Consider the following 54,127-nt stretch of genomic DNA (forward strand, 5'->3'; position numbering starts at 1 on the left):
GGTCTACGCCAAGGCCTACGGCAAGGCGCGGCTGGCGCCGGACAAGGCCGCGACGCCCACGACCCGCTACGCCATCGACAGCATCTCCAAGGAGTTCACGGCGTCGGCGATGCTGAGGCTGCAGGAAGAGGGCAAGCTCAGCCTCGACGATCGCGTCGCCAAGTATTTCCCGGAGCTGGCCAGCGCCGACCAGGTGACGATCCGCCAGATCCTCAGCCACACCGCCGGCTACCGCGACTACTGGCCCCAGGACTATGTGACCGTCGAGATGGGCAAGCCCACCACCGTGCTCGCGGTGCTGGACGAATGGGCCAAGAAGCCGCTCGACTTCGCCCCGGGGACCGACTGGCAATACTCCAACACCGGCTTCGTGATCGCCGGCGCCATCGTCGAGAAGGTCTCCGGCCAGCCGCTGGTGGAGTTTCTGCGGGCGAACCTCTTCGCCCCCCTGAAGATGCAGGACGTCACCGACGCCGATCAGCGCGCGCTCGGTCCCGCCGACGCCGGCGCCTACACGCGCGCCGGCAATGGGCCGGTGCGCCCGGCGCCGAAAGAGGGCGCGGGCTGGCTGTTCGCGGCGGGCGAACTGGCCATGGCGCCCCGCGAACTGGCGAAGTGGGACATCAGCCTGATGGCGCGCGCCCTGCTGACGCCGGCCTCCTATGACGCGCTCTACACCCCGATCAAGCTCACCACTGGGCTCGACAGCCGCTACAGCCTGGGCCTGGGCGTGCGCGAGGATCACGGCCGCCTGGTGATCAGCCACGGCGGCGGCGGGTCGGGCTTCCTGTCGGCCAATGTGATGTTCCCGAAGGACAAGATCGCGATCGTCGCCTTCACCAACAACGACTGGGCCGATCCGGGCGCGGTGGCCCAGCGGGTCGCCTTCGCCGTCCTGCCGCCCACGGCCGCCGAGGCGCGCGCCCGCGCGGTCTTCGACGGCTTCCGCGCCGGCGCGGTCGACCGCGGCCAGTTCACCGACAACGGCAACGCCTACCTGACGGCCGCGGTCCTCGCCGACCAGAAGGCGGGCCTCGCCGCCTTCGGCCCGGCCCGGCTCTTCGAGCTGCAGGGCGAATCCACCCGCGGCGGCTTGCGCACGCGCAATTGGAAGATCACCACGGCCAAGGGATCGCTCAGCGTCGTCGAGCGCGGCTATCCCGACGGCAAGCTCGAACAGTTCATGGTCTCAAAGGCGGATTAGAAGATGGAACGCAAGAAGCGCGCCTTGGGCGCCCTGGTCGCGGCGGTGGTGCTGGCGGCGTCGTGGAACGCCCAGGCCCAGGCGCAACGCCGCCAGCCGCAGGAGGCCGACGGCTACACCCGCTACGAGTTGCTGGCGCCGGGGTCGGCGAAGTTCCGGATCATCTATGACATCACCGCGGTCCGGCCGGGCGCGACGGCCTTCTTCAACCCGATCCGCAAGGGCAGCGTCGCCTCCGACGAGAAGGTCACCGACCTCGCCACCGGCCAGCCGCTGAAGTTCGCCCAGGTCTCGGGCGAGAGCGCCAAGACCACCGGCCTGCCGGAGGCCGATCCGGCCAGCGACTACATCCGCGTCGAACTCGCCCGCCCGGTGCCGGCCGACGGCGGCCAGGGGCGCATCCTGATCGAGAAGACCTACGAGGATCCCAAGAGCTACAGGGTCGAGGGCAAGGACATCGTCTTCGACCGCGGCCTGGGCATCAAGAAGAACGCCGTCGTCCTGCCGCTGGGCTACGTGCTGGTCGACTGCAACTATCCGTCTCAGGTGACCCAGGAGCCCGACGGGCGCCTGCGGATCAGCTTCTTCAACATCACGCCGGGCGAGGCGCCGCTGAAGCTCCGCGCGACGCCGGGCGTGCTGTCGGCGACGCCGACCAGCGTGAAGGGCCGCAAGTTCGACGAGCGGGCGAAACAGACGCGCGACATCGTCTATTTCCTGCAAGCGCCGGAGACCCACGCCTTCGACCTCTACCACGACTACACCGAGGAAAAGGCTGGGGTCAGCCGCTACATCAATGTGGTGCGCACCGGATCGGTGGCGACCAATCCGTCCGCCCGCAACCTCGACACCGGCGAGGCGATTCCCGCCGTTCACCTGAAGGGCGAAGCGATCACCAAGGCCGGCATCGACGATCCGGAAATCGGCAAGGTCACCCCGGAAAGCGAGATCGTGGTCTTCAACTTCAAGCCGCTGAAGGCCGGCCAGTCGATCCGCCTGCGGATGAGCGAGACCTACACCGACCCGGGCCGCTACAGGCTGGTGGGCGACGAGCTGGTCTTCGACCGCACCTTCGGCCGCGCCGTGAACGCGGTGGTCCTGCCCAAGGGCTGGATGCTGACCAATTCCGCCTCGCCCGTTGTGGTCAGCCGCACCGAGGACGGCCGCCAGCGCCTCGACTTCAACAACGCCCGCCCCGACGAGGTCGAGGCGCTGTTCACGGCCAAGAAGATCGCGCCTTAAATTCCGGTGTCATCCCGGAACGTGCGAAGCGCGTGTCCGGGACCCATACACACGAAGCTCTGCTAACGAGACGCCGACCGTCGGCGTCTATAGGTCCCGGTCTTCGCGTACCGCGAAACCGGGATGACACCGGTTTGGGCGATCACGCCACCCACAGATGCCGCTGCCTGTGCCAGTCCTCGATCGACTGGGTCGGATAAAGGTCGAAGAGGGCGTCGTGCGGACCCTGGTCCACCTCGACCCAGGACGGTTTGAACTGCAGCATCAGGCGCACCCGCGACGGCGGGACCGGCAGCTCTGAATCGATGGCCGAGGCGAAGGGGTGGACCAGATCCGGCCAGGACGGGTCGTAGAGCCACAGCGCCGTGGCGCATTTGGAGCAGAAGTTTCGCTCGCCCGTCGAGACCTCGCAGGCGCCGTCCTCGCCCTCGATCTCGGCGCGGAAGACGCGGATGGCCTTGCCCGGATCGTCGACCTGCAGCGTCGCCATATCGGCGCCCAGGTTGATGGCGTAGCCGCCGCCACCGGCGGTCTTGCGGCAGATCGAGCAATAGCAGAGCTGATAGGGCTGTGGCGTGTGGCTCTGCACCGTGAACCGCACGGCGCCGCAGCGGCAGGAGCCTTCGAGGGTCATGGGCATGGGGCGTCTCCTCCCGGGTAAACGCCGAACCGCGGGATCGGCGCCTAGGCGGCCTTCGCCGTCGCCACCTTCAGCATGCTCAGGTACCCCGGCGCGGTCAGCATCGCCGGCATCACGCCCTTGGCCTTCAGCAGGCGGTGCGCGCGAGGCAGGTTGTAGCAGGGCACATGCATGAACATGTGGTGCTCGCAGTGGTAGTTCACGAAGTAGGGCGCGATCACCGCCCGCTCCAACCAGTTGGCGCTGGTGGTGCGCGCGTGGCGCAGCGGGTCGGGCTCGTTCTTGGCCACGCAGGCATGCTCGGCGATGTTGCGCAGCCGGCTGATCATCGGCAGCCACGTCGCCTGCGGGACCAGCCACAAGACCGGCCACACCCACCAGAGGCCGAAGGGCGCGGTCACGGCGACGGTCACCACCATGCCGGTGAGGAACCGGCGGCGGCCATAGATCGCCTCGCGCAGGATCGGCCAGAGCGGCTCGTCCGGCTTGCGGTTGGCGATGCGCTTCACCAGCCCCGACCAGCGCTGCTTCCAATAGGTCTGGCCGGTCAGGTCGCGCACGATTTTGCGGCGCAGCGACAGCCGCGTGATCGGGAAGGGCGCCGAGAGCGACAGGTCCGGGTCCTCGATCTGCTGGGCGTACTTGTGGTGCTTGAGGTGATAGTTGCGATAGTCGATCAGCCCGCCGGTGGTCAGGTGATTGCCCACCCAGTCGTTGACCTTCAGGTTCGGGTGCAGGCAGGCGTGCGCCGCGTCATGCATCAGGATCGCGACGCCGAGCTGGCGGCCGCCGATGATCACGATGGCCGCCGGAATGGCGATCAGCTTCCACCAGCCGGGCGCGGCGACCGCCACCGCCATGGCCAGGCCGATGACGATCCAGGCATGCGCCAGCAGCGCCAGCCCCATCCACGGCGAACGGCGCGCGAGCGGGCTCCATTCCTGCGGCGTGAAATAGCTCTTCGGATCGACGCGGGTCGCAACGGCCATGAGACGATTATACCGCGTCTAGAAGAGTTGCGGAATTCGTGTGCCCGCGACGATCGCCAGCACCAGGATCAGACCCGCCCAGCTGTTGGACTTGAAGAGCCGCAGCGCCCGCGCGCCGTCGTCGACCCGCACCTTGCGGGCCTGGGAGCAGAGCTGTACCCCATAGGCGATCAGCGCCAGGTAGAAGAAGGGGCCAAGGCCCGCCGCGGCGCCCATGCCGATCAGGATCGCCAGGCTCGCCAGATAGAAGCCGAGGATCGCCAGCGGGGCGTGGCCGCCCAGCCGCCGCGCCGAGGATTTCACCCCGGCCAGCGCGTCGTCCTCCAGGTCCTGGATGGCGTAGATGGTGTCGTAGCCCAGCGTCCAGAACACGCCCGACGCATAGAGCAGGACCGCCGGCCAGGTCAGCGCGCTGTCGGCCAGCGCCCGCATCAGGAACTGGCTGTCGCCGCTGGTCAGGATGTAGGGCGCCATGCCGCGCCAGAACGCCGGCCCGGCTCCGGTCGCCGCCGAAAAGCCCAGCAGCGCACCCCAGTTGAAGGTGAGGCCGAGCCAGGCCTGCGGCCACCAGGTGATCCGCTTCATGAACGGATAGGCGGCGACCAGTGCGACCGAGGCGACCCCCAGCAGCACCGCCGTCGGCGGCAGGCTGAGCAGGATGGCGAGCGAGGCGAGACAACAGACGATGACGTAGGCCCAGGCCTGCCGGACGCTGATCTGGCCGGCGGGAATCGGGCGCATCGCGGTGCGCGCCACCTTGGCGTCGATGTCGCGGTCGACGATGTCGTTGTAGGCGCAGCCCGCCGAGCGCATCAGCGCCGAGCCGAGCGCCACCAGCCCCATCAGCCCGATGTCCGGCAGCCGCTGCTCCAGCGCGTCAGCGAGCGCGATCCCCTGCCAGCCCGGCAGCATCAGCAGCCAGATCCCCGTCGGCCGGTCGAACCGCCCAAGCTTCAGCCACGGCCGCAGGCCCAAGGGCGCGAAACGGTCGACCCAGTTCGAGGGCGCGGCGTCAGGGAGCGGGGTCGCGGTCATCTGCGGTCCATTTATGGGCCGCGCCGCAGCGGCGCCAGCGCCTTCAGGCCCCAAGCGCGCGGCCCGATCGCCGCAGATGCTCGCGGCCCATGGGCGTCAGCGCCACCACCGCCTCGGCCGGACCGGACCGTTCGCGGCGCACCCAGCCCTGGTCCACCGCGTCCTCCCACACCGTCAGCCTCGGGCATGAGGTGCGCCAGGCCTCCATAACCTCGGCATAGGGCCGGCCCTGCGGCCCCAAGGATTCCAGGAAATCCAGGATCAGCGATGAGGTGGGATCGGCCGCAGCCGGTACGCCGCCAAGTGCGGATTGGTCGGTCATCTTCAGGTCCTCCGGTGCGCACGGGAGCGGGCGCACAGGGCCCGCAACGTCGCAGCGCGGCCATTGTCCGCCCGCCGCCGCGGCCCGGCAAGAGCGCCACTGTGGCGCGCCCGCCACCGTGGCCAGAAAGCCCGAACAGGGTTCCGCCATCGCCTTGACGCTCCAACCCCTCGCGCCTAGCTTCCGCTCCCTCAGCCACGCGAAAGGAGGGCCGAAATGACGTTCATTCCAGCTGCTCCCAAACCGTGCGCCGGGCCGCCGCCGCGCTGCTAACTCAACCGGACGGCTTCGTCTGAGGGCCTGGCCCGAAGTCTCGAAGCCCTTCCGCGCGCCCGGGGCCCTCCGGGGTTTCATCGAAACCCCCGCCTTACCCAAGACCATCCCTTCGCGCCCGCCGGCGCCGCCGTCTGAGTCCAGACATTCGCGGTCCACGGGCGCCGACATTCGAGTTTTAAGATGACCGACCACTACGAAGACACCGAGGACCAGAAGGAGCGGGTGCTGAAGAACAGCGCCGTCCTGGCCTTCATCGCCCGCTTCTGGCTGCGCCGCCCGTGGCTGCTGACCGGCACGGTGACGTTCGTCATGCTGGCGATCGCCTTCGACCTGGCGACCCCCTGGGCCGCGGGCAAGCTGGTGGACGCGGTGACCGGCGGGCCTTCGCGGCTGGCCACAGCCTGGCGCGCCTGGGCGATCTTCGTCGGCGTCTATTTCGCCTTCTCGACGATCCGCAATCTCTCCATGCGGTTCTGGATTCCGCTGGCCAGCGCCAACATGAAGGAGATGACCGACGAGGGCTTCAAGAAGGTCCAGTCGTTCAGCGCCGACTGGCACGCCGACACCTTCGCCGGCGCCACGGTGCGCCGCCTCTCCCGCGCCATGTGGGGCTACGACAGCGTTTCGGACGCGGCTCTGGTGTTCCTGGGTCCCGCGATCCTGGTGCTGATCGGGCTCTGCGCGATCATGGCCTGGCGCTGGCCCATGGTGGGCGCCTTCGCGACGGTGATGGTGACGCTCTACATCGCCTCGAACATCTTCCTGACCAACCGCTTCGCGCGGCCGCTGAACCTGCGCTCGGTGGCCTTGGACAGCCGCATCGGCGGCGCGCTTTCCGACTCCATCGCCTCGAACCCGACGGTGAAGAGCTTCGGCGCCGAGGCCCGCGAAGAGGCGCGGATCGCAAACGTCACCGACCAGTGGCGCCGCGCGGCCAACCGCACCTGGACGCGGTTCACCGACATCTGGCTGTTCCACAACACGCTGCTGGTGATCCTGCAGGCGGGGCTGACGGGCCTGCTGATCCGCCTCTGGGCCAGGGGTCAGGCGAGCCCGGGCGACGTCGCCTTCGTGATCACCAGTTTCATGCTGATGACCGGCTATCTGCGGAACATCGGCGACAACATCCGCATGACCCAGAAGGGTATGGACGACACCGAGGACGTGGCCCGCTACGCGACCATGGCCCCGCAGGTGATCGACGCGCCGAACGCCAGGGCCTTCCGCCCGGACCTCGGCGAGATCGTCTTCGACCGGGTGGTGTTCCGCTACAAGTCGGCGGCGACGCCGCTGTACGACCGCTTCACCCTGCGGATCGCGCCCGGCGAGCGGGTGGCGCTGGTCGGGCCGACGGGGGCCGGCAAGTCGACCTTCGTGAAGCTGATCCAGCGGCTCTACGACGTGGACTCCGGGGCGATTCTGGTGGACGGGCAGGACATCGCCTCCGTCAGCCAGGGCTCGCTCCGGCGCGCCATCGCGGTCGTGCCGCAGGACCCGGCCCTGTTCCACCGGACGCTCAGCGAGAACATCGCCTACGCGCGGCCCGACGCCACCCAGGACGAGGTCGAGCTCGCCGCCAGGCGGGCCCGCGCCCACGACTTCATCACGCGCTTACCGCAGGGCTATCGCACGCTCGTCGGCGAGCGCGGCGTGAAGCTCTCGGGCGGCGAGCGCCAGCGGGTGGCGATCGCGCGGGCCTTCCTGGCCGACGCCCCGATCCTGGTGCTGGACGAAGCGACGTCGTCGCTGGACGTGGAGACCGAGCGGCAGGTGCAGGCGGCCATGGAGGAGCTGATGGTCGGGCGCACCACCATCGTCATCGCCCACCGCCTGTCCACCATCCGCGGCGCCGACCGCATCCTGGTCTTCGAGGACGGCCGCATCGTCGAGGAGGGCAAGCACGCCGAGCTGGTCCAGAAGGGCGGCGCCTACGCCCGCCTGCATGCGGTGACGGAGGGATGGGCTTAGGAGCCTACGGCCTGCGCCAACATCCCGGCCAGGTCGCCCTTCTTCTCCACCCGGACGCTCTGAAGCCCCAGCCAGCCGGCCATCAGCTTCAGTTCCTGCGCCAGCCTGACCGGCGTTGCGTCCGACGCCCAGGGCTCGGCGTGACTGGCCTGGACGATCAGCACGCCGGCCTTGCGGTCGCTTTTCAGGTCGACCCGGGCCGTCAGCGCGTCGCCCTCCAGGAACGGCAGCACATAGTAGCCGTGGGTGCGCTTCTCGGCGGGCGTGTAGATCTCGATCCGGTAGCGGACGCCGAACATCCGCTCGGTGCGCTCGCGGAACCAGATCAGGTTGTCGAAGGGCGACAGCAACGCCTGGGCGTCGACCTTGCGCGGGCGCCTGGCGGCGGGGTCGACATAGGCCTGCTCCTTCCAGCCCTTCACCGTCACCGGGACCAGCGAACCCTCCTCGACCAGTTCGGCCATGCGCGCCTTGGCGCCCTCGACCGGCATGCGGAAATAGTCGCGCAGGTCCTTGGACGTCGCGACGCCCATCGCGCGGATCGCCATGCGGTAGAGCTCGCGGTGCGCGTCCTCTCTGGCGGGCGTCGGGGCCTCGACGATGGCGCGCGGCAGCACCTTTTCCGGCAGGCCGTAGACCCGCTCGAAGGTTCCGCGCCGGGTCGCCGTGGTCAGTTCGCCGGTCCAGAACAGGCCCTCCACGGCGGTCTTGGCGTGGCTCCAGCCCCACCAGCCGCCGACGCCCTTCTGGCCGATCTCCAGCTCCGAGGCCGACATCGGCCCGCGGCTGGCGATGGTCTGCAGCACCTTCTCCACGAAGTCGGCGTTCTCGCGCCGGAAGCGCGCGACGCCCTTCCACAAGCCCACGCCGTCGCGGGCGTCCTGCATGCGCCAGCGGAACAGCGGCTGGCTGCTGAGCGGCAGCAGTGAGGCCTCGTGCGCCCAGTATTCGAACAGCGGCCGCGTCTTCGCCCAGGCGACCTCCTCGAGCATCTCGCGCGAATAGGCGCCCAGCCGCGAGAACGCCGGCAGGTAATGGGTGCGGCTGACCACGTTGACGCTGTCGATCTGCACCACGCCCAGCCGCTCGATCAGCTTGACGAGCTGGCGTTTGGTCACCGGGCCTGAGGGCCTGGGCGTCGCGAACCCCTGGGCCGCCAGCGCGATCCGGCGGGCCTCGCCGCCAGATAGCGTGCTTTTCTGGGGCAGCTTATCCTTCGGCATGGCGTCCGCTTAGCCCCTCTGCGACTCGGCAGACGAGCCTAGCGGATCGAACAAAGAAAGAACAAGGGTCCGTTTAAAAATGGTTAACGGCGTAACCTCTTCCGCCTTGTTGGTAAGAACAAATTAAGAATTAAGCGTGATCTAACACTGGTTTTGGATTGTAGGGCGCTTCCAGCCGCTTGGCCTCCTCGTCGGTCAGTTTGACCTCGAGCGCCGAGACCGCGTCGTCGATGTGGCCGAGCTTGCTGGCCCCCACGATGGGCGCGGTGACCGCCTCGTTCCTCAAGACCCAGGCCAGCGCCACCTGCATGTTCGACAGCCCCTTTTCGCGGGCGATCTCGCCGACCACCTCGACCACCTTCTGGTCGGCCTCCCGATAGTAGAGGCGAGGGCTGAACTCGTCGGTCCGCGCGCGCTCGGTGTTGCCTTCCTTGGGCTGGGCGCGGCCGCCGGCCAGGTAGCCGCGGGCCAGCGGCGACCAGGGGATCACCCCGATGCCCTCCGCGCGGCAGAGCGGCAGCATCTCGCGCTCCTCCTCGCGATAGACCAGGTTGTACTGCGGCTGCATGGAGACGAACTTCACCCAGCCGTTAGCCTCGCTGGCCGCCAGCATGCGCGCGAACTGCCACGCGTACATCGACGACGCGCCGATGTAGCGGGCCTTGCCGGCCTTCACGACGTCGTTGAGCGCCTCCAGCGTCTCCTCGATCGGCGTCTCATAGTCGAAGCGGTGGATCTGGTAGAGGTCGACGTAGTCCATGCCGAGCCGTTTCAGGCTGGCGTCGATCTGGGCCATGATTGACTTGCGGCTGAGGCCCTTCTCGTTCGGCCCCTTGCCCATCGGTCCGTTGACCTTGGTGGCGACCACGATCTCCTCGCGGTTGGGCGAGAACTCCCGCAGCCAATGGCCGGTGACCGCCTCGCTTTCGCCGATGGAATAGACGTTGGCGGTGTCGAAGAAGGTGATGCCTTTCTCGATGGCGCTCTGGAAGAACGGTTTCGACTGCTCGCGGTCCAGCACCCAGGTCCGCCATTCCGGCGAGCCATAGGTCATGCAGCCGAGACAGAGGCGCGAGACTTTCAGACCGGTCTTGCCCAGACGAACCTGTTCCATGGCGTTCTCTCTACCAGGGGGTTTGGATTTGCTAGCGGTCCAGCCGCCCGTCGGTGAGGGCTTCTGTGTCGAACTCGAAGACCACCTTGGGGTCAGGCTTGTCGACGCCCTTGGCGATGGCCTTGGGCGCCAGCTCCTTCAGGAGGTAGCGCATGGTGTTCAGACGGGCCTTCTTCTTGTGGTCGGTGCGCACGATGATCCAGGGCGCTTCCTTGGTGTGGGTGCGCCGCAGCATCTGGTCGCGGGCCTCGGTGTAGGCGTCCCACTTCTCCTGGGCGACACCATCCAGCGGACTGACCTTCAGCGCCTTCAAGGGGTCGGTCCTGCGGGCCTTCAGGCGTTGCGCCTGCTCCTCGCGGGAGATGTCGAGCCACAGCTTGACGACCTTGAGGCCCGAGCCCACCAGCATGGCCTCGAAGGCCGGCGTGTCGCGCAGGAAGGTCTCGTGCTCGTCCTCGGTGCAGAAGCCCATCACCGGCTCGACGCCGGCGCGGTTGTACCAGGAGCGGTTGAACAGCACGAGCTCGCCCTCGCCCGGCAGGTGGCGGACATAGCGCTGGAAATACCACTGCGAGCGCTCCCGGTCGGTGGGCTTGGGAAGGGCGATGGCGCGGGTGTTGCGCACCGACAGGTGTTCGGTGATCCGCTTGATCGCGCCATCCTTTCCGGCGGCGTCGCGGCCCTCGAAGATGACCAGGCTCTTCTCGCCGGATTTGATCGCGGCCTGCTGGAACCGCACCAGGGCGGCCTGCAGGCTCTCCAGCTCGCGCTGGTAGTCTTGGTCTTTCGCCATGTCTTGAACCCTAGTCCCGATGAAGCCCCCGGCGCTACAACGGCTCGATGATCCGCCTGTTCATTCCGCACGACCTCAGCCCCGGCGCCGAGCTGGCCCTGGACCATGGCCAGAGCCACTACCTGGCCTCGGTGATGCGCCAGGGCGTGGGCGACGAGGTCCTGCTGTTCAACGGCCGCGATGGCGAGTGGCGCGCCACGATCACGGTCGTGACCAAGCGCGCGGTGGGCCTGCGCGCCGAGGCGCTGGCGCGGCCTCAGGCGAAGGGGCCGGACCTCGACCTCGTCATTGCGCTGGTCAAACGCAGCCGGCTGGAGACCATCGTCGAGAAGGCCGCCGAACTCGGCGCGCGCCGCGTCCTGCCCGTCGTCACCGAGCGCACCAACGCCGACCGCGCCCGGGTCGAGCGGCTGACCGCCATCGCCACCGAGGCGGCCGAACAGACCGGCCGGCTGGACGTGCCGGAGGTCCTGGAGCCGGTGAAGCTGAGGAAGCTCATCGAGGCTTGGGAGCCGGGCCGCAAGCTTCTCTTCTGCGACGAGGCCGGAGACGCATTGTCCATCCTGCAAGCACTCACCCCTCCCCCTCGCGGGGAGGGGGTAGGGGGTGGGGGCGCCCGCTCGGAGGGAGCCGGCAAGCCCGGCGCCGACACCCCCACCCCTAACCCCTCCCCGCAGGGGGGAGGGGACCCTTGGGCCATCCTGATAGGCCCCGAAGGAGGCTTTTCACCGGCCGAGCGCGCCACGCTGCGCGCGCTGCCCTACGCCGTTCCGGCCTCGCTCGGCCCGCGGATCCTGCGCGCCGACACCGCCGCGATCAGCGCGCTCACGCTCTGGCAGAGCGCGCTCGGCGACTGGACCGACCCAGAGACCGCATGAGAGACCGCCTGAGAGCCCCTTGAGCTTAGCTCGATTGCGCCCACCTATTCCGTCAACGTAAAGAGCACCGCCGCACACAGCGGTCCCGGTTGGGATGGGAAACGATACGCATGGCCGAGACCGCCACGGACGACCGTCCCCTGACGCTCGAAGACCTGGTCGCCTGGTTCGACAAGGGCTCCAAGCCCCAGGATCAGTGGCGCGTGGGCGCCGAGCACGAGAAGTTCGTCTTCCATCTGGGGACCCACACGCCGGTTCCCTATGAGCCGAACGGCATCAAGGCGCTGCTCGACGGCCTGACCCGCTTCGGCTGGGAGCCGGTCACGGAGGCGGGCAATGTCATCGCGCTGGAGCGCGGCAAGGCCAATGTCTCCCTGGAGCCCGGCGGCCAGTTCGAGCTCTCCGGCGCGCCGCTCGAGACCATCCACGATATCTGCGAGGAGACCGGCCAGCACCTGCAGGAGGTGAAGGTCGTGGCCGACGAGCTGGGCCTGGGGTTCTTAGGGTTGGGCTTCAGCCCCATCTGGCGGCGCGATCAGGTGCCGGTGATGCCCAAGGGCCGCTACAAGATCATGCGCGAATACATGCCCAAGGTCGGCGGCCTGGGCCTCGACATGATGTTCCGCACCTGCACCGTGCAGGCCAACCTCGACTTCGGCTCCGAGGCCGACATGGTGGCGAAGTTCCGCACCAGCCTCGCCCTGCAGCCGATCTGCACCGCGCTGTTCGCCAATTCGCCGTTCATCGAGGGCAAGCCCTCGGGCTTCGTCTCGGCCCGCGCCAACGTCTGGACCGACACCGACCCCGACCGCACCGGCATGCTGGACTTCGTCTTCGCGGACGGCTTCGGCTTCGAGACCTATGCCAACTACGCCCTGGACGTGCCGATGTATTTCGCCAAGCGCGGCGACCGCTATATCGACCTGGCCGGCCGCTCGTTCCGCGACTTCATGGACGGCAAGCTCGCCGAACTCCCCGGCGAAAAGCCGACGATGAAGGACTGGGCCGACCACACCACCACGATCTTTCCGGAAGTGCGCCTGAAGCAGTATCTGGAGATGCGCGGCGCCGACTCCGGTCCCTGGAGCCGGCTTTGCGCCCTGCCGGCGCTGTGGATGGGCATCTTCTATGACCAGGCCGCGCTCGCCGCCGCCTGGGACCTCTGCAAGGACTGGAGAATAGAGGACCATGAGCGCCTGCGGGCCGACGTCGCCCGCGTCGGCCTGAAGGCCCAGATCGCCGGCCGCAGCGTGCAGGACGTCGCCAAGGACATGCTGTCGATCGCCCGCGAGGGCCTCAAGCGCCGCAACCGGCTCTCCGGCGGGATGGTCGACGAGAGCGGCTACCTGGCCGAGCTCGACGAGATCGCCGCCAGCGGGATCACCCCGGCCGAGCGCCTGCTGGAGCTCTACAACGGCCCCTGGGCCGGCGACGCCGGCAAGGTGTTCGAAAGCTTCGCCTACTAGCGCAGGCGCCCACGACACAGCAGAGATCCTCCCCCAGGGCGAAGCCCGATTGAGGGGGAGGTGTCGCCGCGCAGCAAGGCGACGGAGGGGGTTGCAGCCCACTCCCCGAGCCGCCGCGAACCGCGCCGCGTCTTGGCCTGGAGCGGTCGCGTTCAACGTCCGCGGCGGGTGGATAGCGGACCCTGGCGCCAGGCAAGCTTAGCGACGCTCAGAAGGCGTCTTCAGCGAGAGGTCCGCAAGGGATCGACTTCGGACGTCACCACTCTTCCCGGAAACGGGCATCCAGGACCTCCTGATGGCTCCGCCTTGACACCCGGCTCGCTATGTTCTACTTTTGTTCTCAACCATGACCTCCGCCGATCCCCGCAGCCGACAGCTCTCCGAGATGGCCGAGTGCGCCTATCGGCTGGGCATGGCGTTCGGCGCGGCCACCGAGAAGGCGCAGGGCGCGGACGGCTGGCTCGCCTACTTCAACGCCTTCGACCGCTGTTTCTTCGCGGTGCGGGTCGCAACCGCGCTGCAGCTGCGTCTGGACCGGACGCCGGCTGAGCCGCGCGAGGCGGCCACGGACCGCGAGACTCTGATCGACCGCGCCGATCCGCCCGAAACCCCTGAGTCTGAGGCAGACCGCCATGACCGCGATCGCGGCTATGACGAGCGCGACCGGGACCGCGAGACCGAACGCGCCAGCCTGCCGATCCTGCTGCGCACGCTGGAGGGCGTCGCCGCCGACGCGGAGACGCTGCCGGGCGCCGAGCCCGCCGAACTCCTCACCCTGCGCGAGCTGATCGCCCACGCGAAGGCCGCGCCCAGCCCATCGGCCGCTCAGCCAAGGACAGCCCAGAGCCTGCGGTCCCGATTGGCCGGGTCCGGCGCCGCCCAGGCGCCCCCGCCGAAGGCGCATCTGGCCTCCCCCCACCTGGCGTCAAATGTCGGCCAGGTGCTGGCCGCCCGCCGCGCGACCGGTCCGCCGCGCCGCTGAGGGCGCTCAGTCCGTCCATCGAACCGCGGAGATCGCGGAGATCGCAGAGAGACGCCGGGATCGGTCCGATCCACGGCCGCCTCCGCGCATCTCAGCGATCTCCGCGGTTTGATTCGGCGAACGGCCCGACAGCTGCCCGGCGGGAAGCGTCACGCCCGAAGGGGAATCCTAGCGCAGGCCGCCGTCGTCGGTGGTCCTGGGCGTCTCGACGTTGGCCGGCCAGTGCTCGCGCTGCGAGGCGCCGGAGCCGCTGTCGGTGTGCTGCACCACGTTGTCGATGGTGATCGCGTAGTCCTCGTCGGGGCCGCCGCTCGATTTCCGATGCGGGCTCGCCGCCGCGTCGTCGACCGCATAGACCTCGATCTTGTCGGTGTAGAAGGCCAGCCGCTCGGCGATCGCCTCCATGGCCGGGTAGGGCAGCTCATAGGTCCAGACTGAATTCTCGGCGAACTGCCCGTCCATCAGCACGGTGTAGTAGCTGGCGTCGCCCTTGTAAGGGCAGTGGGTCGAGCGGGCGGTGCGGCTCATGAAGCCCATCTCCACGTCGGACCGAGGGAAATAGACCACCGGCGGATAGTCGGCTTCCTGCAGAACGATCGCGTCGGCGCTGTCGGCGATCACATGGCCGGCGAACTTTGCGCGCCAACGCTTGGCGGACGGGGTGAGCGTGATCGGATGGTCGGGGCCGGGCAGCTTCATGACGGGACTCCTTCAACGCCCCAGGAACGTTTGGGCGAGACCCAAGGCTCCCACGGCCTAGATGGGGCGCGGGCTTGCTTGTGCTGAGGGGGTCTAGATGATTTTCTCGATCACAATCGTGACGGCGCGCGCCTAAGGGGGCGGCGGGCCCACTGTCAGAGCCAAGGGCCACGCTTCATGGACATCGTCATCGTCGCCGGCCTGGTTGTCGCCGCGGCGACCTCCATCCCGGTCATTCTGCAGCTGCGTCAGCATCCGCGGGGCCTGCGCATCCTGTTCTTCGCCGAGATGTGGGAGCGCTTCTCCTACTACGGCATGCGGGGCCTGCTGATCTTCTACCTCACTCAGCATTTCCTGTTTCAGGACAAGGCGGCGGCGGCCGAGTACGGGGCCTACACGTCGCTGGTCTATCTGCTGCCGGTGATCGGCGGGGTGATCGCCGACCGCTATCTGGGCGCGCGCAAGGCGGTGGCGTTCGGCGCCCTTCTGCTGGTGGCCGGGCACATGGCCATGGCGATCGAGGCCAAGCCCGCGACCCAGGAGCTGAGGTACGCCGGCGTGACCTATGAGTTCCAGGTCACTGGGCGGGCCGCCTCGCGCGACGTGAAGCTGCTGGTCGCCGGCCAGCCCTATGCCTATGGGCCCGCCGCCGACGGCGGCCTCGAGATCAAGGGCCTGCCGGCCGGCGCGCCGCTGCCGGCGCATCTGCCGAAGGGTGACTATCAGCTCAGCGTCAACCAGGGCGGGCCGTTCGGCGAGAACATCCTGTTCCTGGCGCTGGCCCTGATCATCATGGGCGTGGGCTTCCTGAAGGCGAACATCTCCGCCATCGTCGGCCAGCTCTACAAACAGGAAGACCCCCGGCGCGACGCGGGCTTCACCCTCTACTACTTCGGCATCAACCTGGGATCCTTCCTGGCCTCCATCGCCTGCGGGTGGCTGGGGCAGACCATCGGCTGGTGGGCCGGCTTCGGTGCGGCCGGCGTCGGCATGGCGTTGGGCTGGGTGGTCTTCGTGCTGGGCAAGCCGATGCTCGACGGCCATGGCGAACCGCCGGACGCCGCGGCGCTCGCCAAGCCCCGCGTGGGGCCGCTGAACGCCGAGTGGCTGATCTATATCGGCGGCGTCGCCGGCGTGGCGGTGATCTGGTTCGTGGTGCAGAGCTTCGCGGTGGTGAGCGCCATGCTGGGCGTCGGCGCGGCAGTCGTGCTGGCCTATCTCGGCTGGTACATGGCCACAAAGGCGGACAAGGTCGAGCGCGACCGGCTGATCCTGGCTATCTGGCTGATCCTGGCCTCGGTGGTGTTCTGGGCGCTCTACGAACAGGGCGGCTCCTCGCTCAGCCTGTTCGCCGAGCGCAACACCGACCTGCACCTCTACGGCGACCAGTACATGAAGCCGGCCCAGGCGCAGTCCTTCCAGTCCGGCGGCATCCTGATCCTGGCCCCGGTGATGGCCGCGCTGTGGACCTGGCTCGGCAAGTTCGGGCGCGACCCGAACCCGGTGTTCAAGTTCGGCGTCGGCCTGGCGATGATCGGGGCCAGCTACTTCGTCCTGATCCTGGGCGGCCGGTTCGCCGGCCCGGACTTCAAGGCGCCGCTGATCTTCCTGGCCGGCGCCTACCTGATGCAGACCACGGGCGAGATGTGCGTCTCGCCGGTCGGCCTCTCGCAGATGACCAAGCTCGCCCCGCCGCTCTTGATCTCGACCCTGATGGCCACCTGGTTCCTGGGCACCGCCGGCGCCCAGTTCGTGGCCGCCAAGATCGCGCAGCTGACGGCCTCCGACACCATCGGCGGCCAGGTGCTCGACGCCGGCAAGGCGCTGGCCACCTACAGCCACGTCTTCGGCGTCATCGGCCTCTGGGGTCTGGGCGCGGGCGCGGTGATGCTGGTGCTGTCGCCGTGGCTGAAGAAGCTCGCCCACGGCGCGGGCGGGATAGGTTAGACCCCGAACAGCTTGCGCACGCGCACCGAGAACACCCGGCTCGGCTGCTCGCTGCGCGCCTGGATGAGCGCGAGCGTCGAGAGGTTGCGCGGGCCGCCGAAGTTGTCGTCGAAGCGCTTGAACGAGCGGCTGACGGCGTTGTCGACCTCGAAGCGCCATTGCAGGTCGGGCCGGGGTTTCCACTCCAGGAACGGGTCGAGCTGGCTCTCGTATTTGCGGGTCTCGATGACGTTGAAACGATAGTAGCGCTCGCGTTGCTGGCCGTAGAGGTCGACGCCCCAGTCCATGTGGCGCACCGGCAGGTCCTGGGTGAAGTGCAGGTCCCAGTCCACCGGATGCAGGCCGCTGATCTCGCGCGGGGCGTGGGTGGTCGGGTCGGTCACCTGGCTCTGGCGCCAGGTGCTGTTGGCCAGGAACCGGCCGCCCTTGATCCCCAGCTTGTCGAGCGGGACCGTCAGGTTGAGGCTTTCCTCATCCTTGGTCCCGTCGCCGATGTTGGCCGGGGCGTCGAAGACCCCGGTGCCGACGCCGAAGATCGGGGCCCGGTCCACCGCCTGGCTGATGTCCGTATGGCGAAGCGTGATCACCGCCGAGCCGCGGCCCCAGAAGCGGCGCTCGAAGGCGATCTCGCTGATCAGGTCCTGCTCGGGCACCAGCTTGGGATTGCCCACCGTCACCACGCCCGCCGAGAAGGAGGTCGAGGCCACGAAGGATCCGAAGTCGAGCTGGCCCACGGACCGTTCGAACCGCACGCGCACCTGGGTGTCGGCGTCCGGCGACCAGGTCAGGAGCGCCCGGGGCTTGGTGTAGTAGAGCGTCTTCGACTGCACCACGTCGCCGGTCGAGGCGATGTTGGAGCCTTCCTCACGCACCCCGCCCTCGGCGGTGATGGTAGGCGTCACCTGCCAGACCACCTTGCCGAACAGCTCGCCGCGCTTTTCCTCCACATCGACATTGGCGGCCGGCAGGGGGACGGCGGCCCCGTTGTCGGCGAAGCGGATGCGGTTGGAAAAGGTGTTGTCGGCCGCCTCGCCGCCCAGCTCCCAGGAGAGCTTCAGCGTCTGCTGGAACTTCAAGACGGCGCGGGCGATGGATTCGGCGGTTGTGGTGTCCTGGTGGAAGATCTGGGTGTCGCCCGGCGCCAGGAAGCCATCGGCGTAGTGCTCGGTCCTGTCCTGGCGCAGCAGCACGGTTTCCAGGTTCGTCCGGCCGCCCAGCGCGTGGGTGTAGCGGGCGCCGAGTTCGCTCTGGAAGGCGTTGTCGTCCTGATGCTCCCGCGTCGTCTGGACGGTGGGGGTGATGAAGCTGTCGCTCTCGTTGGAGTCATAGGGGCCGGTGTTGATCCGGCCGTTCACCCGCAGCCGGCCGCCCAGCAGCGGCTCCTCGGCGGCGAGGTTCAGGGTGAAGGTCTGGCCCTCGCCCTGGGCGTGGATGTGGCCCTGGCTCTGCAGCTTGTGGCTGGGATCGAAGCTGGCGAAGCCGCCCTCGCCCTGGCCGCCGTCCTGGCCTTCGCCGATCAGGAGGCCGCCTTCCCAGGTTCCGGGGCCCAGCTTGCCGGACCCCTCGGCGCGGGCCGCCCAATATTCGCGGCCGTCGCCCAGGGATGTGCTCTGCGCGGCGAGCAGGCCATGGAAGGCGCCGCCGGTCTTGCGCACCACATTGGCGATCACCGTCTTGCCCTGCATGTCGATGCCGGGCGCGCCGCCGCGGATCACGTCGATATGGTCGATGGAGCTGGCCGGAATCCGGTAGAGCAACTGGTCGAGGGTGTCGGTCTTGGTCGCCGGGCGCTGGCCGTCGATCAGCACATTGCCCGCCGCGCCCTCGTAGCCGCGCACGCCGGAGCCGGCGTCGAGCGTGAAGCCCGGCAGGCGGTTGACCATCTCCTGCGCATTGGCCGGTCCGTAGGCGGCGAAGAAGGACGGATCGTAGCGGGTGACGCCCTCGGTCGGCGCCGCGGGCTCGGCCTGGCCGGCCGCCGCCGGCGCCGCGACCGCGCCGGCCGGCAGGGGCGCGGGCGGTGTGGCGGGCTGGACGGCGGCTGCGGCGGCCTGGGCGAGAATGATCAGCAGCTTAGAGATGGCCTATCCCCCAGGGTTCCCGGCGTCCCCGCCGGGGCGTCGGTCCTAAGTTCGTCTAGTTTCCAAAGGTCTTGCGCAGGCGCAGGTAGAAGATCCGGCCGGGCTTGTAGGTCTTCTGCTCGACGGTCGAGAGGCCGGTCAGATTGCGCGGCCCGTCCCAGTTCTCGTAGACGTGCTTGAACGGCCGGGCGGTGACGTTGTCCAACTCGATGCGGAAGCTGAGCTTGGGGTTCGGCTTGAACTCCCAATAGGGCGTCACATAGGTCTGCAGCTTGTCGATCTCGATCTGGTTGAAGCGGTAGTAGCGCTGCTGCCAGCCGCCGAACATGTCGACGCCGTAGATCACCCGGCCCACCGGCTGGCTGAAGTGGAAGTCCCAGTCGTTGGGATGCTGGCCGCTGATCGGCCGCGGCGTGTGGGTGGTCGGGTCGATCACCTGCGACAGGCGGCGCGTATAGTCGCCGCGAATCTGCGCGCCCTTCAGGCCGATCTTGTCCAGCGGCACGGTGAGGTTGACCGCGAAGTCGTCCTCGGTCCCGTCGCCGATGTTGGCCGGGGAGTCGAAGGCCTGCCCGCCCGGCGAGATGACCGGGGCGCGGTCGATGACGTCGGTGATCTGCAGGTGGCGGGCGGTCAGCGTCAGGCCGCCGCTGCCCAGGAAGTGCTGCTCGAGCGCGATCTCGCTCGCCCAGTCCTGCGACGGGACCAGGTTGGGGTTGCCGGCGGCGATGGTGCCGGTGGCGAGCGAGCTGGAGGCGACGAACGAGCCGAAGTCGAGCTGGCCCACCTCGCGCTCGTAGCGGAACCGCACCTGGGTGTCGGCGGAAGGCGCCCAGGTCACCAGGATGCGGGGCTTGGTGTAGTAGAGGGTCTTCGAAAGGGTCACGTCGCCGGAGGACTCGATCTGCGAGCCCTCTTCGCGCACCGCGCCCTCGACGGTGATCGTCGAGAAAGGCCGCCAGACCGCCTTGCCGAAGGCCTCGCCGCGCTTCTCGTCCACCATGACGTCGGCGGCCGGCACCTGCTGGAAGGCGCCGTTGTCGGTGAATCGCAGGTGGTTGGTGAGCGCGTTGTAGGCCCCTTCCGCTCCGGCTTCCCACGACAGCGCCGGGGTCTGCTGGAACTTCACCACCCCGCGCAGGATGGTCTCCGACGTGTCGGTGGCCTGTTTGAAGACCTGGGCGTCGGTCGGGTTGTTGAAGGTGTCGGCGTAGCGCTCGCGCTGGTCTTGGCGCAGGGCCACGATCTCGATGCCGGTCCGGGCGCCGAACGGGCGGTTGTAGCGGATGCCGACCTCGCTCTGGGCCTTGTTGTCGTCCTGGTGGTCGTGCTCGGTGTGGCTGTCGGGGAACTGGGTCGTGTCGAGTTCGGAGCTGTCGTAGGCTTGGCCGAACAGGCGCGCGTTGATCCGCAGGCTGCCTTCGCCAAGCGGCGCCTCGGTGGCGCCGGTCGCCACCTGCTGGGTGCCCCAGCCCTGGCTGTGGATGTGGCCCAGCAGCTTTGGCGTGCCGTCGCCGTTGGCGATCCGCCGCGCGCCGTCGCCATAGCCGTCGTCGACGAAGCCGGAGACCGTCAGGCCGCCTTCCCAGGTCCGCGCGCCGACCTGGCCGGAGCCTTCGATGCGCAGGGTGTGGATGCTTCGCCCGTCGCTGTCGTGCTGGTCGGCGAAGTGAAAGATGCCGCGCGCGCCGTTCTGGCGCTTGGTGATGACGTTGGCGATCACCGTCTTGCCCTGCATGTCGATGCCGGGCGCGCCGCCGCGGATCACGTCGATGCGCGCCACGTGGGTGGCCAGCATCCGCTGCAGGATGGAATCGATGCCCTCGGTCTTCACCGCGGGGCGGCGGCCGTCGATCAGGACGTTGCCTGCCGCGCCCTCATAGCCGCGCACGCCCGAGCCGGTGTCCAGCGCGAAGCCCGGCAGGCGGTTGACCATGTCCAGCGCGGTGTTCGGATGGACGTCGGTGAAGAATTCCGGCGCGTAGCTGACCACGCCCGCCTGGGCCGGGGCCTGGACTGCAGCCGGTGTCGGGGCCTGAGGCCCAGAGGCCGCGGGCGGGATCGCCGCGGGCGCCGCAACGGCCGCCACCGCCTGCGCCAATACAAACAGAAACATCCAACCGGCTCCCCAGAAACCGGGGTCAACTGGCCCGCGCCGGGCGGCTTGCGCCAATTAAATGCCCGTAATCCTGGGTTAAATCGCGGAAAGGTTTCGCGGCGACATCTGCCAAGGCACGGAATTTACGGGAGTAATGTTTCGTCGGTGAAAGTTTCTAGGCGCAACCTTAGAAATTAGTCACTTGGCTAATTTCCCAACCTCTGCGAGGAAATCGCCAAGATTCGCCGACCCGTCCCGAGGGCGCCATGCCGACCTACGACTTCGTCACGCTCGACGTGTTCACCGACCGCCCGTTCGGCGGCAATCCGCTGGCGGTGTTTCCCGACGCGCGCGGCCTGACCGACGCCCAGATGCAGTCGCTGGCCGCGGAGTGGAACCTGTCGGAGACGACCTTCGTCCTGCCGCCATCCGACCCGGCCAACACCGCTCGCGTGCGGATCTTCAACCGCACGGCCGAGATGCCGTTCGCCGGGCATCCCAACGTCGGCACGGGCTTTGTGCTCGCCGGCCTGGGTCGCGGGCAGGGCGATGTGTTGAGGTTCGAGGAGATCGCGGGCCTGGTGGAGGTTCGCGTGGCCCGCGACGGCTCAGGCGGCTTAACCGGAGCCGTCATCGACGCGCCGCGCGCCCTGGTGACCGGGCCGCAACTTACCGCCGCGCAAGCCGGCGCCTGCGTCGGACTGGCCGCCTCGGACTTCGTGACCGCCAGCCACCCGCCGGTCCAGGCGTCGCTCGGCATCGACTTCTTCTTCGCCGAGGTGACCGCCGACGCGCTCGGCCGCTCAGGTCCAGATCTGGCGGGCTTCCGCAAGACCGCGGCGGAGACCGACACTGGCAGCGACCGCCTCTCGCTCTTCCTCTATGTCCGTGACGGTCAGAAGCTCCGCGCCCGAATGTTCGCCCCGCTCTCCGGCACCTTCGAGGACGCCGCCACCGGCAGCGCCAGCGCCACGGTGGGCGCGCTCCTGCTGTCGCTGTCGGCGGACGCGGAGGGGCGCTACGAGATCACGCAGGGTGTCGAGATGGGCCGCCCAAGCCAGCTGAACGTCACCGCCCGCCGCGCGCCGGATGGCGTCCGCGCCTCCGTCGGCGGCAGCTGCGCCCCGATGTTCCGGGGTACCGTGGAGCTCTAGAGGCTCGTTCCGCCGACCGTCAGGCCGGTGATCTTCAGCGAGGGCTGACCGACGCCGACCGGCACGCTCTGGCCGGCCTTGCCGCAGACGCCGACGCCGTTGTCGAAGCAGAAGTCGTCGCCGATCATGGTCACCCGCGTCAGGGCGGAGGGGCCGTCGCCGATCAGGGTCGCGCCCTTCACCGGCGTCGTCACCTTGCCGTCCTCGATCAGGTAGGCCTCGGTGCACTGGAAGACGAACTTGCCGTTGGTGATGTCCACCTGGCCGCCGCCGAAGTTGGCGCAGTAGAGCCCGCGCTTGGTGGAGGCGATCATCTCCTCGCGGGGCGTGTCGCCGCCCATCATGCCGGTGTTGGTCATCCGCGGCATGGGCAGGTGCGCATAGGATTGCCGCCGCCCGTTGCCGGTGGCCTGCAGGCCCATCAGCCGGGCGCTCATCCGGTCGTGCATGTAGCCGACCAGGATGCCGTCCTCGATCAGCACCGTGCGGCCGGTGGGCGTGCCCTCGTCGTCGATGGTCAGCGATCCGCGGCGATCCTGGATCGCGCCGTCGTCGAAGACCGTGACGCCGGGCGCCGCCACCCGCTCGCCGATCCGGCCGGAGAAGGCCGAGGTGCCCTTGCGGTTGAAGTCGCCCTCCAGGCCGTGTCCCACCGCCTCGTGCAGCAGCACACCGTTCCAGCCGGGTCCCAGCACCACGTCCATCTCGCCGGCCGGGCAGGGGACCGCGTCGAGGTTGACCAGCGCCTGGCGCAGCGCCTCCTCGGCCTGCTCGCGCCATTTGTCTGGGGTGATCCAGGTCTCGAAGCCGGCGCGGCCGCCGGCGCCGGAGTAGCCGCTCTCGCGCTTGCCGTCGCGCTCGACGGTGAGCTGGATGTTGATGCGGGCGAGCGGGCGCACGTCGCGCAGCAGCCGGCCGTCGGCGCGCAGGATCTCCAGCGTCCGCCGCTCGCCGGCCAGCGAGGCCATCACCTGCACCACACGCGGGTCGCGGGCGCGGCACCAGGCGTCGATCTCCTGCAGCAGGGCGACCTTGTCGGAGAAGTCGGGCGAGGCCAGCGGGTCGTCCTCGCCATAGAGCTTGGCGTTGGTGGCGCGGGGGCCTTCCGCCGCCACGCCGGAATAGCCGCGCTTGGCCAGCGCCGCCGACTGGCCCGCGCGGCGGATCGCGGCCTCGGAGATTTCGCTGGCGTGGGCGTAGCCCGCCGTCTCGCCGGCCACCACGCGCAGGCCGAAGCCTTCGGTGGCGTCGAAAGCCGCCGACTTCAGCCGCCCGTCGTCGAACAGGAAGCTCTCGCTCTCGCTGCGCTCGACGAACAGTTCGCCGTCGTCGGCGCCGGCGAGCGCCTCGCCCAGGATCTCCTCGGCGCGTTTGGGATCGACCCCGGCGGAATCGAGGATGGAGGGCGTCGGCGTGTGAGCGTTCATGCCGAGAAGATAGGGAGGCCGGCGCCCCGCGTCATCCCTGGAAAGCCTGTGGCTATTTCCCCGCGGCCTGGGTTTGGGCTGCGATCCGTTCGTCGTGCCGCGCGCCGGCCAGGATGCCGGGCAGAGCGTAGTTGCCTTCGTGGCAGGCGAATTCGAACAGCGGGCCTTTGTCGGCCCGAAACACCAGCTGAGCGCGCCAGGGCCGGCTATAGATCGCCGGGTCCTCCACGCTGAAGTCGTAGACGATCTCCCCGGCCGAAACGCGGGTGAACCGCTCCGTGACCTTCGCGTCCTTCGAGATGTAGAGCGGCTGCGGTGTCTTGAACGATTCGCCGGGGTTGAGGTTGGTGGTTTCCACCACGAGAGTTCGGCCTTCCCAGTGTCCGACCGAATCGCCGGCCCATGGCCGGATGACCGGCGGCGGGTGGCCGGCCGCGCCCAGCCGGATGATCCGCGGATCCCGCCCGGACTCCATGCGGATGGCCACGAAGTCGCGGGTCTGGACGATCTGATAGTGGCTGTTGTCCCAGTGCGGCATCATCGGCACGCTGGAGGAACTGGACCCGCCCATCAGGCAGCGCTCGGTGCTCGGCCGGTCCTCGGGATTGTCGAAGCCGCTGACGCGGGTCTTGAGCTTCGCCTCCATCAGCGCGCGCCCGGCGGGGGTGTAGGGCAGCTTGCCGTCGGCCGGCTCGACGATCATGGCGGTGTGGATCTGGCCGCCGATGCGGATCATCGGTCCGCCGTATTCCCACCACTCGGTCTGCCGCCCGCCGATGGTGTCGATGTCGGCGGCGTTGAACGCCTGCGGGTTGGCGGCTTCATAGGCCTTCGCCCTGGCCTCGGTCGTGGTCGGTCCGTCGAAGGCGGCGGGCCGCTCGATGGGGGTGACGGTGACGTTGGTCCAGAGGCCACTGAGGTCCGCAGGCTGAGGCTTGTCACGCGCCAACGCCTGGCCGCTCACGAGGGTGGCGGCGGCGAGCAACAGCACGGCAGCCTGGAGTCTCATGACGCATTCGTCCCCCGAACCGCGTTCGCCTGACAGTGCACATTTTTGATGGTCAGGTCTCGCGCCGTCCGCGCAGCGGGTCGTGGCCCCAGTTCATCAGGCTCCAGCGCCAGCGGGTGTTGGTGATGTCTCCGCCCAGTCTTTCGGCGGCCGGCCGTTGGGCCAGATGGCGGCGGCAATAGCCGATCACCTTCTTCATGTGGGCGTAGTCGGCGTCGGTCAGGTCGTCGATCGGGGTCGCCCGAATGCTGAGAATCCGGCGGGCCGACTGGCGGCCGACCGATTCCGTCTCACCGCGCCGGACCATGCCGACGCGCTGGCTCTCGGGGCGCTTCAGCCAGGCCTTCAGCTCCGCCGGCTCGAGGTTCACCAGCGAGTCGAAATCCTCGCGGATGGCCCGTTCGTGATCTGGGCTCAAGTGCATCGGCCTCCTTCGAACATGAGTCGGCGAAACAGGCCCGCAAAGCCGGCGCTTCCCCTTCTTTCGGCCTCGGCGGCGGGTGTCCGGCCTTGGTGGGCGCATGGGGGCGGCTTGGCGGCTTGGCAAGCCCAAGGGATGCGCGTATGCACCCGCGATGAAGGGCTAAGACGGCGCGCGAGCGTCCGTGCGCGCCGTTCTGTACTGTCGGCCAAATCGCCAGAGTCGCGATGCGGGCCGGCCAGCCAGACCGAGGGGACATGCAGTCTAGGTTTCAGGGGATGCGGGCGCTGACGGCAGGGATCGCCACAGGCGCGATGACGATGTTCTGGGGCGCGTCAGCGCTGGCGGACGAAGTGATCGGTCAGCCGATCGACAAGGCGATCGGCATGAGCGCCGGCGTCACGCCGCTGAAGAAGGACGCCATCTTCTTCCACAACATGATCCTGCTGCCGATCATCACGGTCATCACGCTGTTCGTGCTGGCGCTCTTGCTGTGGATCATCTTCCGCTACAACAAGCGCTCGAACCCGGTGCCGGCCAAGTGGAGCCACAACACGCCGCTGGAGGTGATCTGGACGTTGGTTCCAGTGCTCATCCTGGTGGTGATCGCGGTCTTCTCGTTCAAGCTTTTGTTCGAGTACCACGACATGCCCAAGCCCTACATGACCGTGAAGGCCACGGGCTATCAGTGGTACTGGGGCTACGAATATCCCGACCAGAAGATGCCGGAGTACATCTCCAACATCCTGCCTGAGGACAAGGCCAAGGCGGCCGGCGTTCCCTACAAGCTCGCCACCACTGCGCCCCTGGTGGTGCCGGTCAATCAGGTGGTCCAGATCCTCACCACCGGCTCCGACGTAATCCACGCCTGGGCCGTGCCCTCGTTCGGCGTGATCATGGACGCCGTGCCCGGGCGGCTGAACTCCACCTGGTTCAAGGTCGACCGCATCGGCACCTACTACGGCTCGTGCCGCGAGCTCTGCGGCGTCGACCACGCCTTCATGCCCATCGAGGTGAAGGTGGTCAGCCAGGCCGATTTCGACGCCTGGGTGCTGTCGAAGAAGGGCGTGCCGATCGGCTCCGCTCCGTCGCCCGCGCCCGCCGCCGCCGCTCCGGCCGCCGGCGCCGCGGCCACGCCCGCTTCGGCGACGGCTCCGGCCGCGCCGGGCCCCGCTGCGTCCGCGCCCGCTGCGCCGGCCGCGCCCGCCACCACCAAGCCCGCGGCTCCGGCCGCGGCCCCGCATTGATCTAGGATAAGCGTAAGATGGCCTACGGCTCCCACGCTCAAGACACCCACGACAGCCACGATCACAAGCCGGGTTTCGTCACCCGCTGGCTGTTCTCGACCAACCACAAGGACATCGGCACCCTCTACATCCTGTTCGCCATCATGGCGGGCCTGGTGGGCGGCGCGCTGTCCGGCCTGATCCGCTGGGAGCTCTACGAGCCCGGCATCCAGATCTTCCAGCCGCACAGCTGGATCGCCCAGCTCGGGCTGATCGAGGGCTCCAAGCACGGCTACAACGTGGTGGTCACCGCCCACGCCCTGATCATGATCTTCTTCATGGTCATGCCGGCGATGATCGGCGGGTTCGGCAACTGGTTCGTGCCGATCATGATCGGCGCGCCCGACATGGCCTTCCCGCGGATGAACAACATCTCGTTCTGGCTGCTGGTCGCCTCGTGGATCATGCTGTGCACGTCGATGTTCGTGGACGGCGGACCGGGCCGCGGCTTCGGCGGCGGCTGGACCATGTACGCGCCGCTCTCGACCTCAGGTCACACAGGCCCGGCGATGGACTGCGCGATCCTGTCGATCCACCTGGCCGGCGCGAGCTCGATCCTGGGCGCCATCAACTTCATCACCACCATCTTCAACATGCGCGCGCCGGGCATGACCCTGCACCGCATGCCCCTGTTCGTCTGGTCGATCCTGGTGACGGTGTTCCTGCTGCTGCTCTCGCTGCCCGTGCTGGCCGGCGCGATCACCATGCTGCTCACCGACCGCAACTTCCACACCCACTTCTTCGATGCGGCCGGCGGCGGCGACCCGGTCATGTACCAGCACCTATTCTGGTTCTTCGGCCACCCCGAGGTCTACATCCTGATCCTGCCGGGCTTCGGCATGATCAGCCACATCGTCTCCACCTTCAGCCGCAAGCCCGTGTTCGGCTATCTCGCCATGGCCTACGCCATGGTGGCGATCGGCTTCATCGGCTTCCTGGTGTGGGCGCACCACATGTTCACCACCGGCATGAACGTGAACCTGACGGCCTATTTCGTGGCGGCCACCATGGTCATCGCCGTGCCCACGGGCGTGAAGGTGTTCAGCTGGATCGCCACCATGTGGGGCGGCTCCATCGACTTCAAGACGCCCATGCTGTGGGCGATCGGCTTCATCTTCCTGTTCACGCTGGGCGGCGTCACCGGCGTGGTGCTGGCCAATGCCGGCGTCGACTACCAGTTCCAGGACACCTACTACGTGGTGGCCCACTTCCACTATGTGCTGAGCCTGGGCGCGGTGTTCGCGATCTTCGCGGGCTTCTACTACTGGTTCGAGAAGATGTGGGGCGTGAAGTACCGCGAGTGGCTGGGCGCGCTGCACTTCTGGATCACCTTCGTCGGCGTGAACGTGATCTTCTTCCCCCAGCACTTCCTGGGCCTGCAGGGCATGCCGCGCCGCTACGTGGACTATCCGGAGGGCTTCGCCTTCTGGAACAAGGTGTCCTCGATCGGCTACGCGATCACCCTCGTCGGCGTCGGCGTCTTCATCCTGGTGCTCATCGACGCCATGGTCTTCCGCCGCAAGGCCGAGGCCAATCCCTGGGGCGAGGGCGCCACGACCCTGGAATGGACGCTGCCTTCGCCGCCGCCGTTCCACCAGTTCAACGAACTGCCGGTGGTCACCGCCGACAGCCACTAGGCGGCAGACTCCGACAAGACCTAGAGGGGGCGCGGATCCTAGGGTTCGCGCCCCCTGATCATTTGAGAGTAGACTTCCATGGCCATGACCGAGGCCGTCTCCACCGCCGTGAAGCCCAAGGCCGCCAAGGCGCCCGCGCGCTGGCAGGACTTCGTGCAGTTGATGAAGCCGCGCGTGATGTCGCTGGTGGTGTTCACCGCGCTCACCGGCATGGTCTGCGCCGGCGCGCGCGTGAACCCGATCCTGGGGGCGATCGCCATCCTCTGCATCGCGGTCGGGGCCGGGGCCTCGGCGGCGCTGAACATGTGGTACGACGCCGATATCGACGCCCAGATGCGCCGCACGCGGGGCCGCCCGGTGCCGGCCGGCCGGGTCCAGGGCGCCGACGCGCTGGCGTTGGGCGTGGTGCTGTCGATGTTCTCGGTCATGCTGATGGGCATGGCGCTGAACTGGCTGGCGGCGGGCCTGCTGGCCTTCACCATCTTCTTCTATGCGGTCGTCTACACGATCTGGCTGAAGCGCTCGACGGCGCAGAACATCGTGATCGGCGGCCTCGCCGGCGCGCTCCCGCCAGTGATCGGCTGGGCGGCGGCCTCGGGCTCGGTTCCGCTGAACGCCTGGCTGCTCTGCGCGATCATCTTCATGTGGACCCCGCCGCACTTCTGGGCGCTCAGCCTCTACACCAGCGAGGACTACAAGAAGGCCGGCGTGCCGATGATGCCGATCGTCGCCGGCGCGGCCTCGACCCGCAAACAAATCCTGATCTACAGCCTGCTCTTCACCCCGCTCTGCCTGGTCCCGGCCTTCACGGGCCTCGGCGGCGTCGGCTATCTCGGGGTGGCGGGCCTGGGCGGGCTGGTCTTCGTGCTGCTGGCCGTGCGCCTCGCCCGCAGTCAGGCCGGCGATGCGGGGCGCCAGCGCAACGCGGATTCTGCTCCGGGGGGTCTTTACGACGTGCGCGCCGGCGCCAAGGACGCGCGAAATCTGTTCGCCTTCTCGATCCTCTATCTCACCCTGCTGTTCGCCACCCTGCTGGTCGAGCACCTGATGGGCGCCACGCCGCTCGCCCTGTTCTCCTGGAAGCTGCCGTCATGAGCGATCCCGGCCGTGAGTCCCAGGTGGAGGCGAAAGCGCGGCGTGGCCGCAATATCGCCTTGGCCCTGGGGTTGGTGATCTTCGTCGTACTGGTTTTCGTGGTCACCATCGTGCGTCTGGGCGCCAGTGTCGCAAAACAACCCTTCTGACCCGCCTCACCGCAAGCGGTTGAGCAAGAACGCCGCGGTCGTTCTCGCTTGCGGCGTGACCTTCGTCGCCATGGTCGGCGCGGCCTACGCCTCGGTGCCGCTCTACCGCGCCTTCTGTCAGGTGACCGGCTACGGCGGGACGGTGCGCAAGGCCGAGGTGAAACCCGGCACGGTGCTGGACCAGACCCTCTTGGTGCGCTTCGACACCAATGTGCGGGGCCTGCCCTGGGACTTCACCGCCGAGCAGACCGACCAGACGGTCCGGATCGGCGAGACCAAGGTCGCGGTGTTCAAGGTGACCAATCACGCCGACCATCCGGTGACCGCGCGCGCGGTGTTCAACGTCGCGCCGGACCAGGCCGGGGTCTATTTCCGCAAGCTCTCCTGCTTCTGCTTCTCCGACCAAACGGTGGCCGCGGGCGCGACGGTGGAGATGCCGGTGCTCTATTTCGTCGACCCGAAGTACGCCTCGGACTTCGAGACCAGGGGCGGCAAGGTGCTGACGCTCTCCTACACCTTCTTCCCGGCGACGGACGTGAAGCAACCGGCCAAGGCCGCCGACTGAATTCGAGGGCGTTTCCCCTTGGCGGAGGCCGCGCGGCGGGGCTATAGCGTGACGCGAACCGGTCTTGATGCGTGGGCGAGTCCCGCGCAGGTTTGACCGCGCGTTTTTTGAGGGACTTGGGACCACCGATGGCCGCAGGCGTGAAGCACGACTACCACCTGGTCAATCCGTCGCCCTGGCCGCTGATCGGCTCGATCTCGGCCGTGGCGATGGCGATGGGCGGCATCGCCTGGATGAAGGGCCTGTTCGGCCTGCCGGCGCACACCTCCTGGCTGTTCTTCCTGGGTCTGGCGGGCGTGCTGTTCACGATGATCGTCTGGTGGCGCGACGTTGTGATTGAGGCCAACGAGGGCGACCACACGCCGGTCGTCTCCATCGGCCTGCGCTACGGCATGATCCTGTTCATCGCCTCGGAAGTGATGTTCTTCGTCGCCTGGTTCTGGATCTTCTTCGAGATGGCGCTGTTCCATCACGTGCGCGGCGACGCGGGGTCCTCGATCGACGAGGTCAGGACCGCCTGGGCGACCTGGCCGCCGCATGGCGTCGAGACGGTGCCGGCCTTCCAGCTGCCGCTGGTCAACACGCTCACCCTGCTGCTCTCCGGCACCACGGTCACCTGGGCGCACCACGCGCTGCAGGTGGGCGACCGCCGGGGCGCCAAGATCGGCCTTTTCCTGACCATCTGCCTGGGCGTGCTGTTCACCTCGATCCAGGCCTACGAGTACAACCACATCCTCGAGCACCACTATTTCTTCGGCGGCGAGGGCGCGGCGAACTCCGGCCTCTACGGCTCGTCCTTCTTCATGGCGACCGGCTTCCACGGCTTCCACGTGCTGATTGGGACGATCTTCCTGTCGGTCTGCCTGGCGCGGCTGCTGGCCGGCGGCTTCACGCCGCAGAAGCACTTCGGCTTCGAGGCGGCCGCCTGGTACTGGCACTTCGTCGACGTGGTGTGGCTGTTCCTGTTCGCCTTCATCTACGTGATCTTCGGAGCTCACGGCGGATAGCGCGCCGGATTTGAAGTTCGCCTCGCTTGGGGTCGCGCGCCGAGCGAACTTCAAATCCAAGAGGCGCGCTATAAGCTTTGACAGGCTAGTGTCCTTTTCGCTTCCGAAGTTCGTCGGAGCCTTCCACATGCGCATGCGAACTTCGGAAGCGGGACACTAGGCAATGGCGAAGCCCAATCCTCTGCTGTCTGGGGCAGCCGGCCGCTGCCCCAACTGCGGAGAGGGCCATCTCTTCGAGGGGTTCCTGACGGTCTCGAAGGTGTGCGAGGCCTGCGGCTTCGACCTCGCCGCGGCCGACAGCGGCGACGGGCCCGCGGTCTTCGTGATCCTGATCGCCGGCCTGATCACCGCCTTTGGCGCCCTCTTCACCATGTTCGCCATCCGCTCGGTCTGGCTGACGCTGGTGATCTGGCTGCCGTTGACGCTGATCCTCGTCCTGATCCTGCTGCGCCCCATGAAGGGGCTGATGCTGGCCGCCCAGTTCATGAACAAGGCGAGCCAAGCCACCCATGACTGAGAGCTGGGAGCCGCAGGTCGCGCCGCGCGCCGCGCGGCCGGCGCCGAAGGGCTTTCCGGTCGGCCTGACCATCGCGGCCGCCATCGCCTTTATCATCCTGATCGGCCTGGGCGGCTGGCAGCTATGGATCAGGCTGCCCCAGAAAGAGGCGCTGTTGGCCGGGATCGCGCGCGCCGAGGCCGCAAAGCCGGTTCCCCTGGAGCCGGTCTTGGATGGGGTCGCCTTCGGGCGGAAGGAAGAATACACCCGGGTCAAGGTGGTCTGCCGAGGGCTCGCGCGGGCGCCAGCGCTGGAGCTCTACGATCTGCGCGATGGACAGATGGGCTCTCGGCTGATCTCGGCCTGCCATGTCGTGACCGGCTACTACAACTCGATCCTCGTGGACCGCGGCTTCATCCCCGGGACGGTGATCTACCGTCCCTTGCCAGACACGACCAACCTTGACCCCGTGGAAGTGACCGGCGTCTTGCGCAAAGGCGACAAGGGCAACTTCATGACCCCGCCGGCCACACCCACGCGCTGGTACCTGCACGACGCCAAGGCCATGGCCGCAGCCCTCCACGCCGACCCACCGGTCGCGCCACTGTTTCTGATGGCCGAGACCTCGACCAATCCAGACTTCAAGGCTCTGGTTCCGGCGCCGTTCGCGCTGAACGTACCGAACAACCACCTCCAGTACGCGCTCACCTGGTTCGGCCTTGCGGGTGCGCTCGCCGGTGTCTATGGCGCGGCGGTCTTTAAGCGGATGAGGGGTTGATGCGCTACGTCTCCACGCGCGGTGAGGCGCCACACGTGGGCTTCGTCGACGCCGTCCTGGGCGGCCTCGCCCCCGACGGCGGGCTCTATTTGCCGCAGGCTTGGCCGCGGATCGGCGCCGCCGAAATCGCCGCCTTCGCCGACATGCCCTACGCCGAGGTCGCCGCCCGGGTGATCGGCGCCTTCGCCGACGGCGAGATCGCGCGCGCCGACCTCCTGGAGATGTGCCGCGAGGCCTACGCCAGCTTCACCCACGCCGCCACCGTGCCGCTGGTCCAGCTCTCGCCGGGCGTCTTCCTGGCCGAGCTGTTCCATGGCCCCAGCCTCGCCTTCAAGGACGTGGCGATGCAGATCCTGGCCCGACTCTACGACCACCTGCTGGGCGGCCAGGGCCGCAGCCAAACGATCCTCTGCGCCACGTCCGGCGACACCGGCGGCGCGGCAGTCGAGGCCTTTCGCGGCGCCAGGAACGTCAGGGTCGTGGTGCTCTTCCCCGAGGGGCGGATCAGCGAGGTGCAGCGCCGCTTCATGACCACGGCGACCGAGGCCAACATCGCCTGCGTGGCGGTGAAGGGCTCCTTCGACGACTGCCAGGCCATCGTCAAGAACGCCTTCCAGGACCAGAGCCTGCGCCAAGCGGTCGACCTCTCCGGCGTCAACTCGATCAACTTCGCCCGCATCGCCGCCCAGGCGGTCTACTATTTCACCACCGCCGCGGCGCTGGGCGCGCCGACGCGGGAGGTCTCCTTCGCGGTGCCCTCGGGTAATTTCGGGGACGCCTTCGCGGGCTATGTGGCGCACCGCATGGGCCTGCCGATGGGCAGGATCCTGGTCGCCACCAACGCCAACGACATCCTGGCCCAGACCTTCGAGACCGGCCGCTACGCGCGCGGCAAGCTCACGCCGACCATCTCGCCGGCCATGGACATCCAGTCGGCGTCCAATTTCGAGCGGCTCTATTTCGAAAGCGTCGAGCGCGAGGCCACCGAGACCGCGCGCGCCTTCGAGGCCTTCGCCAAGTCGGGCGCCATCGAGGTCCCGCCCAAGGCGTTCGCCGCGATGCGCGAGCTGTTCCGCGGCGCGGGGGTCAGCGAGGCCGACACGGCCCGCGCCATCGTCTCGACGCTCAACGAGACCGGCCAGCTCGTCGATCCGCACACCGCGGTCGCGCTCTCGGCGGTGCGCCGCGCCAAGGACCTGCAAGGGCCCGTGGTGGTGATGTCCACCGCGCACGCCGCCAAGTTCCCGGAAGCGGTCGGCAAGGCCAGCGGGGTTACGCCCAGTCTGCCCCGCGGCGTCGCCGATCTGGCCGCGCGGCCCGAGCGCTTCGACCGCCTGCCGGCGGAGGCGGAGACCATCAAGGCCTACGTCCGCGCCTTTTCGGAGGGCTGAGGCCATCGCGCCCCCAACGACGCCTAAGGTCCATACCCTCGCCAACGGCGTGCGCGTGGTCTGCGACCCCATGCCGGGCCTGCAGACGGTGGCGCTGTCGGTGGTCGCCGGACGTGGCGCCCGGGCGGAAGATGTGGCCCGCTCCGGCTGGTCGCACCTCCTGGAGCACATGGTGTTCAAGGGCGCGGGCGGGCGCTCGGCGCGTCAGATCGTCGAGGTCATCGAGGCCCAGGGCGGCAACATCAACGCCGCCACCGGCTATGAGCGCACCAGCTTCCAGGTCCGCGCGCTGGCCGGCGGCCTGGACCTGGGCTGCGCGGTCCTGGCCGACCTCGTGCAGCGCCCGGCCATGGACGCCGGGGACCTCGCCAAGGAAAAGCAGGTGGTGGCTCAGGAGATCGCCGAGGCCGCCGATGCGCCGGACGACCTGGTCTTCGAGCTCGCCCAGACCGCGGCCTTCGACGGCCAGCCGCTCGGCCGCCCGATCCTGGGGACGCCGCAGTCCATCGGGACCACGACGCCGGACACGCTCAACACCTGGCGCGCCAGCCTCTATGGGCCGCAGACCCTGGTGGTCAGCGCCGCCGGCGCCGTCGACGAGGACGAGCTGCTGCGGCTCGCCGAGCGCGACTTTGGCGAGGCCGCCGGAACCGCGCCCGCAGCCCTCGAACCCGCCGCCTTCGTTGGTGGCCAGCGGGCGGTCGCCAAGACCCTCGAACAGGCCAACCTGGTCCTGCTGCTGCCGGCGGTCGGCGTGCGGGACGAGGCCTATTTCGCGCTGCGCCTGCTGGCCGAGATCCTCGGCGGCGGCATGGCGTCGAGGCTCTTCCAGGAGGCGCGCGAGAACCGCGGCCTCGCCTACGCCATCGACGCCTATTCGGAGACCTACGCCGACACCGGCGTCCTCGGCGTCTTCGCCGGCTGCGCGGCCAGGGACGCCGCCGAACTGGCCCGCGTCGCGGCGGGCGAAATCGCCGGCATGCTCAAACCGGTCGGCGAGGCTGAACTCTCCCGCGCCAAGGCCCAGCTGAAGGGCGCCATGTTCATGGGCCGCGAAGGCGCGCTCGCCCGCGCCGAACAGGCCGCCGGCCAGGTCCTGCTGTTCGGCCGCACCCTCGATCCCCCAGACGTCGCCGCCGAGGTGGACGCGGTCACGCCCGCCGACCTGGTGAAACTGACCGAGAAGATCCTGGCGCGGAAGAAAGCCGCCGTCGCCGTCCTGGGCCCCAAGACCTCACTGAAGGCCGCCCCGGCGTTCGAAGCGGCGTTGTTCGGGTAAGGCGCGCCGCTAGCCCTGCGGCCCGATCAGCTTCCCAAGCGCCTCCAGATAGGCTGCGAAGGCCTTGCGGCCCACAGGCGTGATCCGCACCTGGGTGCGCGGCTTGCGGCCGAGGTAGCCCTTTTCGATGGCCACGTAGGCGGCTTCCTCCAGCTTGCGCAGCTGCACCGACAGGTTGCCCTGGGTGACCTCGAGGACCGCCTTCAGCTCGTTGAAATCGGCGATCTCGGCGTTGGCGAGATAGGCCATCACGCCCAGCCGCAAGCGGCCGTGGATGACCTCGTCGATCCGGTCGATGCCGAAGGGTGAGGGGGCGCCGGCCAAAGGTCAGGCGACTCCCGGCTGGCCGGGTTGCGCACGCCGCAGCATCCAAAGGCCCGGCAGCAGCATGAACAGGAACATGCCGGCCCCGGCCGTGGCGACGAAGCCGGCCATGTTGTCGATGAACAGCGCCATGCCCAGCCCGGTGACGAACCAGCCCAAGCCGACGATCGCCATCCAGCCGCGCCGCCGCAGCATGAAGGCGACCAGCCAGGCCATGCCCTGCAGCACCATCACCGCGCAGGGATAGATCAGCCAGATGGTGACGCTGTGCATCCGCCAGGCCACCGAGCCGATGATCAGCACCAGCGCCAGGTTGGTCAGGCCGACGGCCCCGAACACCGCACCCACCGCTTTCGAGGTCGCGTTGGCCACCGTCGCGGGCCCGTTGCGCCGGATGATCCAGACCAGCAGCGCCAGGAACACCACCGTCGGGCCCAGGCCGATGGCGAGGCCGCCGATCCCGGTGGCTGGCGTCAGGCCGATGAACTGGCCGGCGTGCAGCAGCATTTGCGCGCAATAGCAGAACCCCGCCGCCGAATAGGTCTCGCCGAACTGGCGCAGCCAGCGGTCGTCGGGCTCGACCAGGGCGCGCATGAAGGCGAGGTTGGCCCGAGCCTCGTGAATCTGGGCTTCGTCGAGGTGGGTGGCGTCCGCGGCGCTCATGGCGATGTTCCTTAGTCCGAGTCTTCAGGTGTGCTGATACATCGATAAGTCTATAATGTAAACTAGTCTGCAATTCTCGATTGAGCCCCGCCTTGCGGCGCGCCGGCAATTGGGCGAGTTTGCCGCTCCATGGCCCTGCTGGACTGGATCGCGCCGGAGAGCGGACTTCGCGTCGAGGGCGAGGGGATCAGCCTGCGCCCGCCCCGCGCCATGGACTACGCCGAATGGCGCGAACTGCGCGCCGTCAGCCGCAGCTTCCTGCAGCCCTGGGAGCCTACTTGGCCGGCCGACGACCTGGGCCGCGGCGCCTTCCGCCGGCGCCTCACCGCCTACGCCCGCGACCGCGAGGCCGGGGCCGCCTATCCGTTCTTCGTCTTCCGCCAGGAGGACGGCGCGCTGACCGGCGGCATCACGCTTTCCAACGTGCGCCGCGGGGTCGCCCAGATGGGCTCGGTCGGCTACTGGTGCGGCCGGCCCTACGCCCGCCATGGCCACACGCTGGCCGCCGTCCGCGCGCTTAGCGATTTCGCCTTCCGCACCCTTGGCCTGCACCGTCTGGAGGCCGCCTGCATCCCCGACAACGCCCCCTCGCGCAGCCTGCTTCGCCGGGCCGGTTTCGAGGAGGAAGGCTTCGCCAAGGCCTATCTGAAGATCAACGGCGTCTGGCGGGATCATGTCCTGTTCGGCTTGGTCTCGCCCTTCAAGCGGCCTGACGGCCCGGACGAGGGCGTGTCGGTCTGAACAGCAGCCTTCTGTAAACCTTAAGGCCCTAGGCTTGGGGTGTAGGTCTGGGCGCGCCTGAGTGGCGGGCTCCATTTGGCGGGACGTTTCTTCCTTTGGCGATGCCGAGCGACCGTTGGATGTGGGACGCCACCTCGACGCTGGAAGCGTTGGGCGCGGCCGACGTCGCCCTGTGGGTCTGGGAGCCGGAGAAGGACCGCATGCGGCTGACCGGCGCCACCCGCGCGCTGGGCCTGGGACCTTTGGCCCCCGACTGTTCTTCCGCGGCGCTTCGCGCGCTCGCGCTGCCGCAGGACCGCGCCTACGCCGAGGACATTCTGCGCGTGCAGGAGCCCGGAACCGAGGTCGCGGTCCGCATGCGCATGCGCGGCGCCGGCATCTCCATCTGGCGCGGCGTCTGGCTGGAGGAGGGTGTGCGCGCCGCCGGCGTGGTGGCGCCGGAGACCCGGTTCGCCGCCTCCGACCAGGACCTGCTGACGGGCCTGCTGGACCGCCGCAGCTTCATCACCCGCGCCCGCGAGCAGCTGCAGGTTCCCGGCCACTACGAACTGATCGTCGCCGACCTCGACCGCCTGCGCCGCCTGAACGAGGCTCTGGGCCACGAGCGCGCCGATCTGGTGCTGGCGGCGCTGGGGTCGCGCCTGGCCGCCGCCTTCCCAGCCGACGCCATCCTGGCCCGCATCGGCGAGGACGAGTTCGCCGCCATGGCGCTGGCCGGCGCCTCGCCGGGCGCCGAAATGCTGCGGCGCTCGCTGGAGCAGCCGCTGCGCGTGGCCGGCTTCGACATCCATCCGACGCTCTCGATCGGGGCGGTGGACGCCCATGGCGGGATCGACGCGCCGGAGGCCGCCGAGCTGCTGCGCCGCGCCGAACTGGCGGTGGAGTCCGCGAAGAGCCACGGCCGCGGCGGCGCCGCCGCCTATGGCCGCGGGCTGGAGAGCGACGGTCTGTCCCGGCTGGCGCTCGAGGGCGACCTGAAGGGTGCGCTCGGCCGTGGCGAACTGGTGCCGTTCTATCAGCCGATCGTGCGGCTCTCGACCGGCCACCTCTCCGGCTTCGAGGCCCTCGTCCGCTGGCGCCACCCGCGCCGTGGCCTGCTCATGCCCGACACCTTCCTGCCGCTCTGCGAGGAGATGGGCCTGATGGAAGAGCTGGGGGCGATGATGATGCGCACCTCGGCCAAGCAGCTTGCCGCCTGGCGCGCCAAGCACAAGGCCGCCGGCGAACTGACCGTCGCCGTTAACCTCTCGACCCACGAGATCGACCGCCCCGACCTGGTCTCCGACGTGGAAGCCATCCGCCGCGAAACCGGCCTGCCGCCCGGCGCTCTGAAGCTGGAAGTCACCGAAGGCGACGTGATGCGCGATCCGGAACGCGCCGCCGTCATTCTGGGCGAGCTGCGCGCGGCTGGCGCGGCGCTGGCGCTGGACGACTTCGGCACCGGCTTCTCGTCGCTCTCCTATCTGACCCGCCTGCCGTTCGACACGCTGAAGATCGACCGCTACTTCGTGCGCACCATGGCCACCAACGAGGGTTCGCTGAAGATCGTCTCATCGGTGGTGAAGCTCGGCCAGGACCTGAACTTGGCGATCGTCGCCGAAGGGGTCGAGAACGCCGGCATGGCCCGCCAACTGCAGTCGCTGGGCTGCGACTACGGCCAGGGCTTCGGCTACGCGCCGGCCCTCTCGGCGCAGGAAGCCGAGGTCTACCTCAACGAGAGCTACGTCGACGGCGCCGCCCCGGTTAAGGCCAAGGGAAGTCGGGGCTAGGCCCGGCCCGCCGCCGCGCTCAGCCGCTGCGGATCGACGCCCAGCTTGGCCAGCGCCTGACCCCATTTGCGCCCATAGTCGCGGCCGAAGATCAGCTCGTCGTCGGGATCGCAGGTCAGCCAGACGTTCTGCTTGAGCTCTTCCTCCAGCTGGCCTGCGCCCCAGCCGGCGTAGCCGAGCGCCAGCAGGCTCTTCGACGGCGCGCCATTGTGGCTGGCCATCGCCTCCAGCACCTCGCGGGTCGCGGTCAGGGCCACGCCCGGCGTCACGTCCAGGCTCGCCTCGCCCTCATAGTCGGTGGAATGCAGCACGAAGCCGCGCTCCTGCTCGACAGGTCCGCCCACGAGAACCAGGTCCGGCGGCAGGACGATGGTCGAGCTGATCTCCAGCCTGTCCAGCAGGTCCGGCACGGTCAGGCCCTCCACCGGGCGGTTCAGCGCCAGGCCCATGGCGTGCTCTTCGTCGTGGGCGCAGATCAGGATCAGGGCGCGCTCGAACCGGGGATCCGAGATTCCCGGCATGGCGATCAAGAGCTGACCGGAGAAGAAACCACCTTCCATGGCCTCGACATTTGACCTCCAACGTGACGCTTTCAAGGGGCGTTTGAGCGGGGACGCTTGCGGTGCGCGGAGATGACGCTATCTCCCTCTCACCCATCCAGAGGAACGGATCCATGACCATCAAAGTCGGCGACAAGCTGCCCAGCGTTACCCTCACCCTGGCGACCGCCGAGGGTCCCAAGCCGGTGACCACCGAAGAGTTCTTCGGCGGCAAGAAGGTGGCGCTGTTCGCGCTGCCGGGCGCGTTCACGCCGACCTGCTCGGCCAAGCACCTGCCGGGCTTCAAGCAGCTGGCCTCCGAGATCAAGAGCAAGGGCGTCGACGTGATCGCCTGCCTTTCGGTCAACGACGCCTTCGTCATGCGCGCCTGGGCCGAGGATCAGGCCGTGGGCGACGACATCGCCATGCTGGCCGACGGCGGCGCGGCCTTCACCGACGCAGTGGGCCTGGCCTTCGACGCCTCGCGCTTCGGCATGGGCAAGCGCTCGCAGCGCTATTCGATGATCGTCGACGACGGCGTGGTGAAGGAGCTGAACATCGAAGAGGGCGGCGAGTTCCGCGTCTCGGCGGCCGACTACCTGCTGGCCCAGCTCTAATCGAGCTAGCGCTGGGTAAGAGAAATTCGCGCGCCGCACGAGGGGCTCTCATCTCGAGCGCAACCTGTTGCACAGCGTCCCGAGCCAGCGCTTCCTGCACAACAGGCAGCCGCCTGGGCCAATAGGCGGAGGGCCTCGCGGATCGCGCCGCGAGGCCCCGCCACCAGGCCGGTTCGTCGGCTACTTCTTGGAGGCCATGGCGTCGGTGGCCATCGCGCCCTTCGACATGGAGCCGGTGGACATGCCGTCGGTCTTGGCCATGGCGCCGGTCTCGGCCATCGGCTTCTTCTTCATCGCCTTCTTCATCGGCGTCTTCATGGAGTCGGTCTTCATGCCGTCCGTCTTGGCCATGCCATCGGTCTTGGCCATGGCGCCGGTCGACATCGCGCCGGTGGCGGCCATCGGCTTGTCCTGGGCCAGCGCCCCGCCGGCGAAGGCGGCGGCGAGCGTCAGGGCGCTGAGGGCGGTGAGGGTCTTACGCAGCATTTCTGGTCTTCCTTCTCTTGGGAACCGGCCAAGCCGGCAGGGTCTCCTCCGCGGGGTCGCGGAGAATTGGGTCTCAACGGTGTGTGGGAAATCAGCTCTTGGCGGCCGCCAGGATGGGGCCGCCGGGCCCGGCCTGGACCAGAATGGCGGTCTTCAGGCCGCCAGGAAGCCCAGGCGCCGCGGCTGGCACGGCGAAGCTCTTGGCCCCGCCTGACCAGTCGCCCAGCCGCGTCAGTTCCTTGACGACGTTCTTGTGCGGCAGGGTCTTGCCGGTGTTCTCGCCGCGCCTGACCGGCACCTGCACGACATTCGGGTCATAGCGCACCAGCCAGACATCGGCGGCGCGCTTGGGGGAGGGGCCGGAAATCGCCACCGCGCCGCCCTGCAGGCTGAGCGCCGGGCCGCCCGAGGCCAGCGGCGCGCGGCGCAGGGCCATGTCGATGTCCCCGACGCTTTGGCCCACGGTGTCGAGACGGCCGTTGATCACCACCTGCGGCGTGGCGACGTTGTCGTGCCGCAGGCCCTTGGCATAGTCCCACTGGCGGTCGGTGAACTTCTTCTGGGCGAAGGTGTCCTTCCAGCCCAGGTCGTCCCAATAGGTTACGCCGAACGACAGGGCCAGGATCTCCGGCCGCGCGGAGATCGCCGCCACCGCCGCGTTTGCCGGCGGGCAGGAGGAACAGCCCTGGCTGGTGTAGAGCTCGACCACCTGCACAGGCCCTGCTGTGGGCGCGGCGGACTGGGCGAGCGCGCCGCCCACTGGTGACAGCGCCAGGGCGGCGGCGATTGCGATCAGGCTCTTCATGTCGATCTCCCCAAAGCACATTGGCAAAGCTCGATCACTGGTTCGCATCGGAGCGCGGTTCGGTTACCAACATCCAGCCTGTAACGTTTCGCCGAGTGGCGCGAACTCCCTAAAAGGCGGCGTTGGACGAGATCGAACCCAGACTGCGAGGCTTGATGCTCGCCGGCCTCGCCGGAGAGGCCGAGCCCTATCGCCGGCTGCTGAACGAGCTCAGCGCGCTGCTGCGCGGCTACTATGGCCGCCGCTGCCCGCCGGGCGTGGACGCCGAGGACCTGGTGCAGGAGACGCTGATCGCCGTGCATACGCGCCGCGCCACCTATGACGCCGGCCAGCCCTTCACCGCCTGGGCCTATGCGATCGCGCGCTACAAGCTGATCGATGCGCTGCGCCGGGGACGCCTGCACCTGCGCGCGCCGGCCGAGGAAGCCGACGCCCTGTTCGTGCCGGCCGGAGCGGACGCCGCCATGGCCGCCCGCGACCTGGAACGCGTCATGGCCGACCTACCAGATCGCACCCGCGCGCTGATCCGCGAAACCAAGATCGAAGGGCTCTCGACCCGCGAGGCGGCCCAAAAGCACGACATGACCGAGAGCGCGGTGAAGGTCGCCATCCACCGGGGCCTGAAGTCGCTCGGCGGCCGGTATGCGCCACAGGAAGGGGGCTCCGATGTCGAAGACGACTGATGAGCTCATCGCCGGCCTGACGGCGGACGTGCCCAAGGTCGCGCCGGGCGCTGTCGGCCGCCGTATCGCGCTCGGCCTTGGCCTCGGCGGCCTGGGCTCCGCGGCGGTGATGCTGGCCTGGCTGGGACCCCGGCCCGACCTCGCCCAGGCGGTCATGACGCCGATGTTCTGGATGAAGTTCGGCTATGCGGCGCTGACCGGCCTGATCCTGGCCGGCGTGCTGGTCCGGCTCGCCAAGCCCGCGGCGCGGGTCGGCGGACTCGCCCTGGCCGCCGCGGCGCCCTTTGCGCTGGTGGCGGCGATGGCGGCCATGCGCTTTGCGCAGGCGCCGGCGGACGCGCACCACGCCATGTTGATGGGGCACTCCTCGATGATCTGCCCCTGGCGGATCCTGGCGATCGGCTTGCCGCTGCTGGCCGGCGCAGTCTGGGCGGTGCGGGGGCTCGCGCCCACCCGCCTGGGCCTCGCCGGCCTCGCCGCCGGCGGCTGCGCCGGCGCGCTGGGGGCGATGATCTATTCGGTCGCCTGCAACGAGACCTCGGCCCCGTTCCTGGCCATCTGGTACACGCTCGGCATGGCGCTCGTCGCCGCGGTCGGCGCAGCGGCGGGCTCGCGGCTGCTGCGCTGGCGCTAGGCGCTGCGAGCTATTTGCGCCGCCGCTCGAGCTCGATCTGCGACGGGGTCTTGGGCAGTTCGTCCAGCGTCAGCTTGCCGTCGTGGCGCTTGTCGAGGATCGCGAAGCGGCGATCGGCGGCCGCCAGGAACTCGGCCTTGCTGATCCGTCCATCCAGATTGGTGTCGGTCGCGGTCAGCGGCTCGGCCTCGCCGAAGAAGCCGTAGGCCGCCGCGCCCACCAGCTGGCGCCGCTGCGGCCGGGTCGCGCCCAGGCTGGGGGGCGGACCCTTCGGGCCGAGCGTATCCGGCTCGCCCGGATGGCCGCCTTCCGGCTGCTGCAGCGGCCCTGGACCGCTGAGCTGAGCGAGGTAGAGCTGCGCGCCCTGATGTCCCGGCAGGCTGCGGGGCGCCGCCAGGCCGACCGCGCCCGGTCCCAGGATGTCGGGCACCACGCGGCTCTCGTAGAAGGCAATCTCAGGGCCGTCGAGATAGCCGTTCTCGTTGGCGTCCAGCGCATCGAAGAAGCCCTCGTGATCGGCGCGGAACTCCTTCTTGTCGATCACCCCGTCGTGGTTCAGGTCGGCCTGTTTGAACCACAGGGCGGACGGATAGGGCTCGCCCGGGCGGCCGCGGTAAGGCTCGCCGCAGGGACTGATGAACAGCTGGGTGAAGCCCGCCGCGGCGGGACCGTCGCTGCCGCCGAACGGCAGGGCCGGGATGGGCGGCGCCGGCGCCTGCGCATGGCCGAAGGGCGAGGCCCCCAGCGCCAGGCCCAGGGCCAACGGGATAAGGCGGATGCGTGGCCGCATGAATTTCATTCCCCCAACTCGGCCAGTCCCGATTCTCGCGCATCCTAGCCGCGAACTTGGCCGATCCGGCGCCCGGACTGTTGCAGATGCGATACCGGGGGTTTCAGCCTGTGGGAAGCGTGGGGACCGGCTCCAGGCCGAGGCACACCGCCACACAGCGCCGCGCCAGGAGTTCGCCCGGATCGATGAGCGGGCCGCGCACGTCCTTCGCGTCCAGCACCAGCGGCGCCTCGGTGCAGCCTGCGACCACCGCCTCGGCCCCGGCCGCGACCAGGTCGGCGGCGTAGCCGGCCATCTCCTTGCGCACGGCCGGACCCAGGTCGCCGCCCTTGATCTTGTAGATCGTGACCATGAACTCGTCCTGCCGCTCGGGCTCGAGGCTGACCAGCCCCATGGCCTGGGCCGCCAGATATTCCCGGTAGAGCCGAAGCGCGCCCTTGGTGCCCAGCACGCCGACCCTCCGCGCGCCCAGGTCTCGCGCGGCGCTCGCGCCGGTCTCGATCAGGTCGATCAGCGGCAGGCCGCTCGCCCGCTGGATCAGGCCCGCATGCGCGTGGGCGGTGTTGCAGGGCATGGCCAGCACCTCGGCGCCGGCGCCGGCCAGCGCGCCCGCCATCTCCGCCAGCGTCGCGCCCGCGGCGGGGCCGAGCGTGTTGCGGTCCGGCACCTTGGGATTGAGGTCCATCAGGATGCGGATGTGGTCGGCGTCGCCCTTCGCCGGGGTGAAGGCGTGGACCTGGTTCAGGAACACCAGCGTCGCGGCCGGGCCCATGCCGCCCAGCACGCCCAGCACCAGCGACTTGCGGGCAGGCTCCTCACTCATCCTACTTCGCTCCTGCCGGAGCTTCGAAGGACAAGTCCTGCGTAGCCTTGGCGAAACAGGACATCAGAGGTGGCCGTCCAGGACCGACTGGTAGCCGAACAGGCCCTGGGCGCCGCCGGTGTGCAGGAAGACCACGGTCTCGCCGTCGAACTGGCCGGCTTTCGAGAGGGCGATCAGCCCCTTCATCGCCTTGCCGGTATAGACCGGGTCCAACAGGATCGCGTCGGTGCGCGCGGCCAGCTTCAGCGCCTCGATCACCTCTTCGTCGACGATGCCGTAGCCCGCCCCGACGTAGTCGCAGTCGGCCACCACCATGTCGCGGGTGACGCGGTCCTTGTGGCCCAGCAGGTCGGCGGTTTCCACGGCCAGCTTGAAGACGTTGGCCTCCTGAGCCTCTTTCGGCGCGCGCACGCCGATGCCCAGGATCGGGATGTCGGCGCCCATGACCGCGATGCCGGCCACCAGACCCGCGTGCGTCCCGGCGCTGCCGGTGGCGGTGACGATGCGGTCGATCTCCAGCCCCATCTCGTTGGCCTGGTTCACCAGCTCCAGCGCGCATTCCACATAGCCCAGCGCCCCGATCACATTGGAGCCGCCGCCCGGGATCACATAGGGCCGCTCGCCACGCGCGGCGACCTCGGCGGCCACCAGGGCGAGCTGTTCGTTCATGTCCGTGCCACCCGGCACGCGGCGGATCTTGGCCCCCATCAGCTCGTCCAGCAGGACGTTGCCCGACTGGGTGTAGTCGACGGCGTTGGAGCCGGTGCGCTCCTCCAGGATGATCTCGCAGTCGAGGCCGAAGCGGACCGCCGCGGCCGCCGTCTGGCGCACGTGGTTCGACTGCACCGCGCCCTGGGTGACCAACGTCGTGGCGTCGTTGGCCAGCGCGTCGCCCAGCAGATATTCCAGCTTGCGGGTCTTGTTGCCGCCGCCGGCCAGGCCCGTGCAATCGTCGCGCTTGATCCACAGGTTCGGGCCGCCGCCCGGCGAGCCCGAAAGCGCTTCGCTCAGCCGCGGCAACGGCTCGAGCGGGGTGGGGAGATGGGCGAAGCGGACGGGGTTATATCGGGCGAGATGCATGGCGCCGCCGTACACCGAAGTGACGCTGCGGCATAGCCCCCGCCAGAGCGTAAGTGAGGTTTCGCCGTTCTGCGAATTTCGCGCGGCGAACCTAGGGCTGCAACGCTTTCGGGATGGCGGCCGCCGCGGCCTCGGTCAGCTTGGTCATGCTGGCGATGTGGCAGCGCGAACCGCGCACGATCACCTCCAGGTCGTGGGCATGGCAGATCTTGCCCAGGCCCAGATCCTTGACCACCATCGGCTCGTGCGAGGTGGCGTGCGCCAGGCAGGCGCTGTCGGTCTTCACCTCGTAGGTGTCGACGCCGTTCACGTTCAGATAGATCGTGTCCTTGCCAGCGATGGTGTGGCTGCGCAGGTCCTCGGTCAGGAAGCAGCCCTTGGGCGCGTGCTGCGCGGCCGCGCCGGAGCCGAGCGACAGGACCAGGACCGCGCCGGCCAGGCCCGCGGCTATCGAAAGTTTCATCATCGGCCTCCCGTGATCGGCGTTCGTGTCAGGGCTTCATCTTCTTCGGCAAGGCCGCGGCCTCGGCCGGGGTGAGCTTGGTCATGTTGGAGACGATGCAGCGGGCCCCGCGCACGCTGATATCCAGATCCATCTTGTTGCAGATCTGGCCGCTGCCGGTGCGGTTGAGCATGACGATCGGGTCCGACGAACTGGCGCCGGCCAGGCAGCTGTCGCTGGTCTCGACCTTGTAGACCGACCGGCCGCCGACATCGAAATAGAGCACATGCTCGCCGCCCACGGTGTGGTTGCGCAGGTCGCGGGTCCAGAAGCAGTTGTTCTCCGCTTTCGGTTGGGCGGCGGCCGGCAGGCCGATCAGGACCGCCGCGGCGGCGCCGATCAGGATGGGAGCGGTCTTCATGGTCTCATCTCCTTTTGCGGCTCAACTGGCCACGCTTGCGCCGATTCCGCTGAATGCAGGCTGAACGCCGGGCTAGTGCGTCAGCCCGCCCCCCAGGACCGGCTTCAGGTGGAACCCTAGCGTCAGGTCCTGCGGATCGGAGCGGCGCGGCATGGCGGCCACCTCCTGCGGGGTCATCTTGCTGACGTTCTCGACGATGCAGCGGCCGCCCAACACGCGGACCTCAAGGTCCAGCTTGCCACAGACCTGACCGCCCGCTCCGTGGCTATCCACGCTGACCCGATCCGACGGCCCCGCCGCCGCTAGGCAGGGCCCGCTCACGTCGATCCGGTAGGTCTCGCGGTTGCGGACGTTGAAATAGATGACGTGGTTTCCGCCGATGGTCTGGTTGCGGATGTCGCGGACGAAGAAGCACTCGGGCGCGGGCTTGGCGGCAACCTCGGCCTGGACCGACGCCTGCGCCGGATCGGCGGCGCGGGAGGCGGGGGCGGCAAAGCTGGCCATCGCCGCGGCGGCGGCCAGGGCAAGGGCGGGCTTCATGGCGATCTCCCGATTTCTTATGACTTTTTTATATGCTGAGCTTGGCGTGAAGGCTACCATGATATCCGTTGGTATCGGCAGCCCTGGAGAAGGCTCACCGCTGCGAACGGCGCCGCTAGGGCTTCAGCTTCGCGGGCAGGGCCGAGGCCTGGGCAGGGGTCAGCTTGGTGAGCGTGTCGATCACGCAGCGCGAGGAGAGGCCGCCGCCGTTCACCTCGGCGTGGACGTCCAGGTCGGACGCCTCGCAGATCTTGGGCGCGCCGCGGCCGGTGAGGGTCACCGGGTCGCTGGGGGCCATGCCGCCCAGGCAGTTGTTGCTCATGCCCACCCGGTAGACCGACTGGCCGCCGACGTTGAGGTAGAGCGTGCGGTCGTCGGCGATGACGTGGCCCTTGATGTCCTTGACGTCGAAGCATTTTCCAGCCGGCTTCTCGGCGGCGAGCGCGGGTGTGCTGGCAGCCAGACTCACCGCGCCGATCAAGGCGATTGCAAGCTTCATCAGGGTCCTCCCGGGTCTCGACCCGCGCTCTTGACGGCGCGGCGATGAGGCCGATGTCACTCCCGGAAAAGCCAGCGCGCAAGCGCCGCTTGCGGGAACCGCCTACCGTCCCTGGAACACCGGCTCGCGCTTGGCCACGAAGGCGGCGGCGGCCTCCTTGTGGTCGGCGGTGGACGCGGAATGGACGTGGTGCGTCGCCTCCAGGTCGAGGCACTCATCGACCTCGCCGCCCATGGCCCGGTTGAGGTTCTCCTTCATGTAGCGGAAGCAGACCGCGGGGCCGCTGGCCAGGCGCTTGGCGATCTCGGCGGTCTTGGCGGCCAGCTCGTCCGGCTCGACCACCCAGTTGGCGAGGCCCAGCCGCAGCGCTTCGTCGGCGCTCACCCGGTCGGAGAGGAAGTACATCTCGCGCGCCTTGGCCGAACCGACCAGCTGGGTCAGGAAGTAGGTGCCGCCGTAGTCGCCGGCCAGGCCCACGCGGGCAAAGGCCGTCGTCAGGATCGCGGTCTTCGCCATGATCCTAAGGTCGCAGGCCAGCGCCAGCGACAGCCCCGCGCCGGCCGCCGCGCCCGGCAGGGCGGCGATGGTCGGCTTGGCCATCTTGAAGAGCTTGCCGGCCGTGGCCCGCTGGTTGATCCGCTGGGTGGCGATCGCCTCATCGATGCTGACCGGCCGGCCGCTGCCGGAATTGCGCTCGTTCATGCCCTTCACGTCGCCGCCGGCGCAGAAGCCCTGGCCGGCGCCGGTCAGCACCACGCAGCGCACGTCGGGGTTCAGCTCGGCGGCGGCCAGCTGCTGGCCCAGCGCCTGGTTCATGCCTTCGCTCATGGCGTTGCGCGCCTGCGGCCGGTTCAGCGTGAGGGTCAGCACGCCGCCCTCCAGGTCCGCCAGCAGGTCCTCGGTTCCGGTTTCCAGTTTCGCCATGACGCGTCCTCCCGAATGTTGCGGCCGCAACCCTAGGCCTTGACGCCTACGGAACGGAAGCCGGTAAGCTTGCGGCCAGTCATAGGGAGCCGGCTCAAATGCGCCTTCGTCAGATCGCCCTGGTGGGCCACGACCTCGCCGCCTGCGAGGCCGACATCCGCGCCATCCTTGGCCTCGACTACGCCTACGACGACCCGGGCGTCGGCGCCTTTGGGCTGAAGAACGCGGTCTTCCCGATCGGCGAGACCTTCCTGGAGGTGGTGTCGCCGAAACAGGAGGGCACCACCGCCGGCCGCCTGCTGCAGAAGCGAGGCGGTGATGGGGGGTATATGGCCATTTTCCAGGTCCACGACATCGAGCCGGCCCGCGACCGGATCGAAGCCGCCGGCGCCCGCACGGTCGCCCGCTACGACCGCGACAACGGCGTGCGCATGAGCCACATCCACCCGCGCGACATCGGCGCGGCCATCGTCTCGGTCGACCAGATGCCGACCTGGGAGCACTGGGAGTGGGGCGGCGAGGTCTGGCGGGAGAACCTGCGCACCGACGTCTCGACGGCGATCACCGGCGTCGAACTCCAGGGCGACGACCCGGAGGCGCTGGCCCGGCGCTGGGGCGAGATCCTCGGCTTTGCGCCGGTGAAGACCGGCGCGGGCTGGAGGATCGACCTCCCCGACGGCGGCGAAATCCGCTTCGTGGTCGCCACCGACGGCCGCGGCGAGGGCCTTGGCCGTTTCGACGTGGCGGTGAAGGACCCCGACGCCGTCCGCGCGGTGGCAAAGGCCCGCGGCAAACTCGAAGGCGACGACGTGATCCTCAGCGGGACGCGGGTGCGGCTGGTGCAGGCCTGATTTGAAGCTTTCCCCGCCGACCCTTCAGGCCTAACGTCGGGGTCTCCTCGGGGGGCCGCGCCAAGCGGCTGAGAGGCGGGTGATCCCGCGACCCGTCGAACCTGATCCGGGTCATGCCGGCGAAGGGAAGGACCTGCGGGCGCAAGCGTCGTTCGCTTCGATCTCCCGTCCCGGCGGCCCTCGAACGAGGCTGCACGCGATGAACAAGCCCACCGCCAATATCGAACCCGCTCAAATCCCCACCGGCGCCATTCCTGTTGGTGAAAGGCCGGGGTCGAAGAAGATCTATCAGGCCGGTGTCCTGTGGCCCGACATCCGAGTGCCGTTCCGCGAGGTGGCGGTCCATCCGAGCGCCAACGAGCCGGCTCTGACGCTCTACGATCCCTCCGGCCCCTACACCGACCCAACGGTCGGCATCGACATCGAGAAGGGCCTGTCCAAGACCCGCGAGCCCTGGGTGGTCTCCCGCGGCGACATCGAGATCGTGCAGAACCCCCGCGAGGTGAAGCCGGAGGACAACGGTTTCGCCAAGGGCGAGCATCTGGCGCCGCAGTTCACCGCGCCCCGCCGCGTCTACCGCGCCAAGGCCGGCGCCAACGTCACCCAGCTGGAATATGCGCGGCGCGGGATCATCACCCCCGAGATGGAATACGTCGCCATCCGCGAGAACCTGCGCCGCCAGTCCGGCGACTTCGCGATCCGCGACGGCGAGGACTTCGGCGCCGAGATCCCGGACTTCTGCACGCCGGAGTTCGTCCGCGACGAGATCGCCCGCGGCCGCGCCATCATCCCGGCCAACATCAACCACACCGAGCTCGAGCCGATGATCATCGGCCGCAACTTCCTGGTGAAGATCAACGCGAACATCGGCAACTCGGCCGTCCTCAGCCACGTCTCGGACGAGGTGGACAAGATGGTCTGGGCGATCCGCTGCGGCGGCGACACGGTCATGGACCTCTCCACCGGCCGCAACATCCACAACATCCGCGACTGGATCGTGCGCAACTCGCCCGTGCCGATCGGGACGGTGCCGATCTACCAGGCGCTGGAGAAGGTGAACGGCGTCGCCGAGGACCTGACCTGGGAGGTGTTCCGCGACACGCTCATCGAGCAGGCCGAGCAGGGCGTCGACTACTTCACCATCCACGCGGGCGTCAGGCTCGCCTATGTGCCGCTGACCGCCACGCGGGTGACCGGCATCGTCAGCCGCGGCGGCTCGATCATGGCCAAATGGTGCCTGGCGCATCACAAGGAGAACTTCCTCTACGAGCACTTCGAAGACATCTGCGAGATCATGAAGGCCTACGACGTCTCGTTCAGCCTGGGCGATGGCCTGCGCCCCGGCTGCATCGCCGACGCCAATGACGCCGCGCAATTCGGCGAGCTGGAGACCCTGGGCGAGCTCACCCAGATCGCCTGGAAGCATAACGTCCAGACCATGATCGAAGGCCCCGGCCACGTGCCGATGCACAAGATCAAGGCCAACATGGAAAAGCAGCTGAAGGTCTGCGGCGAGGCGCCGTTCTATACGCTAGGCCCGCTGACCACCGACGTGGCGCCCGGCTACGACCACATCACCAGCGCCATCGGCGCGGCGATGATCGGCTGGTTCGGCACGGCCATGCTCTGCTACGTGACGCCCAAGGAGCACCTGGGTCTGCCCAACCGTGAGGACGTCAAGGTGGGCGTCATGACCTACAAGCTCGCCGCCCACGCCGCGGATCTGGCTAAGGGCCATCCGACCGCACGGGCCTGGGACGACGCCATCTCCAGAGCCCGCTTCGAGTTCCGGTGGGAGGATCAGTTCAACCTCGGCATCGACCCGGAAACCGCGCGCCTCTACCACGACGAGACCCTGCCGAAGGAGGCGATGAAGACCGCCCACTTCTGCTCCATGTGCGGGCCCAAGTTCTGCTCGATGAAGATCAGCCAGGACATCCGGGACGCCGCGCGCAAGCAGAACGAGGTCGCCGGCGGCATGGCCGAGATGGCTGAGAAGTTCCGCAAGAGCGGCGGCGAGATCCTGGTGCCGGTCACGCTGGCCGAGTAGGCCGTCTCGGGCGGCGCCCTTCCCCCAGGCGCGGGAGAAGGGCGCAAGGGTCAGGGGTCAGCGGCAGACTTCGACCGGCCGCGACACGTACTGGCCGTACCAATTGTAGTAGCCGCGCCGCTCGACGAAGCAGCGGGCGTAGCCGCGGTCGTAGCGGCCTTCCCAGCGGTCGTAAGCGCGGTATTCGCCGCGACGCCAGTCGTCGCGGTCGCGGCGGTAGTCGCGGTCGTGATAGCCGCGGTCATGACCCCAGTCCGGATCGGCGAGCGCGGCGGCCGGGGCGGCCAGCGCGATCAGGGTCGCGCCGGCCAGAACGATCGATTTCATCTTCATGATCCAATTCCTCTGGACGGCGAGGTCGGAACGTTCCGACCTCATGGCCCGAAGATTGGCCGAGGCCGACTGAACGCCGCGCGAGCCCCGCCGTTAGCCAAGGTTCAACTAGCTGACGCCGCGTTCACGCCGCCGCGGCGCAGGAGGCCTTCTCTTGGCGGCTCGCCCGGCCCAGGATCGCGCGATGAGCGATCTTCCCGACCTGCGGCCCGGCGGCGCTTACGTTGGCCTCGACCTTTCCAGCGTCGACTTCGCCGAACGCGACCTGTCGGACGCGACCTTCGCGGACTGCACGCTGACAGACGCGCAGCTGTCGGCCATGATCCTGCAGAACGCGCGCTTCACGGACTGCCGGTTCGTCCGCTGCCGCTTCGCCCACGCGGACCTGCGCGAGGCCGTCTTCACGCGCTGCAACTTCGCCGATCCCGACAGTCACTCCGGCGTCCAGATCGCCTTCTCCCAGGCCGACCAGGCCGAGTTCACCGCCTGCGACCTCTCCTTCGCCGACATCGACCGCACCAGCCTGTGGTCGGTGGTTTTCAAGGACAGCAATCTGCGCGGCGCGCGCTTCCATCGGGCCGACTTCAGCCGCGCCTTCGGGGGCAAGGTGATCCGCACCGCGGCGGCCTTCACCGCCTGCAATCTGGAGCTCGCCGACCTCTCCGACGCGGAGCTGGCGACCTGCGATCTGTCGGGATCGTCCCTGCGCGAGGCGGACCTGACGGGCGCGGACCTGACCGGTGCGGACCTCACGCGCTGCGACCTTTTCCAGGCGCTCACCACCGACGCGAAGTTCGCCGACGCCGACCTGCGGGGCGCGGAGGTCTCAGGCCTTAGCCTCGCGGGCCTGGCGACCTACGAAGGTTTGAAGATCACCCTGTCGCAGCAGCAGGCCCTGCTCACCGCCATGGGCCTCGACGTCTACGCCGATTGAGGGGCTGACTAGTCCCGCTGACGCTGGCGTTGGCGCGGGGCTTTTTCCGGCGCCGGCCAGACGTGCACGGCCACCGCAAGGCTCACCGAGCCCAGCACCGCGCAGAGCGCACCGGCCCACTGCACCAGGGTCATGCCCAGCGCCGCATAGTGGCCGGCCAGGCCGCCGCAGAGGATCACAAGGCAGGCCGCAGCCCATTTGGCGAGTTCGTTGTAGTTGATCATCGAAGGCCCCGGACCGGCTCCGCACGCGAAATTGCGACGCGCACTTGAGACACGCGGTTCTTACCGAAAGGCTGCGGTTTGCCGCGATGTGGCATTGGGGCGCAGCGCCGGCCGGTGTTAGGACATCCGGCCGCCGCCGGAGTCGCCTGTCATGGATCCCAAAGCCCTCAATGCATTCGCCGCCGACCTGTGGGAGCGCGAGATCACGCCGGCGCTGGTCGACTACATTCGCATCCCGGCCAAGTCGCCGGCCTTCGATCCGGACTGGGCCAAGAGCGGCTTCATCGACCAGGCGGTCGACCACATGGCCGGCTGGGCGCGCGAGAAGATCAAGGCCCTGCCGGGGGCGACGCTGGAGATCGTTAGGCTGGAAGGCCGCACGCCAGTCATCCTGATCGAGAGCCCCGGGGAAGTGGACGACACCGTCCTGCTCTACGGCCACCTGGACAAGCAGCCGGAGATGACCGGCTGGTCGCAGGGCCTTGGCCCCTGGGAGCCGGTGATCCAGGGCGACAAGCTCTACGGCCGCGGCGGCGCCGACGACGGCTACGCGATCTACGCCTCGGTGACCGCGTTGCTGGCGCTGCAGGCGCAAGGCGTGAAGCGCGCGCGCTGCGTCGTCCTGATCGAGGCCTGCGAGGAGAGCGGCTCCTATGACCTGCCGTTCTATGTCGACGAACTGGCCGAGCGGATCGGGGCGCCGTCGCTGGTGATCTGCCTCGACAGCGGCTGCGGGAACTACGACCAGCTCTGGCTGACGACGTCGCTGCGCGGCTTGGCCGGCGGCCTGCTCACTGTCGAGGTGCTGACCGAGGGCGTCCACTCCGGCGACGCTTCCGGCGTGGTCCCCGACAGTTTCCGCCTGGCCCGCCAAGTGCTGTCGCGCTTCGAGGATGAGAAGACCGGCGCCGTCGCGCCGGCGCCGTTCAACGTCGAAATCCCGGCCGAGCGGAAGGCGCAGGCCAAGGTCGCCGCCCAAGCGCTGGGCGAGAGCGCCTGGCGCAAGTTCCCTTTCGCCGGCGCCACGGAGCCGCCGACCCGCGATCTCGCCGAGCTGATCCTGAACCGAACCTGGCGCCCGGCCTTGACGGTGATCGGCGCCGCGGGCCTGCCGCAGCCGGCCAACGCCGGCAATGTCCTGCGCCCCGGCACGTCGCTGGCGCTGTCGGTGCGCCTGCCGCCGACCGCGGACCCGGACGCCTGCATCAAGGCGCTCGGCGACACGCTCACCGCCGACCCGCCGCAGGGCGCGGTCGTGACCTTCGAGGGCAAGCAGGCGAGCCCGGGATGGAACGCGCCGCCGCTGCAGCCCTGGCTGGAGGCCGCGGTCCAGCGCGCCAGCCAGGCGACGTTCGGGCGCGAGGCGGCGATGATGGGCGAGGGCGGCACCATCCCCTTCATCGGCATGCTGGGCGAGAAATTCCCGCAGGCCCAGTTCCTGATCACCGGTGTCCTAGGCCCCGCGTCCAACGCCCACGGCCCCAACGAATTCATCCACCTGCCCACCGGCCGCAAGGTCACCGCCGCCGCCGCCCTCATCCTCGCCGACCACGCGGCGCGGGCGCGTTAGCCGCCGGCCTTGCGCGGCGCCCCGGCGTCCCCATCTCGACGCTGGGCAATGAGGGTGCGGGCATGCGCGGGATCGTCGAGCTCTGGCTGAGCCAGCTCTACAAGCTGACCGTGCTGTGGCCGGCCTGGTTGCTGACGCCGGAAGGGCTCAAGGCGCTGGTCAGCAGCCGGACGCTGTGGCGGGTCGCCCTGACGCTTGCCTTCGTCCTGGCCGTCGCCGCCTTCATCCAGGCCTATCCGCCGGGCGTCGCCTTCATCGGGGCCGGAGATGTGGTGGCCTACCTCGATATCATCGCCATCGCCTGGGTGGCCGGCGCCGCGAAGATCGTGCGCGCCGGAGTCGAGCTGGCGAGACAGGCGCTGAAGCGCAGGCCCGCCGCGCTGGTCGCGGCCCGGCGGGAGAGCCGGGCCGCGATGCGCCGCCGTCGGCAGAGACGGCCCCCACCGCCCGCCAACGACGACGCCCGCCCAGGCGGACGCTGGACCGTCGCCGCCTGAGCGCGTCTCGCGAATCCTCAGGCCGCCCAGGGCTACCGCCCTGTGGGCCGCCCGTGACGCCGAGGTCTATGTGTTCGTCAGTGTCCAGTCCGTCGGTCCGGAAAACCTGACGGTCGCGGAGAGGCTAGCGTCTGAGCCTCGGCCGGACATGGTGCAAATGGACTATGCGGTGATCCGTGCATGAAAAAGGCCGCTCCTTGGAGCGGCCCTCTTCAATCGTCTCCCCAACGGAAAACG

General features: G+C 68.8%; 56 protein-coding genes and 1 riboswitch (1 of these 57 running past the window's edge). Of the genes, 28 read left to right on the forward strand and 28 right to left on the reverse strand.

Going from position 1 to position 54,127, the window contains the following annotated elements; genetic code table 11:
• A protein-coding gene (locus VKQ35_RS08560) for a serine hydrolase domain-containing protein (protein WP_324360538.1) crosses the window boundary here: on the forward strand, window positions 1–1,204 show its 3' portion. Its footprint begins 173 nt before the window's first position; the window shows 1,204 of its 1,377 coding nt (coding positions 174–1,377); the start codon falls outside the window, past its left edge; it ends in the stop codon at window positions 1,202–1,204.
• A 3-nt stretch (window positions 1,205–1,207) separates the two neighbouring features.
• A complete protein-coding gene (locus VKQ35_RS08565; protein ID WP_324360540.1) occupies window positions 1,208–2,446 on the forward strand; it encodes a hypothetical protein in 1,239 nt (412 codons plus the stop codon).
• A gap of 142 nt (window positions 2,447–2,588) precedes the next feature.
• On the opposite strand, the gene VKQ35_RS08570 is transcribed toward VKQ35_RS08565, so the two are convergent.
• The 4 genes from VKQ35_RS08570 to VKQ35_RS08585 are packed head-to-tail and all read right to left on the reverse strand — an operon-like array spanning window position 2,589 to window position 5,432.
• Window positions 2,589–3,086 carry a GFA family protein gene (locus VKQ35_RS08570; RefSeq protein ID WP_324360542.1) on the reverse strand — a complete coding sequence of 166 codons (498 nt, stop codon included), beginning with the start codon at window positions 3,084–3,086 and terminating at the stop codon, window positions 2,589–2,591.
• Between the two features lie 44 nt (window positions 3,087–3,130).
• Window positions 3,131–4,075 carry a fatty acid desaturase family protein gene (locus VKQ35_RS08575; protein ID WP_324360544.1) on the reverse strand — a complete coding sequence of 315 codons (945 nt, stop codon included), beginning with the start codon at window positions 4,073–4,075 and terminating at the stop codon, window positions 3,131–3,133.
• Between the two features lie 18 nt (window positions 4,076–4,093).
• Entirely contained in the window at window positions 4,094–5,110 is a 1,017-nt protein-coding gene (locus VKQ35_RS08580; RefSeq protein ID WP_324360546.1) for a UbiA family prenyltransferase, read from the reverse strand.
• A gap of 43 nt (window positions 5,111–5,153) precedes the next feature.
• The gene (locus VKQ35_RS08585) at window positions 5,154–5,432 is read right to left on the reverse strand and encodes a hypothetical protein (RefSeq protein WP_324360548.1); all 279 of its coding nucleotides are present in this window, start codon (window positions 5,430–5,432) and stop codon (window positions 5,154–5,156) included.
• A gap of 456 nt (window positions 5,433–5,888) precedes the next feature.
• Here VKQ35_RS08585 and VKQ35_RS08590 point away from each other — a divergent pair, with 456 nt between their 5' ends.
• The gene (locus VKQ35_RS08590) at window positions 5,889–7,676 is read left to right on the forward strand and encodes an ABC transporter ATP-binding protein (protein WP_324360550.1); all 1,788 of its coding nucleotides are present in this window, start codon (window positions 5,889–5,891) and stop codon (window positions 7,674–7,676) included.
• Here VKQ35_RS08590 and VKQ35_RS08595 read toward each other — a convergent pair.
• From VKQ35_RS08595 to ppk2, 3 genes are all read right to left on the reverse strand, one after another.
• A complete protein-coding gene (locus tag VKQ35_RS08595; protein ID WP_324360552.1) occupies window positions 7,673–8,899 on the reverse strand; it encodes a winged helix-turn-helix domain-containing protein in 1,227 nt (408 codons plus the stop codon). The genes VKQ35_RS08590 and VKQ35_RS08595 overlap by 4 nt on opposite strands.
• 130 nt (window positions 8,900–9,029) lie before the next feature.
• Window positions 9,030–10,013: an aldo/keto reductase gene (locus VKQ35_RS08600; protein WP_324360554.1), complete on the reverse strand. Its 984-nt coding sequence runs from the start codon at window positions 10,011–10,013 to the stop codon at window positions 9,030–9,032.
• A 31-nt stretch (window positions 10,014–10,044) separates the two neighbouring features.
• Entirely contained in the window at window positions 10,045–10,806 is a 762-nt protein-coding gene (gene ppk2, locus VKQ35_RS08605; RefSeq protein WP_324360557.1) for a polyphosphate kinase 2, read from the reverse strand.
• Window positions 10,807–10,853: 47 nt separating this feature from the next.
• On the opposite strand from ppk2, the gene VKQ35_RS08610 reads away from it, so the two are divergent.
• The 3 genes from VKQ35_RS08610 (at window position 10,854) to VKQ35_RS08620 (ending at window position 14,132) form a co-directional block, all read left to right on the forward strand.
• Window positions 10,854–11,684 (forward strand): 16S rRNA (uracil(1498)-N(3))-methyltransferase, encoded by an 831-nt coding sequence (locus VKQ35_RS08610; protein WP_324360558.1) that lies wholly within the window; start codon window positions 10,854–10,856, stop codon window positions 11,682–11,684.
• Window positions 11,685–11,794: 110 nt separating this feature from the next.
• Window positions 11,795–13,150, forward strand: coding sequence for a glutamate--cysteine ligase (locus VKQ35_RS08615; protein ID WP_324360560.1), 1,356 nt, complete (start codon window positions 11,795–11,797; stop codon window positions 13,148–13,150).
• 346 nt (window positions 13,151–13,496) lie between these two features.
• Window positions 13,497–14,132, forward strand: coding sequence for a hypothetical protein (locus VKQ35_RS08620; RefSeq protein WP_324360562.1), 636 nt, complete (start codon window positions 13,497–13,499; stop codon window positions 14,130–14,132).
• 168 nt (window positions 14,133–14,300) lie between these two features.
• On the opposite strand, the gene VKQ35_RS08625 is transcribed toward VKQ35_RS08620, so the two are convergent.
• The gene (locus VKQ35_RS08625) at window positions 14,301–14,831 is read right to left on the reverse strand and encodes a DUF427 domain-containing protein (protein WP_324360564.1); all 531 of its coding nucleotides are present in this window, start codon (window positions 14,829–14,831) and stop codon (window positions 14,301–14,303) included.
• Window positions 14,832–15,008: 177 nt separating this feature from the next.
• Between VKQ35_RS08625 and VKQ35_RS08630 the strand changes: the two genes are divergently transcribed.
• On the forward strand, window positions 15,009–16,778 hold the full coding sequence (locus tag VKQ35_RS08630; protein WP_324360566.1) for an oligopeptide:H+ symporter: 1,770 nt from the start codon (window positions 15,009–15,011) through the stop codon (window positions 16,776–16,778).
• On the opposite strand, the gene VKQ35_RS08635 is transcribed toward VKQ35_RS08630, so the two are convergent.
• Window positions 16,775–18,661: a TonB-dependent receptor plug domain-containing protein gene (locus VKQ35_RS08635; RefSeq protein ID WP_324360568.1), complete on the reverse strand. Its 1,887-nt coding sequence runs from the start codon at window positions 18,659–18,661 to the stop codon at window positions 16,775–16,777. The two genes, VKQ35_RS08630 and VKQ35_RS08635, sit on opposite strands and share 4 nt — an antisense overlap.
• A gap of 253 nt (window positions 18,662–18,914) precedes the next feature.
• Window positions 18,915–20,975 (reverse strand): TonB-dependent receptor plug domain-containing protein, encoded by a 2,061-nt coding sequence (locus tag VKQ35_RS08640; protein WP_324360570.1) that lies wholly within the window; start codon window positions 20,973–20,975, stop codon window positions 18,915–18,917.
• Window positions 20,976–21,223: 248 nt separating this feature from the next.
• On the opposite strand from VKQ35_RS08640, the gene VKQ35_RS08645 reads away from it, so the two are divergent.
• The gene (locus VKQ35_RS08645) at window positions 21,224–22,111 is read left to right on the forward strand and encodes a PhzF family phenazine biosynthesis protein (RefSeq protein ID WP_324360572.1); all 888 of its coding nucleotides are present in this window, start codon (window positions 21,224–21,226) and stop codon (window positions 22,109–22,111) included.
• Here VKQ35_RS08645 and tldD read toward each other — a convergent pair.
• The 3 genes from tldD to VKQ35_RS08660 are packed head-to-tail and all read right to left on the reverse strand — an operon-like array spanning window position 22,108 to window position 24,965.
• On the reverse strand, window positions 22,108–23,538 hold the full coding sequence (gene tldD, locus VKQ35_RS08650; RefSeq protein WP_324360574.1) for a metalloprotease TldD: 1,431 nt from the start codon (window positions 23,536–23,538) through the stop codon (window positions 22,108–22,110). The genes VKQ35_RS08645 and tldD overlap by 4 nt on opposite strands.
• Window positions 23,539–23,590: 52 nt before the next feature.
• A complete protein-coding gene (locus VKQ35_RS08655) occupies window positions 23,591–24,547 on the reverse strand; it encodes a hypothetical protein (RefSeq protein ID WP_324360576.1) in 957 nt (318 codons plus the stop codon).
• Between the two features lie 52 nt (window positions 24,548–24,599).
• Window positions 24,600–24,965 (reverse strand): DUF3140 domain-containing protein, encoded by a 366-nt coding sequence (locus tag VKQ35_RS08660; RefSeq protein WP_324360578.1) that lies wholly within the window; start codon window positions 24,963–24,965, stop codon window positions 24,600–24,602.
• 260 nt (window positions 24,966–25,225) lie between these two features.
• Between VKQ35_RS08660 and coxB the strand changes: the two genes are divergently transcribed.
• From coxB to VKQ35_RS08710, 10 genes are all read left to right on the forward strand, one after another.
• A complete protein-coding gene (gene coxB / locus VKQ35_RS08665) occupies window positions 25,226–26,215 on the forward strand; it encodes a cytochrome c oxidase subunit II (protein WP_324360580.1) in 990 nt (329 codons plus the stop codon).
• 17 nt (window positions 26,216–26,232) lie between these two features.
• A complete protein-coding gene (gene ctaD, locus VKQ35_RS08670; protein WP_324360583.1) occupies window positions 26,233–27,891 on the forward strand; it encodes a cytochrome c oxidase subunit I in 1,659 nt (552 codons plus the stop codon).
• An 84-nt stretch (window positions 27,892–27,975) separates the two neighbouring features.
• Window positions 27,976–28,986 carry a heme o synthase gene (gene cyoE, locus VKQ35_RS08675; protein WP_414692327.1) on the forward strand — a complete coding sequence of 337 codons (1,011 nt, stop codon included), beginning with the start codon at window positions 27,976–27,978 and terminating at the stop codon, window positions 28,984–28,986.
• On the forward strand, window positions 28,983–29,135 hold the full coding sequence (locus VKQ35_RS08680) for a hypothetical protein (RefSeq protein ID WP_324360587.1): 153 nt from the start codon (window positions 28,983–28,985) through the stop codon (window positions 29,133–29,135). The genes cyoE and VKQ35_RS08680 overlap by 4 nt, the downstream gene beginning before the upstream one ends.
• Before the next feature lie 19 nt (window positions 29,136–29,154).
• A complete protein-coding gene (locus VKQ35_RS08685) occupies window positions 29,155–29,700 on the forward strand; it encodes a cytochrome c oxidase assembly protein (RefSeq protein WP_324360589.1) in 546 nt (181 codons plus the stop codon).
• Window positions 29,701–29,828: 128 nt separating this feature from the next.
• The gene (locus VKQ35_RS08690; RefSeq protein ID WP_324360591.1) at window positions 29,829–30,707 is read left to right on the forward strand and encodes a cytochrome c oxidase subunit 3; all 879 of its coding nucleotides are present in this window, start codon (window positions 29,829–29,831) and stop codon (window positions 30,705–30,707) included.
• Between the two features lie 163 nt (window positions 30,708–30,870).
• Complete coding sequence (locus VKQ35_RS08695; RefSeq protein ID WP_324360593.1) at window positions 30,871–31,224, forward strand: DUF983 domain-containing protein; 354 nt, start codon at window positions 30,871–30,873, stop codon at window positions 31,222–31,224.
• Window positions 31,217–31,981, forward strand: coding sequence for an SURF1 family protein (locus VKQ35_RS08700; RefSeq protein ID WP_324360595.1), 765 nt, complete (start codon window positions 31,217–31,219; stop codon window positions 31,979–31,981). Before VKQ35_RS08695 ends, VKQ35_RS08700 begins: the two co-directional genes overlap by 8 nt.
• A complete protein-coding gene (thrC, locus tag VKQ35_RS08705; protein WP_324360598.1) occupies window positions 31,981–33,372 on the forward strand; it encodes a threonine synthase in 1,392 nt (463 codons plus the stop codon). The genes VKQ35_RS08700 and thrC overlap by 1 nt, the downstream gene beginning before the upstream one ends.
• Before the next feature lie 70 nt (window positions 33,373–33,442).
• The gene (locus tag VKQ35_RS08710; RefSeq protein ID WP_324360694.1) at window positions 33,443–34,651 is read left to right on the forward strand and encodes a pitrilysin family protein; all 1,209 of its coding nucleotides are present in this window, start codon (window positions 33,443–33,445) and stop codon (window positions 34,649–34,651) included.
• Window positions 34,652–34,660: 9 nt separating this feature from the next.
• On the opposite strand, the gene VKQ35_RS08715 is transcribed toward VKQ35_RS08710, so the two are convergent.
• Together VKQ35_RS08715 and VKQ35_RS08720 are read right to left on the reverse strand one after the other, a co-directional pair.
• Window positions 34,661–34,975: a transcriptional regulator gene (locus VKQ35_RS08715; RefSeq protein ID WP_324360600.1), complete on the reverse strand. Its 315-nt coding sequence runs from the start codon at window positions 34,973–34,975 to the stop codon at window positions 34,661–34,663.
• 3 nt (window positions 34,976–34,978) lie between these two features.
• The gene (locus tag VKQ35_RS08720) at window positions 34,979–35,638 is read right to left on the reverse strand and encodes a hypothetical protein (RefSeq protein WP_324360602.1); all 660 of its coding nucleotides are present in this window, start codon (window positions 35,636–35,638) and stop codon (window positions 34,979–34,981) included.
• 129 nt (window positions 35,639–35,767) lie between these two features.
• Between VKQ35_RS08720 and VKQ35_RS08725 the strand changes: the two genes are divergently transcribed.
• A complete protein-coding gene (locus VKQ35_RS08725; RefSeq protein ID WP_324360604.1) occupies window positions 35,768–36,379 on the forward strand; it encodes a GNAT family protein in 612 nt (203 codons plus the stop codon).
• 101 nt (window positions 36,380–36,480) lie between these two features.
• Window positions 36,481–38,148, forward strand: a complete 1,668-nt coding sequence (locus VKQ35_RS08730; protein ID WP_324360606.1) for a bifunctional diguanylate cyclase/phosphodiesterase — start codon at window positions 36,481–36,483, stop codon at window positions 38,146–38,148.
• Here the strand turns inward: VKQ35_RS08730 and VKQ35_RS08735 are convergent.
• On the reverse strand, window positions 38,145–38,708 hold the full coding sequence (locus VKQ35_RS08735; RefSeq protein ID WP_324360608.1) for a YqgE/AlgH family protein: 564 nt from the start codon (window positions 38,706–38,708) through the stop codon (window positions 38,145–38,147). The genes VKQ35_RS08730 and VKQ35_RS08735 overlap by 4 nt on opposite strands.
• A 113-nt stretch (window positions 38,709–38,821) precedes the next feature.
• Here VKQ35_RS08735 and VKQ35_RS08740 point away from each other — a divergent pair, with 113 nt between their 5' ends.
• A complete protein-coding gene (locus tag VKQ35_RS08740) occupies window positions 38,822–39,304 on the forward strand; it encodes a peroxiredoxin (protein WP_324360609.1) in 483 nt (160 codons plus the stop codon).
• A gap of 180 nt (window positions 39,305–39,484) precedes the next feature.
• On the opposite strand, the gene VKQ35_RS08745 is transcribed toward VKQ35_RS08740, so the two are convergent.
• A complete protein-coding gene (locus VKQ35_RS08745; protein ID WP_324360611.1) occupies window positions 39,485–39,790 on the reverse strand; it encodes a hypothetical protein in 306 nt (101 codons plus the stop codon).
• Window positions 39,791–39,881: 91 nt separating this feature from the next.
• A complete protein-coding gene (locus tag VKQ35_RS08750; RefSeq protein WP_324360613.1) occupies window positions 39,882–40,595 on the reverse strand; it encodes a DUF1223 domain-containing protein in 714 nt (237 codons plus the stop codon).
• A gap of 122 nt (window positions 40,596–40,717) precedes the next feature.
• On the opposite strand from VKQ35_RS08750, the gene VKQ35_RS08755 reads away from it, so the two are divergent.
• Window positions 40,718–41,278: a sigma-70 family RNA polymerase sigma factor gene (locus tag VKQ35_RS08755; protein WP_324360615.1), complete on the forward strand. Its 561-nt coding sequence runs from the start codon at window positions 40,718–40,720 to the stop codon at window positions 41,276–41,278.
• Window positions 41,262–41,912 carry a DUF1109 domain-containing protein gene (locus VKQ35_RS08760; RefSeq protein ID WP_324360617.1) on the forward strand — a complete coding sequence of 217 codons (651 nt, stop codon included), beginning with the start codon at window positions 41,262–41,264 and terminating at the stop codon, window positions 41,910–41,912. The genes VKQ35_RS08755 and VKQ35_RS08760 overlap by 17 nt, the downstream gene beginning before the upstream one ends.
• Before the next feature lie 10 nt (window positions 41,913–41,922).
• Here VKQ35_RS08760 and VKQ35_RS08765 read toward each other — a convergent pair whose 3' ends face one another.
• The 8 genes from VKQ35_RS08765 to VKQ35_RS08800 all read right to left on the reverse strand — a co-directional run bounded on the left by VKQ35_RS08765 (window position 41,923) and on the right by VKQ35_RS08800 (window position 47,431).
• Entirely contained in the window at window positions 41,923–42,702 is a 780-nt protein-coding gene (locus VKQ35_RS08765) for a hypothetical protein (protein WP_324360618.1), read from the reverse strand.
• A 103-nt stretch (window positions 42,703–42,805) separates the two neighbouring features.
• Complete coding sequence (locus tag VKQ35_RS08770; protein WP_324360620.1) at window positions 42,806–43,525, reverse strand: aspartate/glutamate racemase family protein; 720 nt, start codon at window positions 43,523–43,525, stop codon at window positions 42,806–42,808.
• A gap of 63 nt (window positions 43,526–43,588) precedes the next feature.
• Entirely contained in the window at window positions 43,589–44,605 is a 1,017-nt protein-coding gene (locus VKQ35_RS08775) for a D-cysteine desulfhydrase (protein WP_324360622.1), read from the reverse strand.
• 91 nt (window positions 44,606–44,696) lie between these two features.
• Window positions 44,697–45,068 carry a hypothetical protein gene (locus tag VKQ35_RS08780; RefSeq protein WP_324360624.1) on the reverse strand — a complete coding sequence of 124 codons (372 nt, stop codon included), beginning with the start codon at window positions 45,066–45,068 and terminating at the stop codon, window positions 44,697–44,699.
• A 28-nt stretch (window positions 45,069–45,096) separates the two neighbouring features.
• Entirely contained in the window at window positions 45,097–45,468 is a 372-nt protein-coding gene (locus VKQ35_RS08785) for a hypothetical protein (protein WP_324360626.1), read from the reverse strand.
• A 72-nt stretch (window positions 45,469–45,540) separates the two neighbouring features.
• On the reverse strand, window positions 45,541–46,008 hold the full coding sequence (locus VKQ35_RS08790; RefSeq protein ID WP_324360628.1) for a DUF6491 family protein: 468 nt from the start codon (window positions 46,006–46,008) through the stop codon (window positions 45,541–45,543).
• A gap of 115 nt (window positions 46,009–46,123) precedes the next feature.
• Entirely contained in the window at window positions 46,124–46,507 is a 384-nt protein-coding gene (locus VKQ35_RS08795; RefSeq protein WP_324360630.1) for a hypothetical protein, read from the reverse strand.
• A 102-nt stretch (window positions 46,508–46,609) separates the two neighbouring features.
• On the reverse strand, window positions 46,610–47,431 hold the full coding sequence (locus VKQ35_RS08800) for an enoyl-CoA hydratase-related protein (protein ID WP_324360632.1): 822 nt from the start codon (window positions 47,429–47,431) through the stop codon (window positions 46,610–46,612).
• Window positions 47,432–47,529: 98 nt separating this feature from the next.
• On the opposite strand from VKQ35_RS08800, the gene VKQ35_RS08805 reads away from it, so the two are divergent.
• Together VKQ35_RS08805 and thiC are read left to right on the forward strand one after the other, a co-directional pair.
• Window positions 47,530–48,282 carry a VOC family protein gene (locus VKQ35_RS08805; RefSeq protein ID WP_324360634.1) on the forward strand — a complete coding sequence of 251 codons (753 nt, stop codon included), beginning with the start codon at window positions 47,530–47,532 and terminating at the stop codon, window positions 48,280–48,282.
• A gap of 38 nt (window positions 48,283–48,320) precedes the next feature.
• Window positions 48,321–48,427: riboswitch (TPP riboswitch) on the forward strand.
• A 54-nt stretch (window positions 48,428–48,481) separates the two neighbouring features.
• Window positions 48,482–50,332 carry a phosphomethylpyrimidine synthase ThiC gene (gene thiC / locus VKQ35_RS08810; RefSeq protein ID WP_324360636.1) on the forward strand — a complete coding sequence of 617 codons (1,851 nt, stop codon included), beginning with the start codon at window positions 48,482–48,484 and terminating at the stop codon, window positions 50,330–50,332.
• 57 nt (window positions 50,333–50,389) lie between these two features.
• Here thiC and VKQ35_RS08815 read toward each other — a convergent pair whose 3' ends face one another.
• Window positions 50,390–50,659 (reverse strand): hypothetical protein, encoded by a 270-nt coding sequence (locus VKQ35_RS08815; protein WP_324360638.1) that lies wholly within the window; start codon window positions 50,657–50,659, stop codon window positions 50,390–50,392.
• Window positions 50,660–50,849: 190 nt separating this feature from the next.
• On the opposite strand from VKQ35_RS08815, the gene VKQ35_RS08820 reads away from it, so the two are divergent.
• Window positions 50,850–51,599: a pentapeptide repeat-containing protein gene (locus VKQ35_RS08820; RefSeq protein ID WP_324360640.1), complete on the forward strand. Its 750-nt coding sequence runs from the start codon at window positions 50,850–50,852 to the stop codon at window positions 51,597–51,599.
• Window positions 51,600–51,607: 8 nt separating this feature from the next.
• Here VKQ35_RS08820 and VKQ35_RS08825 read toward each other — a convergent pair whose 3' ends face one another.
• Window positions 51,608–51,823 carry a hypothetical protein gene (locus VKQ35_RS08825; protein WP_324360642.1) on the reverse strand — a complete coding sequence of 72 codons (216 nt, stop codon included), beginning with the start codon at window positions 51,821–51,823 and terminating at the stop codon, window positions 51,608–51,610.
• A gap of 151 nt (window positions 51,824–51,974) precedes the next feature.
• Here VKQ35_RS08825 and VKQ35_RS08830 point away from each other — a divergent pair, with 151 nt between their 5' ends.
• Together VKQ35_RS08830 and VKQ35_RS08835 are read left to right on the forward strand one after the other, a co-directional pair.
• Window positions 51,975–53,393 (forward strand): M20/M25/M40 family metallo-hydrolase, encoded by a 1,419-nt coding sequence (locus tag VKQ35_RS08830; protein ID WP_324360644.1) that lies wholly within the window; start codon window positions 51,975–51,977, stop codon window positions 53,391–53,393.
• Between the two features lie 62 nt (window positions 53,394–53,455).
• Window positions 53,456–53,890 carry a hypothetical protein gene (locus tag VKQ35_RS08835; protein WP_324360646.1) on the forward strand — a complete coding sequence of 145 codons (435 nt, stop codon included), beginning with the start codon at window positions 53,456–53,458 and terminating at the stop codon, window positions 53,888–53,890.
• Window positions 53,891–54,127 lie beyond the last annotated feature (237 nt).

The sequence above is a fragment of the Phenylobacterium sp. genome (assembly GCF_035309685.1).
Taxonomy (GTDB): domain Bacteria; phylum Pseudomonadota; class Alphaproteobacteria; order Caulobacterales; family Caulobacteraceae; genus Phenylobacterium.

Bases quoted from the DNA above. Each gene is read 5' to 3' on its own strand.
- VKQ35_RS08565 (WP_324360540.1), top strand. From the start codon at position 1,208: ATGGAACGCAAGAAGCGCGCCTTGGGCGCCCTGGTCGCGGCGGTGGTG.
- VKQ35_RS08570 (WP_324360542.1), bottom strand. From the start codon at position 3,086: ATGCCCATGACCCTCGAAGGCTCCTGCCGCTGCGGCGCCGTGCGGTTC.
- VKQ35_RS08575 (WP_324360544.1), bottom strand. From the start codon at position 4,075: ATGGCCGTTGCGACCCGCGTCGATCCGAAGAGCTATTTCACGCCGCAG.
- VKQ35_RS08580 (WP_324360546.1), bottom strand. From the start codon at position 5,110: ATGACCGCGACCCCGCTCCCTGACGCCGCGCCCTCGAACTGGGTCGAC.
- VKQ35_RS08585 (WP_324360548.1), bottom strand. From the start codon at position 5,432: ATGACCGACCAATCCGCACTTGGCGGCGTACCGGCTGCGGCCGATCCC.
- VKQ35_RS08590 (WP_324360550.1), top strand. From the start codon at position 5,889: ATGACCGACCACTACGAAGACACCGAGGACCAGAAGGAGCGGGTGCTG.
- VKQ35_RS08595 (WP_324360552.1), bottom strand. From the start codon at position 8,899: ATGCCGAAGGATAAGCTGCCCCAGAAAAGCACGCTATCTGGCGGCGAG.
- VKQ35_RS08600 (WP_324360554.1), bottom strand. From the start codon at position 10,013: ATGGAACAGGTTCGTCTGGGCAAGACCGGTCTGAAAGTCTCGCGCCTC.
- ppk2 (WP_324360557.1), bottom strand. From the start codon at position 10,806: ATGGCGAAAGACCAAGACTACCAGCGCGAGCTGGAGAGCCTGCAGGCC.
- VKQ35_RS08610 (WP_324360558.1), top strand. From the start codon at position 10,854: ATGATCCGCCTGTTCATTCCGCACGACCTCAGCCCCGGCGCCGAGCTG.
- VKQ35_RS08615 (WP_324360560.1), top strand. From the start codon at position 11,795: ATGGCCGAGACCGCCACGGACGACCGTCCCCTGACGCTCGAAGACCTG.
- VKQ35_RS08620 (WP_324360562.1), top strand. From the start codon at position 13,497: ATGACCTCCGCCGATCCCCGCAGCCGACAGCTCTCCGAGATGGCCGAG.
- VKQ35_RS08625 (WP_324360564.1), bottom strand. From the start codon at position 14,831: ATGAAGCTGCCCGGCCCCGACCATCCGATCACGCTCACCCCGTCCGCC.
- VKQ35_RS08630 (WP_324360566.1), top strand. From the start codon at position 15,009: ATGGACATCGTCATCGTCGCCGGCCTGGTTGTCGCCGCGGCGACCTCC.
- VKQ35_RS08635 (WP_324360568.1), bottom strand. From the start codon at position 18,661: ATGGTCAACCGCCTGCCGGGCTTCACGCTCGACGCCGGCTCCGGCGTG.
- VKQ35_RS08640 (WP_324360570.1), bottom strand. From the start codon at position 20,975: ATGTTTCTGTTTGTATTGGCGCAGGCGGTGGCGGCCGTTGCGGCGCCC.
- VKQ35_RS08645 (WP_324360572.1), top strand. From the start codon at position 21,224: ATGCCGACCTACGACTTCGTCACGCTCGACGTGTTCACCGACCGCCCG.
- tldD (WP_324360574.1), bottom strand. From the start codon at position 23,538: ATGAACGCTCACACGCCGACGCCCTCCATCCTCGATTCCGCCGGGGTC.
- VKQ35_RS08655 (WP_324360576.1), bottom strand. From the start codon at position 24,547: ATGAGACTCCAGGCTGCCGTGCTGTTGCTCGCCGCCGCCACCCTCGTG.
- coxB (WP_324360580.1), top strand. From the start codon at position 25,226: ATGCAGTCTAGGTTTCAGGGGATGCGGGCGCTGACGGCAGGGATCGCC.
- ctaD (WP_324360583.1), top strand. From the start codon at position 26,233: ATGGCCTACGGCTCCCACGCTCAAGACACCCACGACAGCCACGATCAC.
- cyoE (WP_414692327.1), top strand. From the start codon at position 27,976: ATGACCGAGGCCGTCTCCACCGCCGTGAAGCCCAAGGCCGCCAAGGCG.
- VKQ35_RS08680 (WP_324360587.1), top strand. From the start codon at position 28,983: ATGAGCGATCCCGGCCGTGAGTCCCAGGTGGAGGCGAAAGCGCGGCGT.
- VKQ35_RS08690 (WP_324360591.1), top strand. From the start codon at position 29,829: ATGGCCGCAGGCGTGAAGCACGACTACCACCTGGTCAATCCGTCGCCC.
- VKQ35_RS08695 (WP_324360593.1), top strand. From the start codon at position 30,871: ATGGCGAAGCCCAATCCTCTGCTGTCTGGGGCAGCCGGCCGCTGCCCC.
- VKQ35_RS08700 (WP_324360595.1), top strand. From the start codon at position 31,217: ATGACTGAGAGCTGGGAGCCGCAGGTCGCGCCGCGCGCCGCGCGGCCG.
- thrC (WP_324360598.1), top strand. From the start codon at position 31,981: ATGCGCTACGTCTCCACGCGCGGTGAGGCGCCACACGTGGGCTTCGTC.
- VKQ35_RS08710 (WP_324360694.1), top strand. From the start codon at position 33,443: ATGCCGGGCCTGCAGACGGTGGCGCTGTCGGTGGTCGCCGGACGTGGC.
- VKQ35_RS08720 (WP_324360602.1), bottom strand. From the start codon at position 35,638: ATGAGCGCCGCGGACGCCACCCACCTCGACGAAGCCCAGATTCACGAG.
- VKQ35_RS08725 (WP_324360604.1), top strand. From the start codon at position 35,768: ATGGCCCTGCTGGACTGGATCGCGCCGGAGAGCGGACTTCGCGTCGAG.
- VKQ35_RS08730 (WP_324360606.1), top strand. From the start codon at position 36,481: ATGCCGAGCGACCGTTGGATGTGGGACGCCACCTCGACGCTGGAAGCG.
- VKQ35_RS08735 (WP_324360608.1), bottom strand. From the start codon at position 38,708: ATGGAAGGTGGTTTCTTCTCCGGTCAGCTCTTGATCGCCATGCCGGGA.
- VKQ35_RS08740 (WP_324360609.1), top strand. From the start codon at position 38,822: ATGACCATCAAAGTCGGCGACAAGCTGCCCAGCGTTACCCTCACCCTG.
- VKQ35_RS08745 (WP_324360611.1), bottom strand. From the start codon at position 39,790: ATGCTGCGTAAGACCCTCACCGCCCTCAGCGCCCTGACGCTCGCCGCC.
- VKQ35_RS08750 (WP_324360613.1), bottom strand. From the start codon at position 40,595: ATGAAGAGCCTGATCGCAATCGCCGCCGCCCTGGCGCTGTCACCAGTG.
- VKQ35_RS08760 (WP_324360617.1), top strand. From the start codon at position 41,262: ATGTCGAAGACGACTGATGAGCTCATCGCCGGCCTGACGGCGGACGTG.
- VKQ35_RS08765 (WP_324360618.1), bottom strand. From the start codon at position 42,702: ATGCGGCCACGCATCCGCCTTATCCCGTTGGCCCTGGGCCTGGCGCTG.
- VKQ35_RS08770 (WP_324360620.1), bottom strand. From the start codon at position 43,525: ATGAGTGAGGAGCCTGCCCGCAAGTCGCTGGTGCTGGGCGTGCTGGGC.
- VKQ35_RS08775 (WP_324360622.1), bottom strand. From the start codon at position 44,605: ATGCATCTCGCCCGATATAACCCCGTCCGCTTCGCCCATCTCCCCACC.
- VKQ35_RS08780 (WP_324360624.1), bottom strand. From the start codon at position 45,068: ATGAAACTTTCGATAGCCGCGGGCCTGGCCGGCGCGGTCCTGGTCCTG.
- VKQ35_RS08785 (WP_324360626.1), bottom strand. From the start codon at position 45,468: ATGAAGACCGCTCCCATCCTGATCGGCGCCGCCGCGGCGGTCCTGATC.
- VKQ35_RS08790 (WP_324360628.1), bottom strand. From the start codon at position 46,008: ATGAAGCCCGCCCTTGCCCTGGCCGCCGCCGCGGCGATGGCCAGCTTT.
- VKQ35_RS08795 (WP_324360630.1), bottom strand. From the start codon at position 46,507: ATGAAGCTTGCAATCGCCTTGATCGGCGCGGTGAGTCTGGCTGCCAGC.
- VKQ35_RS08800 (WP_324360632.1), bottom strand. From the start codon at position 47,431: ATGGCGAAACTGGAAACCGGAACCGAGGACCTGCTGGCGGACCTGGAG.
- VKQ35_RS08805 (WP_324360634.1), top strand. From the start codon at position 47,530: ATGCGCCTTCGTCAGATCGCCCTGGTGGGCCACGACCTCGCCGCCTGC.
- thiC (WP_324360636.1), top strand. From the start codon at position 48,482: ATGAACAAGCCCACCGCCAATATCGAACCCGCTCAAATCCCCACCGGC.
- VKQ35_RS08815 (WP_324360638.1), bottom strand. From the start codon at position 50,659: ATGAAATCGATCGTTCTGGCCGGCGCGACCCTGATCGCGCTGGCCGCC.
- VKQ35_RS08820 (WP_324360640.1), top strand. From the start codon at position 50,850: ATGAGCGATCTTCCCGACCTGCGGCCCGGCGGCGCTTACGTTGGCCTC.
- VKQ35_RS08825 (WP_324360642.1), bottom strand. From the start codon at position 51,823: ATGATCAACTACAACGAACTCGCCAAATGGGCTGCGGCCTGCCTTGTG.
- VKQ35_RS08830 (WP_324360644.1), top strand. From the start codon at position 51,975: ATGGATCCCAAAGCCCTCAATGCATTCGCCGCCGACCTGTGGGAGCGC.
- VKQ35_RS08835 (WP_324360646.1), top strand. From the start codon at position 53,456: ATGCGCGGGATCGTCGAGCTCTGGCTGAGCCAGCTCTACAAGCTGACC.